Consider the following 57,671-nt stretch of genomic DNA (forward strand, 5'->3'; position numbering starts at 1 on the left):
TGTAAAACTTTTCTAGCGATATCTTTTTCTGATTCACGAGCGCGTTGATAAAAATATCCGTATTGCACTGCTTCAAATCCGCCAGGGCTTTGATATACTGCATCACGTACAGATCGAAGTTGTTTAAAATCTAAGCAATCACAAAATACACGATTTACTACTACGCAGCCAACAAGTTGTTCACCTTGTCGACCTTCTCCTTCAGCTTCAGCACGAATTAAACGAGCTAGCAAATCAACATCGCTTTCGTTATATGGAATAAGGGGCATAGTGCTACCACCTTTCTTTACCTGTTATAGTAAAGAGTGTATGTATGAAAATAAGCTAGGTGCTTTTCTATATGTAAATTTATTAATTTTTCAAAGGAGCTTTTGTGAAAAAAGCTAATTAGTAATTGTAGACTAATATAAATGGGGAGAGATAAAATGTATCGAATTCATAAAGACCATATTATTTACGCAATGTCACCAGAAAATAAACCGTGTATGGAAGTAGAAATTGGGAGTCGTCTTGTATTTGAAACATATGATTGCTTTGAGAATCAAATTGATTCTGAAGATGTTGCGTTTCAAGAATTAGATTGGAGCCGAATTAATCCGGCGACTGGACCTGTATATATTAAAGGTGCAGAACCTGGTGATATTTTAGTCGTAACGATTGAAAAAATTAAAATTGCAGAGCAAGGCGTGTTAACTACAGGTGCAAATCTTGGTGTAATGGGTGAAGAGCTAAATGAAAATACAGTGAAAATTGTCCCAATACATAATGAACATGTTTTATTTTCAAATGAACTGCAAATCCCGATTAATCCAATGATTGGTGTAATTGGTACTGCGCCGAAAGAAGAGAGCATTTCATGTGGCACACCGCATGATCACGGCGGGAATATGGATTGTAAAGAGATAAAAGAAGGGACAACATTATTATTACCTGTAAATGTTCCTGGTGCTCTATTAGCATTAGGCGATTTACACGCAGCGATGGGTGATGGTGAAATTGGTGTTAGTGGAGTAGAGGTTGCTGGTGAGGTGACGGTAACTGTTCAGATTATAAAAGGAAAGAAATGGTCACTACCAATGGCGATCCAAAAAGAAAAACTTATGACGATTGCTTCAGAGAAATTGTTAGATGATGCAGCGAATCGCGCTGTACGTAATATGGTGACATTTTTACATGAAGAATTAGAAATGTCTAAAGCTGATGCAACACTTTTATTATCAGCTGCAGGCGATTTAAGAGTTTGCCAAGTTGTAGATCCACTGAAAACAGCACGAATGGAACTAGGTATGGACTATGTGGAGAAGCTAGGTTTTAATTTGAGTAAATTTCATATTAAATAAGAATAATAGAAGAAGGATACTGTTGTATAAAAGTATCCTTTTTTGATTTACGGATGATATAAAAACAGGTAGTATTTATTTTATATAATTGAATATAAGATTGTGGATCGAAAAAGGAGTAAACACATGGTTAAAATTATGATTGTAGAAGACGATATGAAAATTGCAGAACTATTATCAACACATGTCGCGAAATACGGGTATGAAGGAATTATTGTATCGGATTTTCAAAATGTATTAAACATTTTTTTAGAAGAACAACCAGAGTTAGTTTTATTAGATATTAATTTACCAAGTTTTGATGGGTACTATTGGTGTCGTCAAATTCGCGGAGTTTCTACATGTCCGATATTATTTATTTCGGCTCGTGAAGGCACGATGGATCAAGTTATGGCGCTTGAAAACGGTGGCGATGATTTCATTTCAAAGCCATTCCATTACGAAGTTGTAATGGCTAAAATTCGTAGTCATTTAAGACGTGCTTACGGAGATTATGCACCGAAAGTAGAAGAACGGATGGTTGAGCAACAAGGTCTTTGTTTATATCCCGAAAGGCTTGTATTGAAATTGCGTAATCAAGAGATTGATATAACGAGAAACGAAGCCATTTTATTAGAAATGTTAATGAAAAATTATCCGCGTGTTGTGGGTAGAGAAGTGTTGTTGAATAAATTATGGGATAGCGAATCTTATGTTGATGATAATACATTAAGTGTAAATACAACACGTGTGCGAAAAAAGTTAAAAACGTTACAGATTGAAGATGCGATTGAAACGATTCGTAGTGTCGGTTATAGATTACATATTACTTGGGATACTGGTATGGAGAAATGATAAGATTATTTATTCGTGATCATATACCACTTATTTGTTTTACAGCAATCCAATTACTAGCCATATTTCTTGTATATTGGTTTGATGGGCATAACCATATTGCAACGGCATTATATGCAATGTTTTTAGGTGTCTTTTTTATGGTAGGCTATTTAGTATTTCGTTATTTTACTCATCGTACTTTCTATGAAAGATTAGTAAATCCGTTGAACTCTTTGGATGAATCTGTTCAAAAATCAGATTTTGCAGCTTTATCTGATGCTCTTCAAGAACTACTTGAGGTGCAATATCGACATTATCAAAATCAGCTGCAAATACAAGAGAGAAAAAATAATGATCATTTAACTTTTATGAATCAGTGGATTCATCAAATGAAAACACCTTTATCTGTAATAGAATTAATTACACAAGATGAAGTCGATTCACGTTTTGAAAGTATAAATGAGGAAACAGATAGGCTGAAAAAGGGGTTAGAGATGGCTCTGTATGTCGCACGTTTAGAAGCATTTACACAAGATTTTTATGTAGAAAAAGTACAACTACATAAAATAGTGAATGATTCTGTACATGAACATAAACGCTTCTTTATCCGGAATTTTGTATATCCAGAGCTTAATATTGATAAGGACATTAGTGTAGAAAGTGATGCGAAATGGTTACAATTTTTAATTGGACAAATACTATCGAATGCGATTAAATATTCATCAGGTAGTAGAGAAAAGATTAAAGTGAAAGCTTGTAAGGAAGGTAATACAGTTATACTTGAAATTGCCGATAATGGCGTAGGGATACCGAAGCAAGATTTACCAAGAGTGTTTAAACCTTTCTTTACAGGAGAAAATGGCAGAGATTTTAAAGAATCAACTGGAATGGGGCTATATCTAGTATATGAAATTACGAAACAATTAGGACATAGTGTAGAAATCCATTCAGAAGTTGGTAAAGGTACCGTTGTACGAATTATATTTTTTAATGTGTAAATAAGAGAACTAGGCTAAAGAACTTTGGAGATAAGTTTTTTAGCCTTACTTTATCCCGCTTTAATGGGCAGTAAGATCCCCACCTCAAAATTCAGCGAAAGCAAAGAAGTTAGGGATCAACTGCCCATAAAAGTCCAATTGGTTCAGCTAATAATCAGTGGGAGATGGAGAAAATCCCCGCTGATTAAAGTTTCACTTTATAGCGATTATATGAAATGGTAAAAGGTAATCTTAGTATGTATAATGACACGATAATAAATACGATTGTTAAATTAGAAATATTTAATAAAAAGCTGATAAATAGTTTTTGTAAGAAAAAAGCCACCCCCTTGAAAGAGATAGCTTCATGAATCCATCCTGTGAATAAGTGTATCAACATTAATAAGTATAATGTTCGAATTCGTGATATGTTTTGTGGATTATAATAGAATTAGTCTTTTGTTTTTTCATGATACAGTATTGTAATTAAGTAAACAAACTTAATAATGTATATCCAATTAATCCTAAAATAGTGATAGGAACCATCATTAAGAAAGAAGAAATTCGATTAGCATTAGAGCGTTCTAATACAAGAATCAAGATAATCCCGACTATCACTTCGGTATATCCAACAGGTAACATATGACTATAGTCTTCAAAATTTAAAAGAATGTGAAGTCCATCCGTTACAAAAACTCCACCAATAAGTGCACTTCCGAATTTATGAAATGGATTTGTAGTATCTTTCCATAGAAAACCTGCAATTCCAAAGATAGTTCCTCCTATAAATGCACATACAATCCATACAGATATAAAATAAATAGAGTGAGCTACATTTTTAATAACTATTGCATAACCATAGTAGCCTAATACCATACCGAGTAGTGCAAGGATACCAGAAAGTATAGCTGTACGCTTAGAATAACTAAAGCTAGCCATAAAAAAGGATGGAACTAACCAAACGCTTCCTAGATTAGCTAATGAATTCCAATGTCCTGGAAGTATACCTTGCCCCAATTTAGTTAGTATACCAACAATAATCCCTACTATAATCGGGATGAGCAAAATCTTTAAAAACATATTTAACTTTGTGATTTTTAACGCCCTGTCCATAAAATCAACCCTTACATTAATATTTTCTGTAAATATATAATAGCTTATTACAGTGGGGTAATCAATAAAAATTTATCGAAAAACAATAAGTGATTATTGGCTAACGAATAACATTTTGTTTTTATAATTAGGTGAATAAAATAGCAAGAACTCGTTACGCAACCAAATGGTAAATTAAATAATATATGCAAGTAATGAAATTGCCCAAAACAAGTAATTCAACTTAGTATAAATCTCTCGTATTTTTATGAAATGATTTATTATAAAAAAGAAATGAAAAGGGATTGATATATTTTCCTCCTGTTTTTATTTGCGATTTATTAGAAGGAGGGCTTTTTTCCTAGTTGTGAACGTTAGGGGGATTGTAATGGATATTCGTAAAATGAAATATTTCATAACAGTGGCAGAAGAATTAAACTTTAGCCGTGCGGCAGAACGTCTTATGATGGCACAACCGCCTTTAAGTCAAGAAATTCGAAAGTTGGAAGAAGAATTAGGTGTTCAACTTCTTCACAGGACAAAGAGAATGGTTGAGCTTACTGATGCTGGGAAAATCTTTTTAGAAGGTGCGCGACAAACGCTACTTCAAGTAGAAAGAACGATTAAAGAAACTCAGCTTGTAGAGGAAGGGAAAATCGGGCATTTAATCATCGGTTTTGTCGATTCTACAGAAACGGTTATAAACATATTAATAACATTTCGAGAACGGTTTCCTAACATTCAGCTTATATTACGCGAGATGACAACAGACCAGCAAATAAAAGCACTCTATGAAAAACAAATTCATATTGGATTTATTCGTTCTAAGCAGAATAATGAAATATTATCTTCCGAAGTTTGTTCTAAAGAACGTTTAAAATTGGTTTTACATGAAAATCACGCATTAGTTTCGTTACCTAATATTTCTATTAAAGAACTAGTAGATGAACCATTTGTTTTATTTCCTCGTCATTTCGGTACTAACTTTTATGATTTAATTATTAGTTACTTTTGGGAGCATGGAGTAAGTTTAAATATTGTTCAAGAAGCAATTCAAATGCAGACGATTGTTAATTTAGTTGCAGCAGGAATGGGAATTTCTGTCGTTCCATCATCGGTGGAAAGTTATAAAAAATCGGGAGTCATATATAAAGACATTGAGGAACATACACCGGAAATAAACTTATACGCTGGATGGAGGCAGGATGAAAAGTCTGTCGTGCTCGAGAACTTCTTAGCAGTTGTTAGAGAGATTTATACGACTTCACAATTCGAAAAGTAAAGGCCCATCTTGATTGGATGGGCAGTAGTGATTTGGGAAAGGTACTATATTTATTGTTAAGTCACTGACGATTTAACCTGTTTTACTTGGGTCATACTCAATGAAACCTTTTAGTACACTATCAATTTGACCCATAATTTCAGGTGACAATGTAACACTAGAAGCAATTACATTTTCTCTTATTTGCTCCGGATCTGAAGCGCCAATAATTGCAGAAGAAACAGCTGGATTTTGTAACACCCAAGCAATTGCGAGTTGAGATAGGGTAAGGTTAATTTCTTGTGCAATAGGGTTAAGTTTCTGGATAGCAGTAAGTACATCATCACTCATCCAACGTTGTACGAGTTTGTTGAAAAAGGGTTTTCCTGCATCTGAATTAGCACGTGATTGGGCGGGGAGTGGTTTACCTGGTTGATATTTTCCAGTGAGAATACCTTGTGCGAGGGGAGACCAAACAATTTGGCCAAGTCCTTCACGTAGACATGTTGGAATCACATCAGTTTCTATAACTCGCCACAACATCGAATATTGAGGTTGGCTAGCAATAAGAGGGATTTTCAATTCTCGTGCAAGTGCTGCACCGCGTGTGATTTGCTCCGATGTCCATTCACTTACGCCTAAATAAAGGACTTTCCCTTGTCTTACAAGATCTGAGAAAGCTAACATTGTTTCTTCCAGAGGTGTTGTTGTATCGAATCGATGTGCATAATAGACATCAATGTAGTCTGTATGTAGCCGTTGTAACGATGCATTACAATTTTCTATAATATGTTTTCGTGATAAACCTCGATCATTTTTTCCAGGTCCGGTCGGATGACATACTTTTGTACAAAGTTCTATACTTTCTCGGCGTATACCTTTCAAAGAGCGGCCAAGCACTTCCTCAGCAATAGTGTCTGAATAAACATCTGCAGTATCGAACGTTGTAATTCCAACATCTAATGCGGCTTTCACACATTCATTTGCAATATCTTCATTTACTTTTCCACCATGGTTTATCCAGTTACCATATGCAATCTTACTTACTGTTAATCCACTGTTTCCGAGTTTGCTAAATTCCATTGTAGAATCCCTCCTTAAAAATGATAACTTTATTATAAAAACTGAAATGTAGTATGTATAATATAAAATTAATCATACAGTTATATAAAAATTATATAAGAAGGAGTGCTTAGAAGTTTATTACTAGGGAAATCTAAAGCAAGTGGTACAGCAAATGTAATTTGTACTTTTTAAATATGAAGTTAAGAAATGATAAATAGACCTAGAAGAAAGCAATCTTTATAGCAGCACATATAATTCATTTACTCATACAGTACTATCATGGTACAATATGGTTACTAATGAAGGAAAGGAATGATGGGTGGACGATGATTAACTAATCTTATTTTTAAATGTTGAAATTCAATAAATTTCAATTTATAAAAAATAGGATTAGTCTGCCCAATTTCCATACAACGGTATTGCTATTTATGTTACGCAATAGCTTATTTGGGTATAAATATTTTAACGACTAATCCTGCCAAATTTATTTGGGAGGATTTTTTATTCTCCCTTAATGAAAGGGATCGGTATTATGAAAGAACTATTAAAATTAAATGATGTTTATGTTGAAATAAAGGAAAATACTTTGTTAGAGAAAATGAATGTGACAGTAAGACAAGGGGATATTATCGGATTAATTGGTAAAAACGGGGCTGGTAAATCAACGTTACTTCAATTAATAAATGGGAAGATTGAACCATCAAAAGGTACTGTTGAATGGATGCAAATGAATATGACAACAGCATATGTTGAACAAGAAAAAGAATCTTTCGTTAGTAAGGATATGATTGCAAAAGAAGCAGAACTACTTGCGAAATGGGGCGTGCCAACGAATGATTTTCTTACTTTAAGTGGTGGTGAAAAGCTGAAAGTTCGATTGGCAAAAGGATTTGCCGAAAATCCTAATGTCCTAATATTAGACGAACCGACAAATCATCTAGATGAGATGAGTACGGAATTTCTCATTAAACAAATAAAAAACATGAAAGGTACAGTCCTCGTCGTATCACATGATCGATATTTTTTAGATGTTATCGCAACAAGAATATGGTCAATTGAGGATAAGAAATTAATTGACCATAGCGGGAATTATACGAGTTATATGAAAGCTCGTGAGCATAAAAGAATGACGCAGCAGCGTGAATATGAAAAACAACAAAAAAAGATAGAACAAGTAGAAACGCATATAAAAGAATTAAGTTCATGGTCACAAAAGGCACATGCGCAGTCTACAAAACAAGAAGGAGTGAAAGAATTCTATCGCGTAAAGGCGAAGCGAATGGATGCACAAGTGAAGTCAAAACGAAAACGACTTGAAAAAGAGCTAGAGAAAACGAAAGTAGAACGTGTGAAAGAGGAGTATTCAGTTGAATTCTCTATTCAAGCGAGTAAAAAAGTAGGAAAACGTTTCTTAGAAGTAAAACAATTGCGGAAAGAATTTAACAATCGGACATTATTTGAAAACGTTAATTTTACAATCCAGCACGGTGAGAAGGTTGCGATTATTGGTCCGAATGGTAGCGGGAAAACAACTTTACTGAAGATGATAATGGGAAACGAAACTGCTGCAGGGGAAGTATGGATTTCACCATCTGCAAACATCGGTTATTTAACACAAGAAGTATTTGATTTACCACTTGATAAAACACCAGAAGATTTATTTTATAAAGAGACATTTGAAGGAAGAGGAAAAGTACAAAATTTAATGAAACATTTAGGGTTCCAAGCTTCTCAATGGAAAGAGCCGATTCAGCATATGAGTATGGGTGAACGAGTAAAATGTAAGCTAATGGCTTATATTTTAGATGAAAAAGATGTACTTATTCTAGATGAACCTACGAATCACCTTGATCTTCCTTCACGTGAACAACTTGAAAATACATTAGCTGAGTACAACGGAACACTCGTTATCGTTTCCCACGATCGATATTTTCTAGAGAAAACAACTAACACAAAACTCGTGTTTTTAAACAATACGATACAAAGGCAGCTAGAAGAACCTACGAAAACAAGAGATGAAATTGAAGAGCTACGTTTAACATTAGAAACAGAAAGACAAGAAGTATTAGGGAAATTAAGCTTTTTAACTTCTAAAGACAAAGAATATAAAGAACTAGATGAACGGTTTATGGAACTTACGAAGCAGATTAAGGCGCTTTAACGTAAGGAAGGGGGATTAAGATGGGAGAAGAGAGTTTGACTAAGTTATTTAGAATAGATTGTGGTGATCTATACCTACAAGAGTTTACGGTCAAAGATGCAGAGAGTATTTATAAAATAGCAAATCAACCAGAAATAGAAAAGTTTTTACCAGACTGGAAATCAACGAAAGAACAAAGAGTTAATTGGGTTACAAATGATGAAATACCAGAAAACAAAGCGTTTCTTCATGCTGTTAGAACTAGGACTAACATAGATGATCACATATTAAGACTAGGAATATTTAAGAAAACCACAAATGAATTTATTGGATGGTGCTGCACAGGCATGAAAGATGAACTCCCTGCACCGAACAGAGAAATTATGTATGCTGTTTCAAGTGAATATCATAATAATGGTTATGCAACGAAAGCGACAAAAGGCTTGATCGGTTATTTATTTGAAAATACAAATGTGGATGTCCTTAACGCGATTGCTTTAATTAAAAATGTGCCATCAAATAAAGTTATTGAAAAATGCGGGTTTACTTATTTGGGTCAACAGATGATAGAAAATCAAATTTATAATCATTATGTATTGAGTAAATCCGGAGGGATAAAAAATAGTGCTCTTTAAAGGGAGCGATTATGCAATGCAAAAAAGCTTAGAGCTAAAACTCTAAGCTTTTTTGCATTTATATAATAAAGATTTGATATAAGATTGTATTTTCTACCACTATACAATTATTATAAGATAGTTATGCGATAATTTTAGTTTGAAAACAGTTTTATTGTCAGTTTTTTTAGAAATCTTACAAGCGTGTAAGATAAATGAAAGATGAATCAATATGAGCTGTATGACAATTCATTTACACTTTATAGTGAGCAGTGCAAATGAAGGGAGAATATACATGGAAATTTTACATGCAAAAAGTATTAGTAAAGTATATAAAGGGAAAGTACCTTTTAAAGCATTAGTAGATATTGATTTATCAATTCAAGAAGGTGAATTTATAGGGATCATGGGGCCATCAGGTAGCGGGAAAACAACGTTATTAAATATGGTATCTACTATCGATTCTCCAACATCGGGAGAAATAGTAATAAACGGTACAAATCCTTTCCAATTATCATCAGAAGATTTAGCTTTATTCCGTAGGAAACAATTAGGATTTGTTTTTCAATCATTTAATTTACTTAGCACGCTTACAGTGAAGGAAAATATCGTATTGCCGATGACATTAGATGGCGTTTCTGTGCAAGAAATGAACAAACGCGTACAAGAAATTGCAGAGAAATTAAATATTACAGATATATTGAATAAAAGAACATTTGAAATATCTGGAGGGCAAGCTCAGCGAACAGCAATCGCTCGTGCGATTGTTCATAAGCCGCAATTATTACTTGCGGATGAGCCAACAGGGAACTTGGATTCTAAATCTTCAAATGATGTAATGGAGATGCTCGATACGCTTAATAAAGAAGAAAAAGCAACGATGATGTTAGTGACACATGATCCGTATGCAGCGAGCTTTTGCAGCAGAGTAATTTTTATTAAAGATGGTCAACTATATAATGAAATTTATTGTGGCGAAAGCAGGCAAGCGTTTTATCAAAAAATTATGGATGTCCTTTCTTTGTTAGGAGGGAAAAGGCATGACTTTTCGTCAGTTCGCATTTAATAATATTTTTCGTAATAAGCGTACATATGCAGCTCATTTTTTGAGTAGTGCATTTTCTATTATGATTTTCTTCACGTATGCTCTGTTATTATTTCACCCTGATTTACAAGGGGAATTAAAATCAACAAGTGCAACAATAAGTGCATACGGTACATTGGGATTTTCAGTTTCGCAAGGCTTGATTTTTGTATTTTCATTTTTCTTCATTCTATATTCAGTGAGTTCATTTTTAAAAACGCGTAAGAAAGAATTTGGCATATTAATGATGCAAGGTATGTCAATGAGACAACTTAAGAAGTTATTGTTAATTGAAAATATGTTAATTGGACTTGGTTCAATTTGTATAGGGATTTTCATTGGACTCATATTTTCTAAACTAGTCTTATTGATAAGCGCAAGTGTATTAATGATTAATAATGGTTTACCTTTTTATATACCAGTGCAGGCTGTATTTTTAACAGTTATCACATTCCTTTTCTTGTTTTTAATCGTTTCACTTTTTACATTTAAAATGGTAAAAGTAACAGAACTTGTGGAACTTATTCAAGCGGAGGAAAAGCCAAAACCTGAACCGAAATCTTCAATTTTATTATCACTATTTTCTTTAATTAGTATAGGATATGGCTATATTTTAGTATTCCGCTTTATCCCAAGTTATAGTTTTATTACGCTCGGAATGGGTGTGATCCTAGTAATTATAGGAACGTACTTTTTATATACACAGTGTAGCGTTTATATATTGCATCTTGTGAAAAGGAGTGAATCTTTCTTTTTAAAGAGAACCAATATATTAACATTTTCAGAATTAATATACCGTATGAAAGATAATGCAACGATGTTTTTTATAGTATCTATTGTTTCAGCAGTTGCATTTACAGCGATTGGTACAACAGCTGCAATTGGAAATAGGGATTTGGTAAGGATGACAAATCCGTATACCTTTTTGTATGGAAGTTTTGAAAACGACAAAGTATTAAATAAAAATCTTTCTATTATAAAAAAACACCTTTCTGATGCTAATATTCCGTATCGAATGGCTTCATCTTCATATATATACACAGAAAGTAACGTGAATATAATGAAGTTAAGTGAATATAACGATCTTGCAAAAGCACTTGGGTATCAACAAGAAACGATTGAAAAAGAAGATGAAATTATATTAATTCCTGGAGTTGTATCACAAAAACAAGAATTTAAAAATGGCGAGTATAAAAAGAATATAGAAGTCATTCAAGGTGACTGGACGAAGACATTTCATGTGAAAAAAGCTGTAGAAAATTTAGTTTTACCACATAATTCTAGAAGTATTTATATCGCTGTTCAAGATCAGGTATATGATGGAATACCTTTTACTAGTGACCCAGTTAATCAAGATAGTCCATTTCGTACTTACGGATTTGTTGTAGACGATTGGATGAAAACGAAGAAAATTTCAAACGAATTAATTAGTACATTCGAGGAAGATATGAGAGAAGGTAATTTCCAATTTCGAGCTTTAACTATAGACTTGTTAAGTGCAAAGCAAACGAATGGGCTATTACTTATGGCAAGTGTTTTAGTCGGAATCGTCTTCTTTACATTCGCCGCTAGTTTTATTTATTTCAGATTATATACAGATTTGGATCGCGATCAACAGCAATATAAAATGATTTCGAAAATGGGATTAAGTAAACGAGAATTAAAAAAAGTTGTAACGAGACAGTTAGTATTAATGTTCTTCTTACCAATTATTGTTGCAGTAATTCATACTGTAGTTGCTTATATGGCATTACAACAATTAGTAGACTTTTCTATTTTAAATAGTTCTATCATGATTTTAATTTCATTTATATGTATACAAGTTTTATATTTCTTTATAACCCGTTGGCGTTATCTGCAAAAGCTGTATAAGGTTATGGAGCAATAGAGTATAGTAGCTTGTAAGACTACACAAAAGTACGTAAAAAATGAACTGTATGATGAAAGGAAACGCGATGAGAAGAACTTTAACTATTTGTATGTTAACGATACTATTTTTAATAAGTTTTAGTGCATGCACTAAAAAGGAAAATCCATTTCCTGCAAACGGTTTATTAATCATTGGGGATGAGAATAAAACTTCGCCAATTATTAATCGTTATCAAGAAATTACAAAAGAAAATGAAGTGTTTTCTGTGAAAAAAGTTAAATTTGGAAATGGCCAAGTATTAATTTTAAATGAATCTACTGCACAAGCATTAATTAAAGCAAAAGTTTTTCGCAAACGAGATAATAGTTCCAATTATATAACTATAAATAAGTTACCGCAATTCCCGAAAGAGGGTTCGTTACTGTTTGCACAAGAAGACGAAAAGAATTTGAAAAGTATTGAATTAGAAGGAAAAGAGATTTCTGTTAAATATGATAGTGATGCTTGGATAGGTAATACTCGTATATATCCAACTCAATGGTATGTAATGGTAACAAGAAATAGTTTGTATAAGGAAATAAAAGCAAATGAAACGAATATGCAACTTCTACATCTGAAAAAGTATTTAGGTGATGAAAAACCTAAAATGTCGACAGATAATACATTAGTTAATGAAAATGTTAAAGCAAAAAAGCTAATTAAAGGTTTGGAAGGAGAAGTATCTTTTCAGTTTGTAACAATTGAAGAAAAATCTTAAAAAAGAGTTCGAGGTTGATAGAAACTTTATCAACCTCGAACTCTTTTTAGTTTATAGGCCCGTTTATTACATTACTTCATTTAAATGAGTCTCATTCGTTTCTTCAATCGTATTTGAATGTTGAATTGAATTATTTTGAGCTTCCTTTTCTTTACGTACTTTTTGTAGCATTTCAAGGATGATCCATAAAGGAACACCTTTATCTTTTAACATTTTCCATAAATCTAATTCGTTAAATTTATGCACAGGCTGTTTCATGTCTTTTTCAGATGAACGAATATCGAATTTGATAGGATCATTTGCTTTCTTACCTTCAAGTTTAGTAGAAGAGATAGTATTATGCTCAAGATTAAATGGAGTTATTTTAGTAGGTTGAGATAATGTATGAATGTTTGATCCGATTTGCATGCTTTTCCCTCCTTTTCAAGCATTGAAATTATTTTTCTTATGATTTTTAAATCATTATATCATGAGGAAACTATAACTAATTATAAATTCAAATAATCAGATTTACAAGTTGTATTGTAAAAAGTAATTGTTTACTTGAATTAATATTTATCAACATTTGTGTATGTTTTCTATATATACAATGTATATAAAATACTTTACATTATGTTTAAGTTATAAACGAATTGTGTTTTTCTTTTTTATAGAAAAATGTAAACGTTTTATTAGGGGGAGGAATCATGGGGAAATTATTATTAAAAATATGTTTATTTGCAATAGGGACTGTGTTTTTATTCACAGCAAAAGCAATTTACGCTGAAGAAAGGCAACAAAATAATTATCCTATCATATTAGTGAATGGATTTGCTGGGTGGGGTAGAGAGGAAATGTTAGGGGTTAAATATTGGGGTGGTGTTCATGATATACAGGAAGATTTGAAACGCAATGGTTATACGGTACATACCGCAGCTGTTGGACCTGTTTCTAGTAACTGGGATCGTGTATGTGAATTATATGCGCAAATTAACGGTGGTACAGTAGACTACGGTGCCGCACATGCTGAGAAACATGGACATAATCGTTTTGGCAGAACTTATAGTGGTTTTGCACCGAATTGGAGTGAAACAAATAAAGTTCATTTAGTTGGGCATAGCATGGGCGGACAAACGATTAGAACATTAGTACAGCTATTAAAAGAAGGAAGTTTTGAAGAAAAAAATCATGTAAAAAATCACCCGAACACAAAAATATCACCACTATTTGAGGGCGAGAAATCATACGTTCATAGTGTTACAACATTAGCAACTCCTCACAATGGCACAACACTGGCGGATGGTAGTCTTCTACTGCCGTTCGTTAAAGATTTACTCATTACAGCTGCAAGTTTAGGAGGAAACAATAATTTATCATTATACGATTTTAAATTGGATCAATGGGGGTTAAAAAAGAATACTGGAGAGTCCTCTTTCCATTATACTGATCGTATTTTAAATAGTTCAATTTGGAAAAATACAAAAGACATTAGTCAATGGGATTTAAGTACTGATGGTGCAAAGGAGCTTAATAATTGGGTAAAGACGCAATCAGATGTGTATTACTTATCATATAGTGGACATGCATCGCAAGCTGCACTTATAACTGGTTTGCATCTACCTCATATAACGATGAATAAAGTATTAATGGGAAATGCATTCTTCTTAGGTTCTTACGCAAGATATGAAGAGAATCGACCAGTAATAAATACTTCTTGGTGGCAAAATGATGGTGTAGTAAATACAAATTCTATGATTGCACCTTCTTCTAATACTGCTGTAAATAATAATGAGATTTTACAGATTGGAAAATGGAATCATATCGAAACGAAAGAAAATTGGGACCATCTCGACATGGTAGGATTAAGTGTTTCAGATACGTTAGGTTTTTCTAGCATTCAAGAGTTTTATAGAACAATTGCAGAAAAGTTATCAAGATTACCGAAATAGGTAATAATAAAGCGCTCTCGATGGAATTCGAGGGCGCTTTATATTATATTGAAAGAGGGATATGGTAGAAAAATATGGGGGTATATTATGAAAATTCAAGTTGTATTATCAGGATATGGAACAGTTGGCAGAGAGTTTGTAAAATTATTAAACGAAAAATATTCATATATATATGAAACATATAGGATTCAATTAGTTGTAAGTGGCGTATTAGGTAGAAATATTGCAATACATAATGAGGACGGATTATCTATTCAGCACTTATTAATGTATGGTGGCGGTAGCGCTGCAATTGAAGAATACATTGAACATCATCCAGAGGAACGAGCAACAACTAGCATAAGTGGAACTGTATTAGTAGAATCAACCGTTACAAATCTTAAAGATGGAAATCCAGGAAAACAATATATAAAACAAGCGATTGAAAAACAAATGGATATAGTAGCAATTTCAAAAGGTGCACTCGTTACAAACTGGAGAGAACTAAATGAAGCAGCAAAAATCGCAAATGTACGAATTCGATATAGTGGTGCAACTGCTGCGGCATTACCGACACTTGATATTGGTCAATTTAGTTTAGCTGGTTGCCATATTGAAAAAATAGAAGGAATATTAAACGGGACTACAAATTATATTCTTTCGAAAATGAATGAGGAAGATATTACGTTTGAAGAAGCACTGAAAGAAGCGCAAAGTAAAGGAATTGCTGAAACGAACCCAATATTAGATGTAAGTGGTTCTGATAGTGCGTGTAAATTGTTACTTTTGACAAACAGTTTAATGGGAACGGAAAATACGCTTACCGATATACATATAAAAGGAATCGAGCATGTTACAAAACAACAAATTCGAAATGCTAAAGAACAGAATAAATATATTAAATTAATAGCTTCAGCATATAAGGATAAGGATGGTAAAGTGGCTCTTCATGTGGAACCGTACGAAATAGATAAAGATCATCCGCTAGCAAAAGTAAATGGGACAGAAAAAGGAATTACGTTCTTTACAGATACGATGGGGCAAGTTACTACAATTGGTGGTGCTTCTAATCCACGCGGAGCCGCAGCAGCAGCTTTAAAAGATATTATTAACTTATATCGTAAAGATTTGTACCGTATTAATGAGGGGTAATATCCCCATGGATTACTAGCCTTCACTTTATAAAACCGTACCGCCCTTTATAAAAAATACATATGTAGTGGACCTTTTGAGAAAGAAATAAATATGCAAAAATGATTGCAGGGGGTAAGGAATTGTTTAAAGATTTTAAAGTTGTGAAAGATCGTCCCGTTTATATTCAATTGAAAGATTATTTGAAAAAGATGATTATGAAAGGTCATTTGCTCGGGGATCAAAAAATCCCTTCAACTAGGGAACTAAGTGAATTACTTAGTGTGAGTAGAAATACTGTACTCGCTGCTTATGCGGATTTAGAGCAAGAAGGACTCATTTATGCAGTTAAAGGTAAAGGGAATTTTGTAGCGAAGGTTGATATATCGAACACTTCGTCTGTTGAAATAGATTGGAAAAATAAACTTAATACAGTTACCTTATTAGCGGATGAATTAGATTTAATGAAACATGGTGTTCGCTGGGAAAAAGGAATGATTGTTTTTAATAGCATTGCTCCGGACGAAAAGCTATTTGATGTGGAAAATTTCAAAAGAGCTTTTCTTACTCGTATGTCCATTGAAGGGGATGTCGTATTAAACTACGGATACGCAAAAGGTTATAGACCTTTAATGAATTATCTACTTCATTATATGGAAATGAAAGGTGTAGATATTTCGAACAAAGATATTTTAATTACAAATGGATTTACAGAAGGATTAGACATCGTGCTATCCTCGTTATCGAAGAAATCAGGGCGGGTTATTTGTGAGAATCCAACTCACCATGCTGCATTGAAGCTTTTCCGTTTACATGGACTTGAAGTTCACGGAATTAATATGAATGAAGATGGCATCGATACGAACGAAGTAGAAAAAAGTTTGCTTGAAAAAGAGTTTGATTTCGCATATTTAATTCCTTCCTATCATAATCCAACCGGAATTGTTACGAGTTCGGAGAAAAGAACGGAACTGATGAGATTATTCTCCAAATATAAAGTTCCTATTATAGAAGATGGATTTAATGAAGAGCTACGTTATTCAGGTTCACACTTAGCGCCATTATTAACTTTTGCTGGCGCTGGTAATAATGTAATTTATATTAGTAGCTTTTCAAAGGTACTTTTCCCTGGTTTACGTGTAGGCTGGATCATCGCAGATAAAGAACTGATTCATCATTTAGAAAGTGTAAAAAGAGCAAGAACGATTCACACATCTACGTTAGATCAAGCTGTTCTATTTCAATATTTACATGAAGGATATTTTGAAAAATATTTAAAAAAGGCAAGATCTGTTTATAAGAAAAAATATGAGTTAGCTGTTGGGGCGTGTAACGAGTACATTCCGTTTCAAAGAATGACGGGTGATGGTGGACTTCATTTATTTATAGAGTTAGAAGAAAAAATTCATGCCCGCACACTTTTACAAAAGTGTTATGAGCAAGGGGTTACATTTTCTCCTGGAGATGTTTTTTATTCTGATGGAGGAGGAGCAACTACTTTTCGATTAGGATTTTCACGTCTGAAAGAAGAAGAAATAGTTCGTGGAATCAAAATAATCGGTGATACAATAAAAACTGAAATTTGGAGTTGAGGAAATGAGAATTGGCGTTATTATGGGTGGAGTATCCTCTGAAAAACAAGTATCAATTATGACTGGAAATGAAATGATTGCAAATTTAGATGAAAATAAATATGAGATCGTACCAATTACGTTAAATGAAAAAATGGATTTAATCGAAAAAGCGAAAGACATTGATTTTGCGCTGCTCGCATTACACGGAAAATACGGAGAAGATGGGACGGTTCAAGGCACGCTTGAAAGTTTAGGTATTCCTTATAGCGGGAGCAATATGTTATCTAGCGGTTTATGTATGGACAAAAATATTTCGAAAAAGATTTTACGCTATGAAGGTATAGAAACACCCGATTGGATTGAACTTACAAAAATGGCGGATCTAAATGTTGATGAATTAAATACGTTAGGGTTTCCATTAGTGGTAAAACCAAACTCTGGTGGCTCAAGTGTTGGGGTAAAGATTGTATATGATAAAGATGAATTAATTTTAATGCTGGAAACTGTGTTTGAATGGGATTCTGAAGTTGTAATAGAGAAGTATATAAAAGGTGACGAGATTACATGTTCAATTTTTGATGGAAAACAGTTACCTATCATTTCAATTCGACATGCGGCGGAGTTCTTTGATTACAATGCGAAATATGATGATGCTAGTACAATTGAAGAAGTTATCGAACTTCCAGATGAATTGAAGGAACGTGTAAACAAAGCGTCACTGGCTTGTTATAAAGCATTGAAATGCAGCGTTTATGCAAGGGTGGATATGATGGTAAAGGACGGAACTCCATATGTAATGGAGGTTAATACATTACCAGGGATGACACAAGCAAGTTTACTACCGAAAAGTGCAGATGCAGCTGGTATTCATTATAGTAAACTATTAGATATGATTATTGAAACTTCATTAAAAGTAAGAAAAGAAGAAGGGTTTTAAGTAGCAGTATCATGAATGTTTTTGACAGTAACATGAAGTATGTTATGATGAATACAATACGAAAATTAAATATTTATCCACTAGGGGGGCCTATTATAGGCTGAGATCAAATGAGAATTTGAGACTCTTAGTACCTGATCTGGTTAATACTAGCGTAGGGAAGTGGAAAGACATTACTATTTTATGAATAAATACTGTCAATTTCACTTTCTTTACGTTTGTAAAGAAAGTTTTTTTATTTTACAGATTAAATAACTGTGGGTAAATACTTAAATTTTATACTTTATTGGAGGGATTTAAATGAAATTTTCACAATCATTACGTCAAGAAGTAGATTCAATTTGGGAAGCTAGTTTTCATCACCCTTTTGTAAAACAACTTGGTGAAGGAACTTTAGATTTAGCTAGTTTTCGCTATTATGTGCTTCAAGATTCATATTATTTGAGTCACTTTGCTAGAGTACAAACTTTAGGAGCTGCAAAAGCACTGGAATTAGAAACGACAGCTCGTATGGCACACCATGCTCAAAATACATACGAGGCGGAATTATCTTTACATGAGAATTTTGCGAAGAAACTAGGGATAACACAAGAAGAAAAAGATAATTTTATCCCTGCTCCAACTGCATACGCTTATACTTCACATATGTATCGTGCTGCATATGAAGGACATTTAGGCGATATCATTGCAGCAATTTTACCTTGCTATTGGTTGTATTATGAAATTGGTGAGCGTTTAAAAGAGTGTCAGCCAGAAGAGCCAATTTATAACGAATGGATTTCTGCTTATGGATCTGATTGGTTCCGTACGCTAGTTGAAGAGCAAATTACAAGATTAGATACTATCGCTGAAAACGTAACAGAGTCTGATCGTAAGCGAATGAAACAGCATTTCATTATTAGCAGTCAATATGAATATTCATTTTGGGAAATGGCTTATACTTTAGAAAAGTGGCCAGTGAATACAGAAGTAGAAGATGTAATAGGATAATGAGTAGAGGTATTGCTATTCACAGGTATGGATAATACTTATGAATATAATTTCACAAAAGAAGTATCGAAAAAGACGCATTAATCTAAGTGCGTCTTTTTTCAATTTATAAAAATGAGCCCATGGAAAAAATAACCTAAAAATAGGTGTATGAACAAGGTGCATCATCTAGTGATAGGTCATATTTTGTAGGGGTACGTATTGAACTTAGTTTATAGCGCTATTTCTACTTAGATTTAACGAACAGAAATATAGGAAAGTATTGAAAAGGTTGAAGTTTATAAACGGAGGTCATGAAAATGAATAAGTTTCAACAAGAACTACAAGCGTTAAGCCTTAATGATTACCAGTCTGGAAATATTGTGTATTGGGACCAGCAAAACCAATATCCATATTATTATATTGAAGATGCTGTTCGTCGCTGTGGAGGTTGTGGAGGTTGTGGTGGTCGTTGTGGAGGTTGTGCAGGTCGCTGTGGTGGATTTCGCTGTGGTGGATTCCGTTGTATTGGTTGCTTCGGTTGTTTTGGTTGTGGCGGCTGCGGAGGTTGTGGTGGCTGTGGTAGTTGTTCAAATTGTTTTAGTGGTTTTAATGGTACTACCGATACAACTGGTACTATTGTAACATATGAATATTGATAAGAGAAAAAAGGAATCCATTAGTGAAGCATTATATAATTTTTATTAAAGAATTTAATCAAAACACATGTAGTATTCAAGTGAAAGAATGATATTTAGATTTTTAGTTGTAAATCAAGATAAAATCGAAAAAGCAATGACTAGATTTAGAACCTAATCATTGCTTTTTTATATTTTTACCATCAAATAAGTAATCTGTTGCTTCTAGTTAGTGGGTAGCGAAAGAAATTATTACAACTATGTAAGGTTAATGTAATGTTAATCGATAGTAAAAGAAGATACTTGAGTGTATTTTAAATAAGATTTAAAAGTACTGTTTATTTTTAAAATATTGTGGTAAGTAAAATTTTATTAGGAAGTGTATTAAAATGATTGAACTTAAATCTATTATCCATTCGTACAAACTAAAGAGAAAAATAGCAAGGGATTTATACGGAAACAGAGATGAATTGACACTGTTATTAAATGAATTTAATAAAATGAAACACACAGTAACCTGTGAAAAAAAGAAAAATAATATATTATCTCGTTTACAATTAATTTATCAAAATATGAAATTAGATAAACGGTATCCTCTTCCAATTACTTTTAATAGTAAATTATTGGATCGATTAGAAAAAGAATCTCTTCATTCTATTGAGGAAGGTATAGCATGTCTACAATTAATGTTAGATATGAATTATGAGAAAATAAAACAATATGGATCAAGTACAAGTAGGTCATTTGTTCCATTATCGCAGTCTTCCATTTGTCTTGCTGATTGTATTTGCATAACTGGATTTGTATTTGGATTACTAAGTGCAATTACATTAGGGGGATTAGTCTTATCTGTATGTTCAATTACATAAATGTTGTTATTTGCAAGAAGGGCACCGATTTAAGGTGTTCTTTTTTAGTTTTATTGTAAAATTATTGTAAAAAATAAATAATTACGTTAATAATATTGTATAATTTGAATGTATTAAAGTAATGATATTGGAGGTGTCGTATATGATAATTACTTTTAATTTTTAAATCAGTCTTTTTAATAATTTATTATTCGGAGGAATCTTTATACTTTTCTTTTAAATACTTGGTATAAATCGATTAGATTAAGTGATGATTTTCTAGCTTTTTGTGATCAAGAAAAACGAAGAAAGGAAGTAATCATTTTATGGAAAAATTAAAGTTGTTAACATTTAAAAATATAGTAGAACCTCTTTTAAACGAAAGCGTATCATTTCTATATTTTCCTATTGAATGGCTCGATATTGTAGAGATACATTATAAGACATTTTTATTAACGAGTAAGTTGAAACGATTGAATGAAAGATTATATGATATGTTTTCTGATATATTGTTTATTCAGCATAATCCATATGTATTAAATGAAAATACACCATGGATTGTATCCAAAGAACCTATTAGAAAAGAACAACTCGATTATATTTTCCAAAGTTGGTATGAGGTGATTCATGATTGGAAACCTAATAAATTAATAGAATTGCCAAAATATGAATGGCATTACGATTTAATTTCTAACTTAACAGTACTACATGATAATGAAATATATTCTAAGTGGGTGCCCGCTTTAATTTCAAATATTTTTTGTGAACAACCTGTACGATTAGAGAATATCAACGAAGAAGATAAATATTTTTCGCCTCTTAGATCACAAAATATTTGTGAGGCAATGTCAGAGCCTATTAAAGATGAAAAAACACAAGATTATTTCGCCTATGTATATCGGTTCGAATGTATAACGCGCGGTGGCGAGAATATTCCATTATTAAATGTTTCAATAGGAATTCGGAGGTTTTATCAAGAATATAATCATCCAGATATTCCTTTGCTATTAAGACGAAAACGGGGCATGATATTGGTTTCTACTCCAGAATTTTCATCGAATAATACAAAATTACGATTTGTAAAACTAAAAGTACAACAGGCTACAAATGGCATAAAATGGATTAAGATATTTAGAAATTTAAAAGATGATTTTCGTATAGGTGGAGAAGTTGAATTAGAGCATATTCTTCAATATCCGAAAGATTATATGCTAGGAACAAATATTAGGGTGTTACTTCCATACAATGAGAGAATATATAAAGTTCAAGGTACTAAAATAAAACCTGGTATAAAAGTAAAGGAAAGAGAGTATCTATTTAAAGGGTTTCAGCAAAAATTCTCTTATTTCACATTACTACCAGAATGTAAAAAGGTAGCAACAAATAATGAAAATGAATTATTCCCTTTAATTGCACCAAAAGGATTAGAGACTATTACGTTAGAAATATGGTCTGAAAAAATATCGTTGGAAGTTGAACAAGCGTTATTTGAAAGTGAAATTGTGTTAGCTCAAATCGGTGAGTTGTTATATGTATTAAATGCGGATTTTCCAGTATTGTTAAAAATAGTAAGATGTAATATTGAAAAAGTATTGCAAAATCCATATAAAATGCAATATTGCCAGAAATACAAAACAAATTTAGTAGAGGATGTTATGAAAGCAGTTTATGCTACTGCAGGTGAGCGTAATGATGCGACATTGGCGTTAATTGCAATGAAAAATTGTGATGGGCGTGAAAAAATTGATCCAAAGCAAATTGTTAGAGAAGGGTTTGCACGAACAAACCGTATTTCAGCATTTATTAATTTATTTATAGGCCAAAGTGTAACCCGTAAAACAATAATAAATTGTATTCTTAGTTTATTAGAACAAAAAGGATTTTTGAAACGTAGTTGGAATAAAATAAATTTACCTTGTACATATGTTAATTTATCAATTGAACGAATCTCGAAATTTGATTTCTTACCTATTATTTCACAAATAAAAGGAAAAGAAATTTCATATAAATTATATGGGAATACGGAGTGGCAAACGATTGATTGCTTATTATTAAATGTAAATAAACATAATACCTTTTTACCGCAGCCTTCAAAAAGAAATGATATGGGAATTCAATTTAAACAATTTGTTTTTGAAACATTAAAGGGAATTTTACAACGTGCAAAAGAACAAAATGAACAAGTGTATTTCATTATAGATGCGCATTTAAGAAAACATTGGATAAAAGAGTTACAAAATAAAAAAATTGATATAGATACTTTCCCTGAGATTGTTCCTGATATGCTAAAGGTTCCAAACTTAAATATTATAAGAATAAATACAGCTTTTGATACACCAAAATACGGTGTGATAGAACATGATGATGTTCCGGATGGCACAAGTTTATATACAGATCAAAAAGGGATGTATTATAGCACTGGTGAATATTCTTTGAATGATAGTGAAACATTGCAGCAATACATACTTGAAATTTTACCTTTAGGTGTAAAATCTGTAGAAAGGAATTATATCGCCAAAATGATACATTACATGTGCTGTAATTCAAGTATGATGTTAGAAAAGGATGTACACATGCCGTATTCCATGCATATGGCGAAAGTAGTAAAGGGCTATATGACTGATATAGACGCAAGAGAGTTTAAAGAATTTGATGATGAACTGGATGTAGATATAATGAAAATAGAAAAGAAAGATTCAATTATTCTACTCTAAATAATAGTAGACAAATCCTGCTCGTTATATCGATCAGGATTTGTCATTTTTTCATGTAAATAAGGATATCCTTTGTCATGTATCTTTTATTTTATGTATTTACTTTATTTACATACAGGATTAAGATGTTTTTTAGAAATACAAAATCTACATCATATGGAAAAGCAATATGAATTGATTTAAAAGAAATTTGAAAGGAATGAGGAATTGTGAAGAAATTAGATGTGTTATTAATGCTATTAAGCGGCCTCTTTCCAGTTGCAGGAATTATGAAGCAAATCCCACTTGAACAATCTTTATATATTGGGGGCCTTTTATTCTTTACTAGTTTCGGTAGTTATTTTGCGAAAAAAATATATTCACGTATTTGTAGCTGGATAGCGTATGCGCCATTTATCACACTACTGTTAGTCATTTGGCATCAAGATATTTCAATAAGTTCAATAATAGCGAACGCGAAAATTGCCGCATGTGTCGCTTTAATTCCGTGTCTATTCCGTTTTCGTACATATGGACTTACTTTTGGTTTAGTCTCATTATGGGCCGCTTTACTTTGGGATATAAAAGAAGTACAGTCGTTAGTTATACTTGAACGTATGACGAGTTTAATGAAAAGTCATTACTTATATCTTCTACTGTTAGTTGGAGGACTAATATTAGGTGGATTACTTGCGATGTTAATTCACCGCAGAGAGAAAAATGATAATAAAGAAAATATAAATCTATTTCAACAAAAAAAGAAGCGCAAAAAATTATCATTTAAGATTCCACTTCCTAGATTACCGAAATTAAAGCTCAAATTATTTAAGTTTGGTGGAAAAGTATCAAAACGAAATACGCCAGAAAAAATACGTGAGCATAATTACGAAGAACCAGCTCAAGCTGCAACATATGAAATGACAGAGCAAATAGATCCATATAAAGAAGGTACTGCTCAAGGACAAACGAGGATGGAACGTCGTAGAAATAGGTATAATGCATAAGATATTTGACTAACCCTTTAATGATTTATCATTGAAGGGTTTTTTATGTAATTATATATAGATTGCTAATTAGGAATTTATAGCATACCCTTAAAGTTAAGGACTTAAATAAAATAATGGGAGGACAAAATGCTTATTATTACATATATTTCTGTCTGTATATTATTTTTAGTTAGCTTTTTACATGTTTACTGGGCTTTCGGAGGTAAGTGGGCGACAAATAGTGTCATTCCAACAAAATCTGGAGAAAAGGCGTTTATACCAGGTGTAGGAATGACAATGTTCATTGCCTTATTATTAAGTATGGCGGCAATGATTTTATTACAACAAACAAATGTTGTTCATTTCGAAGTTCCTAATACTATTGTTCAATTGGGCTCCTGGATTTGTATGATTGTTTTTTTTATAAGAGTAATTGGTGAGTTTCATTATTTTGGCATCTTTAAGCGAAAAAAAGATACGCGTTTTGCTAAAATGGATACTATTTTATATATACCACTTTGTGCATTTTTATCTTTATCGTTCTTTCTAGCAATTATAATGTGAACATAAAATAGTAGCTGCTTTTTCTAAAATAAATAAACGTGAATTAGCACGGCTTAAAAGTGAGAAATCTAGTAGTAAATAAAAAGGATGTAAGCGTCTTCTTATCGAAATATAGATTATTATGAAAGGCGGTGACACTATGAAGTATGTAAAAGTCTGTATGAATGGCGGAAGTGAACACAAATTCTCGATGACTTTAGATCGGTTTGAAGAACTTATTACTACAGAGAATGGACTATTAGAAAATAAATTAGTTAGTATTGAAAATGTAATGATTAATCCTACTAATATATCTTCTGTAGTTGAAAAAATTGGTGTACCGGCTAAGTTTATGGAAGCTTAAAAATCGGTAAATAAAAAAACATCCATAGGGATGTTTTTTTATTTATAAATATGATAATTGTACATTGAATATATGGGCAGAATTTTTAGCAATACGTATACATTTGATGTGTAATAGATGCACAATAAAATAAGTATAAGCATATATTATATTGTAGGACAAGACCTTCGTTTCCTACTTAATACTCAGAAAAAACCTCTATCACATGAGAGCATCCAATTGCAGGGTGCTCTTTTTTTATCCTGTTCTTTAACTTTCAATTTTAAACATATCTTTGATGTTAATAAATATTAAAAATAGTATAATAGCAAAAATTAAGTTAGATAAATAGAAATCTTGATGAACTAGTAATTCAAAGATGACATCGAAAGTATATAAAAAGGCGATCGTAGGTAATATACAAATAAATATAAATCTCCAATTTTTTAGATAATGTTTATAATTAGTAAATACTTTCCCCATAAACATAGCTCCTATATTTTTTATTTTCTATATAATTATACATTTAAATAAAAAGATTTACAAAAGGTTATTAAGCAATCTGAATAATAAATGCTTTTACTTTAAAAAAACTTTAAAAGAATGATACTAAAATGATACACTATAATATACGTTATTTATGAAATGAATAGAGGGATTTGTATGATAGATAAAATCAAAAATGTTGTAGAGGATATGTATGAAGATGAAGCAAAACATTTACTTCAAAGTATTCTTATTCAGTTGAATTTATTAGAAGAAAACTATAGTGAAGATGCAATTAAAAATTTGGTGGATATTCCTAAGCAACTAACGAGTAATACATCATATATAAGAAATGTAAAAGAAAGCACACACGTACATATTGCGTTTGATGATTCAACAGCTGGATGTTTAAAATATATGCTTAGTCAAGAAGAACAATTGGAAGAGAGGGTTGTCGCTTTTTCTGAATTCTTTTCAATTGGGCCGATAAACAAGTTACATATGAATGAGGGACAACTTGCAAGACAGAAATGGTTAGTAAACAATTTAACTGCTTATGATAATTATTTTGAAGAAGAGTATTTACCAAGGTTTTTAGAAACTATGGAAAAACTACACAATATTCCTATTGAAACACCTATCACAATTTGGAAAGCTAATAACGCACATGAACATGTAGGCCTATTTTTTGTAATGGCGCAATTAAAAGATAAGAAAAACATTCGCGTTATTAATACGTCTGAAGCAAGTAAAGAAATATTAAAAAAAGAATATGATATTCGTGGAACTGGAGAGTTAGCACCTGAAAGTTTAGCTCTATTTCAAAAAAGTTTTGTAGAATTGCCATATTTAACTGTAGAGAAACGTATGCAGTTTGAACATGAGTGGGATAGTCTATCGAAAAGTACGGGATTTTTAAGAGTTTGGACAGACAATGAAGTGCGTTCTGTACAAGAAGATTATTTTGATCAATTTATTATTGAATGTGCGAAAAGTATAGGTGCTGATCGAGAATTCCTAAAAGCCCCTAGGGTAATTGGTGAAGCACTTGGTCATGTAGAGCAGTTAGTTGGCGATACGTTTTTAGAATATCGCTTAAAGGAATTAATTAAACAAGAAGTATTTGAATTTGAAGGTTCGTTAAATGAAATGCGTTTTTATAGTGTGAAATTAAGAAAATAATACATCTATTCCGATTATGAAGAAGCTCGTATTTTTAAAATACGAGCTTTATTTTTTTGTTGAACTTAGGCTATACATAAGCTTCCTATAGAGCGCTTATCACATATGAATGTTAAAGGTACTGAATGAAAAGTAGGTGATTTGTTAATATGTATAACCAGCAAAATTATCCATATGATCAAGGGATGTATTATAATCCACAAAATTACGGGTATGAATCTGTAAATGAAGTGAGGGACATGGAACAAGAAGATTATAGACCAGATGATGCGGAAGATGCTCCAACGTCACCACCACCGTCACAAGCGCCATCGTTACCATCTACATTTGCTTCTCCAGCACAAGCAGGGAATATGAAATCATGGATGTGTAACTGTCTAGGAAGGTGGGGCTATTTACGTTTACATCGTCCAGGACCTTTCGGAAGAGACCTATGGTTCTTTCCGACTGAAGTGAGAAGAAACGGAGTATCCGGTTACACTTGGCAAGGTGGTCGTCGTCGTAAAGTAAGTTATCGCTATCAACAAATTAGTAATTTCATGTGCTTTGCGTAAATAAGAGTGAGAGAGTACAAGGGTTTTACTCTCTCACTTTTTTATTTTTCAATATACGAAGTAAGATTTAGATTGAAAATTTACAATTTTCACGTTTTTATTAGAGTATAATGCATATGTTGGTTAGTTTTCAAAAACAAATGAGAGTGAGGGAATACAATGTCAATGAAAAACAAAGTTGGGCTAAGAATAGAGGATGGTATTAATTTAGCTTCAGCTCAGTTTAAAGAAGATGCGTATGAAATTTATAAAGAATCTAGAAAAATGCAACCTATCTTATTTGTGAATAAAACAGAATTAGGTGCAGAGTGGCTTATTACAAGATATGAAGATGCTTTGCCGCTATTAAAAGATAATCGCTTAAAAAAAGATCCGGCCAATGTATTTTCTCAAGATACATTGAATGTCTTTCTTACTGTTGACAATAGTGATTATTTAACGACGCACATGTTAAATTCAGATCCACCTAACCATAATCGTTTACGATCACTCGTACAAAAAGCCTTTACACCGAAGATGATCACGCAATTGGAAGGAAGAATAGAGGATATTGCAGATGATTTGTTAAATGAAGTCGAGCGAAAAAGTTCATTAAATCTTGTTGATGATTACTCGTTCCCTTTACCGATTATTGTAATAAGTGAAATGCTCGGCATTCCAAAAGAAGATCAAGCGAAATTTAGAATTTGGTCTCATGCTGTCATTGCTTACCCAGAAACGCCAGAAGAAATAAAAGAAACCGAAAAGCAACTATCTGAGTTTATTACATATCTCCAATATTTAGTTGATGTTAAGAGACAAGAACCAAAAGAGGACTTGGTGAGTGCTTTAATACTTGCAGAAAGTGAAGGATATAAACTTAGCGCTAGGGAACTATATTCAATGATAATGTTACTAATTGTGGCGGGACACGAAACAACGGTAAATTTAATTACAAATACGGTATTAGCGCTTCTTGAAAATCCGAATCAATTACAGTTATTAAAAGAAAATCCCAAATTAATTGATGCAGCTATTGAGGAAGGGTTACGATATTATTCTCCAGTTGAGGTTACAACTTCAAGATGGGCGGCTGAACCTTTTCAAATCCATGACCAAACAATTCAAAAAGGAGATATGGTTGTCATTGCATTAGCTTCCGCCAACCGTGATGAAGCAGTATTTGAAAACCCAGAAGTATTCGATATTACTCGGGAGAATAATCGTCATATTGCCTTTGGCCATGGTAGCCATTTCTGTTTAGGCGCTCCACTTGCTAAGTTAGAAGCAAAGATTGCTATTACTACTTTGTTTAAGCGAATGCCTGAACTACAAATAAAAGGGAATCGTGAAGAAATGAAATGGCAGGGTAATTATTTAATGCGTTCTTTAGAGGAATTGCCTTTAAATTTCTAGAATAGTTAAAAGGAGACATGCATACATCGAAATTAATTTACATAGAGTATGTATGTGTTATTTAAATTCGAAACGGAAGGGTGAAAACATCCCAATGATCAACTAATTCTATTTGTAAGAGATCTTCGTTAAAAAACGAAATATTCTTCTGAATAGGATTAGTCTGTGCATTTATAGAAAAGGGATGTATTTCGCTCTGCGAATATATAGTCTTTTTATATGATTTGTGCTGCCTCCTGTTCAGAACATGAAATAGGGGGCTTTTTTTATGTCGACAAATGTAGTAACGAAACAAAACAATGGGGTATCACAAGTATTAAAAAATCGGTTTGTGCAAGGAATTCTTGCATCAGCATTATTTTTACAAATTGGAATATGGGTTCGAAACTTTGCGGTATTACTGTATGTAATGGAAATGACGAAAGGTGATGCTTTTGCTATTTCGATGATTTCAGTTGCGGAGTTTGCTCCAATTTTCATCTTTTCTTTTATTGGTGGAACGTTTGCTGATAGGTGGAAGCCAAAGAAGACGATGATATGGTGTGAAACGTTAAGTTCCATATCAGTATTCGTTGTATTAATTACACTTATGTTTGGAACATGGAAAATCGTGTTTTTTGTCACACTTATTTCTGCAATCCTTTCGCAGTTTTCTCAACCATCAGGTATGAAATTGTTTAAACAGCATTTATCAACAGAACAAATCCAATTAGCGATGTCAATATATCAAACAATATTTGCGATTTTTATGGTATTAGGACCGATTCTTGGAACATTTATCTTTCATAGTTTTGGAATTTATATTTCAATCATCATAACAGGTATCGCTTTTTTACTTGCTGCAGCTGTGTTGTTATTTCTACCGAAAGATCTTGAGAATGATAATGAGAAGAAAGAAATCACGCTATTACAGGAGATGCTGGATGGGATTAAATATGTGAAAAAGAAAAAAGCATTAACTTTGCTTGGCCTTTGTTTTATGGCAGCAGGACTCGGTATTGGTTTAATTCAGCCACTTGGTATATTTATTGTAACTGAGCAGTTAGGGTTATCAAAAGAGAGTTTGCAATGGTTACTAACAGTAAATGGCGCGGGTATGATTGTTGGCGGAGCTTTAGCGATGGTATTTGCGAAAAACGTAGCTCCGCAAAAGATGTTAATTGTAGGGATGCTCGGTCAGGCGATCGGCATTGGTATTATAGGTTATTCGACGAATTTATGGGTAACACTCACAGCACAACTTTTTAGTGGGTTAGCTCTTCCGTGTATCCAAATAGGGATTAATACGCTCATTATTCAAAATAGTGATACTGATTTTATCGGTCGTGTAAATGGCATTTTAAGTCCATTATTTACCGGTTCAATGGTAGTAACAATGAGTATTGCTGGTTCGTTAAAAGAAATGTTTTCATTAAGTACGATGTATGAGGGCACAGCTTTACTATTTATAATTGGATTATTATTTATTTTACCGATATACAATTTGAAGCCAGTAATAGCAATAGAAAATGAAATAAGTGATAAAGGAAGTGTTGTACAAAATGAATCCTAATCCAAATGTTAAGTACCCTATTGAAGCAAATCAAAATGTCCAATTTATAAAAAATACAATAACAAAAGCTAATATACTCATTGGAGACTATTCATATTATGATGCGAAAGATGGAGAAACATTTGAAGATCGTGTATTACATCATTATGAATTTCTTGGAGATCGCCTTATACTTGGAAAGTTTTGTTGTATTGCAAATGGAGTTACCTTTATTATGAACGGAGCGAATCATCGGATGGATGGATTTTCGGCATATCCATTTAATATATTTGGAAATGGGTGGGAGAAGTATACACCTAATTTGTCTGATTTACCTTACAAAGGTGATACAGTTATAGGAAATGACGTTTGGATTGGTATGGATACAACGATTATGCCCGGAATAAAAATAGGAGATGGTGCAATCATTGCAGCTAAATCTGTTGTGACTAGAGACGTCGCACCATATACAATTGTTGGTGGAAACCCTGCAAATAAAATAAAGGAACGATTTACAAATACAATAGTAGAAGAATTATTGCAAATTCAATGGTGGCATTTTGACATTGAAAAAATAACAGAAAATATAGATGCTATTGTTCAAGGAGACATTGAACCATTAAGAAAGCTAAAAAGGTAATAAAAAATGCATAACAAAGAGTATCATACCTCCGAATTTTGTTAATGATATTAGAACAAGGAGGTGTGATACTATGGCACAAGACGTTTTATGTGAAGTAAACAACTGTAAATTTTGGGCTAACGGCAATAAATGTAGTGCAGATGCAATTTATGTAGTAAGTCATAAAGGGAAACATGCATCTACTACGGAAGAAACAGATTGCAAAACTTTTGATCCAGAAATATAAAATTTTTGAAGGGTAGCCAAATCGTGGTTGCCCTTTTATTAATTATAGTATTGATAATAAATCTCATTTTCATTCATTGTTTTTAACTTTTCTTTTTATTTTTTCATATTTTCTTCATAAGTGATGTAATCCAGAGCAATTCATGTTCAATACGCGATTTACTAAATTCAATGACTTCTGTAATAAAAGATGAGCTAACATGTAAAGATTGAATGGCAGTAAGCTGTTTATGTAGTACGTCTTGGCGTATTGTTAAAATTTCTTTTCTAGCTTCGTAATCAAGTTTTTCAAATAGCGCGATACGCACAAGGAATTCAGCGTTATTTGTCGCAATCTTTTCGGGAAACTCTCTTAACATTTCATAAAAAATTTCTTCTCCTGTTTCAGTTATGTCGTACATATTTCGGTTTGGCTTTCCGACTTGTTTATGTATTTTTTTCGTTATAGCACCCATATTTTCGAAGCGCCGAAGAGCGGGATACAGTGTATTATGATTTAATTCGAAATTCTCACCTAACCGATTTTGAACATTTTTCTTTATTTCATATCCATGTTTTGGTCCAGTCGTTAATTCTGCTAGTAATAAAATGTCAACATACATAAAAATCCCCCTTATATATTTCTCAAGTTCTCCAATGAAAAATCCCCTTTAGCATATGTTAAAATAACATATGCTAAATTATACAACTTTGAACTACCGACCTATCACTTTTATTGTAAAAGAAAAGGGAGGAAAGAACTATGGCTTCGCCTGAAAATGTGATTTTAGTTCATGAAATTTCAAAGCTGAAAACAAAAGAAGAATTGTGGAATCCGTATGAGTGGTATCAATTTATGAGGGACAATCATCCAGTTCATTATGATGAGGAGCAGGATGTATGGAATGTTTTTTTATACGATGATGTAAATCGAGTTTTATCGGATTATCGCTTATTTTCAAGTAGAAGGGAACGAAGACAATTCGCAATCCCACCTTTAGAAACGAGAATAAATATAAACTCTACTGATCCACCAGAACATCGCAATGTACGTTCTATCGTTTCTAAAGCATTTACTCCAAGAAGTATAGAACAATGGAAACCTCGAATACAGTCTATCGCAAATGAACTTGTACAACATATCGGAAAATATAGTGAGGTTAATATCGTTGAAGAGTTTGCTGTACCTTTACCTGTTACCGTCATATCCGATTTATTAGGAGTGCCAACAACGGATCGTAAAAAAATTAAAGAATGGTCTGATATTTTATTTATGCCGTATAGTAAAGAGAAATTTAACGATTTGGATGTAGAAAAAGGAATTGCGTTAAATGAATTTAAAACGTACCTGCTTCCAATTGTTCAAGAGAAAAGATATCATTTAACCGACGATATTATTTCAGATTTAATACGAGCTGAATATGAAGGCGAAAGATTAACCGATGAAGAAATAGTTACTTTTTCTTTAGGTTTATTAGCGGCAGGTAATGAAACAACTACAAATTTAATTATTAATAGCTTTTATTGCTTTTTAGTGGATTCACCTGGAATATATGAAGAGTTAAGAAAAGAACCTACATTAATTTCAAAAGCGATTGAGGAAGTATTACGCTATCGCTTTCCCGTTACATTAGCTAGGAGGATTACAGAGGACACAAATATATTTGGACCTTTTATGAAAAAGGATCAAATGATTGTTGCATGGGTAAGTGCAGCAAATGTAGATGAGAAAAAATTCTTACAAGCTTCTGAGTTTAATTTACACAGAATAGGAAATGAAAAGCATTTAACCTTTGGTAAAGGTCCTCACTTTTGCTTAGGGGCACCACTTGCACGTTTAGAAGCTGAAATTGCATTAACTACCTTTATAAATGTCTTTGAAAAAATAGAGTTATCTCCATCGTTCAATTTAGAAAAATGTATATTGGAAAATGAACAAACATTAAAATATTTACCTATTCTTTTGAAAACTAGGTAAAACGTTCAGCAAGGTACAAAATTACTGTACCTTGTTTTTAATTTCTCAATTGTAAATTTTTAGCGGGCTATTTAGTATGGAAGTGTGTGAAAAAGAGCAGAGGAGGATGGTTATGTTAACGTGTAATGGAAGTAAAACGTTTCAAACATTTATTAAAGCTGTAACGGATTTAATGGATAGTAATTTATTAGAAAATCAAATTGTTTGTGCGATTGAAAAATTATTAGAAGAACTTTTAGAAAAGAAAACATGGCTTCCGCTAGAAAAACAGAAGGCGAATTCGGCTCAATATGCACGACACTTGTTATATGAAGATCCTTTAGAGCGATTTGAAGTATTAGCTCTTGTATGGAAAGATGGACAATCTACACCTTTACATGATCATGATGGTACATGGGGAGTAGAAGGTGTTTTTACAGGAAGTATAATGGTGCAGAACTTTATACAAACTAAGCAGCTTGAAAATTCACTTGTTTATTTAACACATACAGGAAATCTTTATTTGGGAGAAGGAAAAACAGATAAAGTCATTCCACCAGCTGATTGTCATATTCTTGAAATAGGTGAAAATGAAAGCGTTGTCACTATTCATATTTACGGAAAACGTTTAGAAAAGTTTAAAATATACGTCCCAACTGAAGAAAAGAATGTGTACATGTGTGAGACGAAATATATTACTTATAGTTCATAGTTTAAAATCAAAAACTTTTCTTTAAAAAGAAAAGTTTTTGATTTTATTATTAATTATTTCTTGACCTGAAACGCTTTTCATAAATTATAAATAAGGAGTACTTCACGAGATTAGTATGAAAACGATACCTATTGTTTATAATGAACTCGTGTATTTATAGAAAGTGGTGAAGAAATAATGAAATTAATCGCAATTGATTTAGATGGAACTCTTCTTTCGGGGAATAAAATGATTAGTAAAGAGAATGCAGAAGCAATTCGAAAATGTCAGGAAGCGGGCCATGTTGTAGCAATTTGTACAGGACGTTCTATCGTCGACATTGAACGATTATTGTTAGAAGTTAATTTAGAGTGTCCAATTATCGCTGAGAATGGTGCACTTATATATAAAGATAAAAAAATGATGAAGAGATATCCAATTCAAAATATGCAAGCACTTGAGATTGTAGAATATCTTGAAGAGAATGGCTTATATTATCAGCTTTATACTGATAAAGGTGTATATGTACCAGATTATGGGGTAGAGAGTGTGCGTAATGAGATCGAATATGTGAAGAATTCAAAAGAAAATTTTGATTTGAAAGAGTTAGAAACGATTGCAGCATTATATCTCGAACATACAGCATTTCATAGTGCGGAAAGTTGTAAACCAATTGTAGAAACTGATATACATGTGCATAAGCTTTTACCATTTTCTTATGACATAGAAAAGTTAAAAAAGTTAAAAGCAGCGTTTCTGCATAATACTGATTTAGCAATTACATCTTCATATTGGCATAACTTAGAAATTAATCATCGAGATGCTCAAAAAGGAAATGGATTATATACTTTAGCAGAACATCTGAATATTCCGGTTGAAAATACTGTAGCCATAGGTGATGGGCTAAATGATGTATCCATGATGGAAAAAGCAAACATATCAATTGCAATGGGGAACGCAGTCGAAGAAATAAAAGCGATGTGTCAATACGAAACCTTATCAAATGAAGAACACGGTGTTGCACACGCTTTATATAAATATGTAATGTAATATAAAAAGAAAAAAGAATCCAAATAGATTCTTTTTTTCTTTTTATTAGGGGTAAGGTATTCTATGAGATTCATAGAAGCCTTATTACTTTTCATTATATAGAATATATTGGAATTAATGTTTATATTTTTCATATCAATTGTGAAAATTTTATGAACTTTATATATTTTGTATTTTTATACTACTAAAAGTGATGTATATGATTCTCATATCAAAAACTATGTGCGGGGTGAGTACAGTACAAATGTATTGAAGGGTCATTTTTCATGCAAATTCTTTTCTGTTTTTAATCGAAAAATAATATTTGTTCGAATAATTATTCTGTAGCTATATACCTAAAGGCACATTCTTCGTATAATGGAGAAGTATAAATTTTGAATTTGTATTAATTTTACATATTGAGGTGAAAAAGGAATGAATGCGCGGCTAATGGAACTTATTGATGTGAGTACAATAGAAACCATGGCAGAACAGTTTTATAAATTAACCAACATATCACATCAACTTCTTGATGCTGAAAAAGAATGTATATTTTCTTTTGGAATAAATGAGATGAAAATATGTAAACTTCCCAAAATTGAAATCCCCATTTTTTTATACAATCAACATTTAGGATCTTTTGTAGTATGGTCAAACAAAAGTGACATTTTCAATTGTCAAAAATACTTTGAAATGCTTTCAAATCTAATTATAGATGGAGCAAAAAAGGTATTTCAAAGTAAAAATACAACGTTGCTTTCTCGAAAAGAGGAGGAACTACATACGATTTTACAAAACATGCCTGTTATGGTTGATGCGCTTGATTATAATGGAGATTTTGTTTTGTGGAATCGGGAGTGTGAAATTGTAACAGGTTATACCGCTGAAGAAATAATAGGAAATCCAAATGCCCTTCAATTATTGTACCCAGATCAGAATTATCGTCACCAAATACAAACGAAATTTTTAACTTGTGGAAAAAATTTCAGGGATTGGGAAATGCACTTAACATGTAAAAATGGTGAAATCAAAACAATCATGTGGTCCAATATATCAGAACAGTTTCCTGTAACAGGATATAGCTATTGGGCTGTCGGAGTAGATATTACACATTTAAAAGCGATAGAAGAGCAGTTAAAACAACAAACGTCTGAATTGGAATTAATTTTTAAGGCTTTACCAGATTTATGTTTCTTAACAGAAGATGATGGCACAATTATAGATTATAAAGCAGGATCCCCTTCGAAATTTTACGTACCGGCACAAGCTTTTATGGGAAAAAAGTTTTTCGAAGTATTACCATCTCCAGTAGCACAGCAGTTTCAGGAAGCAATTCATCAAGTGAAGGAAAAAGGAACGAATGTAATTGTTGAATATCCACTTACAATTAATGGGAGTATGGATTTCTTTGAAGCTAGATGCTTACCATTATTACATGATAAAATTATGATCATTGTACGCGATATTACAGAACGGAAAAAGACAGAAGAATTGCTAAATAAATCAGATACACTTGCAGCAATTGGTCAATTAGCAGCTGGTGTGGCTCATGAAGTGAGGAACCCATTAACTGTCATTAAAGGGTTTATACAGCTATTTCAAATTAATAAAGAAGATCAAGAAAAATATTTTGATTTAATGCTTTCTGAAATTGAAAGAATAGAAGCGATTCTTCAAGAGTTTTTATCAATTGCTAAAACAGATGAGATAAATACAGAACAAAAAAATATTTATCAAATTTATAATAATGTCGTATCGTTAATGAATACAAAAGCAATTATGACGAATATTCAAGTGGAACTATATGCGGACACAAAAGACATAAGCATTGAATGCTCAGAAAATCAATTGAAACAAGTGTTTATTAATATTTTGCAAAATTCAATCGAAGCTATGCCAGATGGCGGGAAAATTACAATTCATATTAAAGAGATAAACGATGAAGGTGTCATTATTCATGTAATTGATGAAGGAATAGGGATACCTGAAGATAGAATTAAGAGATTAGGTGAGCCTTTTTATAGTACGAAAGAAAAAGGTACTGGTATCGGATTAATGTTAAGTTATAAAATCATTGAAAGTCATCAAGGGAATATAAGTATTATGAGTGAAGTTGGAGTCGGGACAACAGTAACGATTTACTTGCCGAAAGCGCAGAGTGAAAAATCTCTATCAAGTTATGATGATAGATTCGAATCAATACGTCCAATTATTAACTCTTAAATTACTAAATCCTCAATAACCAAAAGTTAAGCTTTCGGTTATTGGGGATTTTTATATTTAATTTAGTAAACTTTACCTTTTCTTAACCATTGTTTTAATTTCTATTAAGTTTTTATCAGTATATTAATATTTGTGCAAAGTACTGTATAGAAAATGTGCATTACTTTTAATATATAGATTCAATTATTATTAGGAATTCTGTAAGGAGGAGATTAAGACAAAGTGAAAAAGCAAGAGAAAAAAAGTGATAGAGCAATACCGACGCGGTTAAATATTTTATTTCTTTGTGTATTTTTATTATTTTCTGCAATGATTATACAGTTAGGTAAAGTGCAAATTTTCGATGGAGAGACTTATAAAAATGAAGTAGAAAAGAGAGAAAATGCAACTGTGAGCCTATCTGTCCCACGTGGAAAAATATTTGATCGAGAAGGGAATCCAGTTGTTGATAATACATCTTTGCGTACGATCACGTACACAAAGATGAAAGGTGTAAAATCAGAAGATATATTAAAAACCGCAAGACAACTAGCAGACATAATTGAAATGCCGCAAGAAGATATAGCTAAGTTAACTGAGACAGATAAGAAAGATTTTTGGATGCAATTAAATCCGAAACTGGCTGAAAATCTAGTATCGAAAAAAGAAATAGATACATTTAGAGAAAAGGATATTAGCGGCAAGAAGCTTGATAAAAAAATAGAAGAGTTAAAAAGAAAACGGGTTACAGATAAAAATCTTCAGGAATTAACGGAGAAAGATATAAAAGTGTTAGCTATTAAAAGTAAGATGACTTCTGGTTATCAAATGGCTCCTCAAATTATTAAAAAAGATGTTAGTGAAAAGGAATTTACTATAATTAGTGAAGGTTTAGCGAATCTCCCAGGTGTAGACGTATCGGTTGATTGGGAGAGAGTGTATGTAAATGATGGATTATTCCGATCTGTTCTTGGAAATGTTTCTAATTCCGATGAAGGATTACCAAGTGAACGATTAGATTACTACTTGGTACGTGATTATAGCCGAAATGATAGGGTTGGAAAAAGTTATATCGAGCAGCAATATGAAGATGTACTTCATGGTACAAAAAAAGAAGTAAGAAGCGTTGCAGATAAACAAGGTAATACAATTAGAACGGAAACCGTTTCTGAGGGAAAGAGCGGTAAGAATTTAACTTTAACAATAGATATGGAATTACAGAAGAAAGTAGAAGAAAGTATTGAAAAAATATTAAAGGCATATAAAGGGTCAGAATCCATGTTGGACCGTGCTTTCGTTGTGATGATGAATCCGAAAAACGGACAAGTATTATCCATGGCTGGGAAAAGACTTGTAGAAAAAGACGGAAAAACAGAAGTTGAAGACTATGCATTAGGCACATTGACTAGTTCTTATGAGCTTGGATCAACAGTTAAAGGTGCGACAGTTTTAACTGGATTTGAAACGAAAGCTATAACACCAGGTACTTATTTTTATGATGCACCTATGAAGTTTAAAGGAACTAAGGAAAAAAAGTCTTGGAAAGAGTTTGGAAATATTGATGATTTAAGAGCGTTACAAGTCTCTTCAAACGTTTATATGTTTCATACAGCATTAAAAATTGCAGGCGTAGATTATGTGAAAAATAGTTCATTAAATATTAAACAGGAGTACTTTGATAAAATGAGGTATTATTTCAGGCAATTTGGATTAGGTGTTCCAACGGGTATTGATTTACCGAATGAAACAGCTGGACAAATTGGTAAAAAAGATAATCAACCTGGTTTCTTACTAGACTACTCAATTGGCCAGTATGACACTTATACGCCACTTCAGCTTGTACAGTATATTTCAACAATCGCAAACGGTGGATATCGAATGAAGCCACAAATTGTTCAAGAGGTAAGAGAGCAAACGTCGCAAAAAGATGAGATTGGTAAAGTGGTGCATTCAGTAGAACCAATCGTTTTAAATAAGATAGATATGAAAGAGGAATATATAAATCAAGTAAAAGAAGGATTTAGAAGGGTATTCCAAGAAGGTGATGGAACAGGAGTAAGGGCGTTCCAAAAAGCATCTTATAAGCCAGCAGGTAAAACAGGGACAGCACAGACAGTATACGGTGGAGAAAGTGATATTGGAAGAAATGAAAAAGGTGAGCGAAGAGAATGTTATAATTTAACGTTAGCAGGATATGCGCCGTATGATAATCCTGAAGTAGCATTCTCTGTAGTTGTGCCGTGGGTTATTAATGATAAATCTGGTATTAACTCTGATATTGGAAAAGAAGTTTTAGATGCTTATTTTGAATTAAAAAATAAGCGATTGACTGGAGAAACTACAAAAATAGATGGCTCTCAAGAAGGTTAAAATATATGAAATGTTATAGAAACTAGAGTCGACTTATTTAGAAATAGGTTCAAAATGGGTGATAGAGAGGTAAAATCATTCTATCAATTATTCACATTTTATAAAATAAATCATATATTGATAGCATAGGACAAGCTGAAAAGCTTATTCTAACCTCACAGAACACTCCTTATCACGGTTTGGCATCTACATATGTAGATGCCTTTTTTAATTTAATCACTAACAATTATTTATCAACCTAAAGTAGCAAGCATATTAGGACTATTAGGTGAAGATTGACGGTAATAATTACAGTATGCTTAATAAGCGAATTGAAATGTAAGGAGTGAGAAATAAGTGCTAAATATTTTAGTGGTTAATTTTCCAGCAGAGGGACATGTAAATCCTACATTACGTTTAGTCAAAGCCTATACTGAACGAGGTGATCACGTACATTATATTACGACAGAACAATTTAAAGGCAGAATTGAAGATTTGGGAGCTACTGTATATACACATCCAGATTTATTAAAGGAGATTTCTATTGATTCTGAAACTCCAGATGGGCTGAATTCTTTCTTTCGTGTACATGTTCAAACTTCTTTATATATATTAGAAATTACGAAACAATTATGTGAAAACATACATTTTGATTTCGTAATTTATGATATATTTGGCGCTGGAGAGTTAGTAAAGGAGTATTTACAAATTCCAGGCGTACTTTCTTCTCCTATATTTTTAATTCCTCCAGAATTTTTGGAGACTTTACCTTTTCATCCAAATGCACAAATACAATTCCAGCCTGATGAAATTTCTGAAAAGTTACTACGTCAAATGGAACATGAATTTGGAGTAAAGCCCAAAAATAATCTTCAATTTATGCATAATAAGGGAGACATTTCACTCGTGTACACAAGTCGATATTTTCAACCTAATAGCGATTCGTTCGGAGAAAATAACATTTTTATTGGGCCGAGTATTTCAAATCGTAAAACAAATGTAGAGTTTCCACTTGAATTACTTAAAGGTAAGAAAGTTATTTATATTTCAATGGGGACACTACTTGAAGGACTCGAACCATTCTTTAATACTTGCATTGATACTTTCTCAGATTTTGATGGAATAGTTGTAATGGCAATTGGTGATAGAAATGATCGTTCAAAAATTAAGAAAGCGCCAGACAATTTTATAATTGCTTCATACGTACCCCAATCAGAAATATTAAGTGAAGCAGATGTCTTCATTACACATGGTGGTATGAATAGCGTACACGATGCCATTTATTTTAATGTCCCATTTGTTATAATTCCACACGATAAAGACCAGCCAATGATAGCACAAAGATTAACTGAACTTGAAGCAGCACATCGATTATTGAAAGAACATGTTAATGTGCAAACTTTAAATGAAGCGGTAACAGAGGTTCTTTCAAATGAAAAGTATAAACATGGTATACGAAAACTGAATGATAGTTTTATAGAATGTGGTGGTACTAAAGAAGCAATTGAAGTTATAAAATCTCTTCTAAATAAATAGTATGGACAATATAAAAGCATAGAGGATTAACCTATATGCTTTTATATTATTATCCTGCAAATTGCACAGCAGTATTTGCATGTAAAAAAGCGGTATCAAAAACAGGTACAGTAAGGTCGTTTTGAGAAATAAGCAAAGGTATTTCAGTGCAGCCTAGTAGTATACCTTCTGCGCCGTTTTGAATTAATGAATTTGTAATTTGTAATAGTTTTTCTTTTGATGTTTCTGAAATAATTCCTTTACTTAATTCATTTAAAATAACATGATGAATAAAATTTCTCTCCTCTTCATTTGGGATGATTGTCTCAATATTAAAATTCGCTAGACGTGATTTATAGAAGTCTTGTTCCATCGTTTGTTTCGTACCTAATAGTCCGATACGCTTTATATTCTGTTCTACCATTTTTTTAGCACTTACATCACCAATGTGAAGAAGTGGAATAGATATTGCATTTTCTACTTCCTCAGCAAATAAATGGACCGTATTGGAACACATTAATAAACAATCAGCTCCGGATTTTTCAACCTTTTTTGCAACTGTGACTAGTTCATTTTTCACTTCTTCGTATTGATGATTTTGTAATAAAGTAGTTACTTCACCAAAGTCCATGCTATATAAAACAAGCTTTGCATTTTGATCATATTGAGAGAGTGTAAGTGTATTAATATGTTTATAGTATAACGATGTAGATTCCCAACTTAGTCCACCAATTAAACCGATTACTTTCATCGTACATTCCTCCCGTAACTATTTTGAATTCATTATTTCATAATTCCGATAAGAATACAATGATTTAAATGTACCGTTGAACAAAAAATAAAAATAATTAGAAAAGTGTTGAAATTTACACTTATTAGTGCCATAATACGAATTACAAATTAATACTTATCCAGAGAGGTGGAGGGAACGGCCCTATGAAACCTCAGCAACCCCTATATAAATTTATAGGAAGGTGCTAATTCCGCAGAGGACACGATGTGTTTTTTGGAAGATAAGAGGATTCTTGAACGTGAAAGAAAATGACCTCTTATGTAAGAGGTCATTTTTTGTTGTATAGAAAGGGAGTGTCAATGCATAATTCATTTTCAAAATAAATATAGAGTAATAAAAGTTGACTAATACGAGAGGGGAATTGTAATGAACAAATTATCAACAAAGTTAGTAGTAGCAATCGGAATTGGAGCAGCATTATACGGGATATTAGGACTTTGGGGATTTTCTATTGCACCAAATACATTTATTAAACCTGCATTAGCTATTTTAACCGTATTTGGAGCGTTATTCGGTCCAGTGGCAGGACTTTTAATAGGACTTATCGGTCATACCGTAACAGATACAATCGCTGGTTGGGGTATTTGGTGGGGGTGGGTTATTAGTTCAGGCATTATCGGATTTGCAATGGGACTCATTCAAAAAAGAGTTAGCTTTAGTGTGAAAAACGGGACGTATAATAAGCGGGATATTTCTTATTTAGCCATTACTGGGTTAATTGGTATTGTCATTGCTATTATATTTGCTGGCGCATTCGATATTATTGTGATGGGAGAACCGTTTGACAAAATTATTATACAAGTATTAGGAGCAACAATTGCGGATGTTATTGTATTTCTAGTTCTTGGATTGCCAATTACAATAGGTCTAGCTAAATCTAATAAGAAACATACACATTTAAAAATTGAAAAGTAGGGATGTTAACATGCAACCAATTATTTCTTTTGAACAATTCAGCTTTCAATATGAGCATGCGGCGCAGACTACTGTAAAAGACATTACGTTTCATATATATCCTGGGGAAAAAGTGTTAATCGCTGGACGTAGTGGTTCAGGGAAGTCAACGTTAGCTCATTGTATCAATGGGCTAATTCCCTTTTCTTATGGGGGGATTAGTACTGGTAATATTTTAATTGCCGGAAAAGACCCGAGGAAAGGGAGTGTTTTTGAACAGAGTAAACAGGTAGGAACAATTTTGCAAGATCAAGATGCTCAATTTATTGGTCTTACAGTAGAAGAAGATGTAGCTTTTTATTTAGAAAATGAATGTGTAAATCAAAATGAAATGAAAAAAATTGTTTCAGACTCATTAAAAAAGGTAAAGATGCATTCTTTTCATAAACAAAGTCCACATGAATTATCAGGAGGTCAAAAACAAACTGTTTCTCTAGCAGGGTTGTTAACAACGAATGCCAATATATTATTATTTGATGAACCTTTAGCGAATTTAGATCCTGTAAGTAGCTTACATACAATAGAACTTATTAAAGATATACATAAACAATATAATAAAACAATTGTAATTATTGAACATCGAATAGAAGAAATGTTAAATCTGGATTTAGATAAAATCATTTTAATGGATGAAGGGGAAATTGTTGCGATAGGCACTCCGGAAGAGATTTTAACGTCAAATATATTGCCATCTATCGGCTTAAGAGAACCTATGTACATAGAAGGATTAAAGAGATTACCTTTTGATAGTAATAATGCCGGAATATATCCACTTGAAAATCTTCAAAGAGAAAGTGTTAGTAGCGCAATAAATGAGTGGGTGGAAAAGCAAGTCTTTTGTAAAAGGAATCCTACAAACAAAGAATTATTAAAAGTAGAAAATTTGTCGTTCTCCTATCCTAATAAACAAAAAGTATTAGAGAATATAAATTTCTCAATAAAAGAAGGGGAAATTGTAGCACTTTTGGGTCATAATGGAGCTGGAAAATCAACATTAGCTCATAGTCTTATAGGCATAAACAAAACAAAAAATGATAGGATTTTATTTAATGGAGTAAATATCAATTCTTGGTCTATTCGTAAACGTGGAGAGATTATATGTTATGTGATGCAAAATCCAAATCATATGATTACGCAACTTACTGTTATAGAAGAGGTTTCATTTTCATTAAAATTAAAAAAGGTTTCAAATGAAGAAATTAGGCTTAGAGCGGAAGAAACATTAAAAATTTGTGGTTTGTATCCATTTCGTAATTGGCCAATTCAGGCATTAAGTTATGGACAAAAAAAGAGAGTAACGATTGCATCTGTACTAACAACAAATCCGAAACTTATCATTTTAGATGAACCGACAGCGGGACAAGATTATTATCATTATAAACAGTTTATGTCGTTTATTAAAAAACTAGCTGCAAAGGGAATATCTTTTATTTTTATCACACACGATATGAATCTCGCATTAGAATATGCAGACAGAGCAATCGTTTTACATGAAGGGAAAATTATTGCGAATAATACCTCGTCTATCGTATTAGGACATTCAGAAACGTTACAAAGAGCGAAACTTAGGGAAAGTTCATTATTCAAGTTAGTTAAATTTAGTGGGATTGCATACCCTGAAAGGTTTATAGAACTTTATTTTGAGGTTACTAGGAGGGAGGAGCATGTATAGTACATACTTTCATCGTATGGATGGAGCAGTGAAAGTGTTGTTATTTATTTTTTGTATGACACTTACTTTTTTGTTTTTTGATTTTCGTATATTGCTTATTGTATTTATGATTGGCTGTATCGGACTTCTTGTTGCAAAAATTCCATTTCGTAAAATTTGCATTGTTTTTACTGTTATATTTACATTTAGTGTATTAAATTCTGTAATGATTTTATTTATTACACCAACTCATGGATCTGAATTAACCACATCATATACTTCGTTTTTACATATCGGATATGCAACCATTACATATGAAACATTATTTTATGCAGCTACACTTTCATTAAAATATTTTACGTTATTACCTTTTACACTTATTTTTATATATACGACTGATCCAAGCGAATTTGTGAGTAGCTTAAGTAAATTTCGAATTCATTATAAGATTACATATGCAATAAATATTGCATTACGTTATATACCTGATATTCAGTCCGAATATAAAGTTATTAAACATGCGCAAGAGGCGAGAGGAGTAGCTTTTGAAAAAGGAGAAGCAAGTTTATGGATTCGTATGAAAAACCGTGTCTTAATTTTCTGGCCTTTAATTATTCATTCACTAGATAGAATCGATACAGTTTCAAATGCAATGGATTTAAGGGGATTTGGAAAGAAAAATACACGAACTTGGTTTTATACAAATAAAGCGAAAAGCGGGGATTTCATTGCTTTATTTGTAGGTGTTTTTATTTTAATTGTTGCAGTGTATTTAAAGTTACATGTATTTGAAGACTTTTGGTATCCATTTTAAAGCACTCTCAAATGAGTGCTTTTACTTATTTTTATGTAGACATGCTCAAAAAAGGGATATTTACATAATGTATAATACGAACCAGTTAAAATGATCAACTACCTATTAGTTTTCAAACCAAAAGGAGGAGAAAATATGAGTTACGGTGGTTCTTGTGGTTTTGGTGGAGGTTTCGCTTTATTAGTTGTGTTATTTATTTTATTAATTATCGTTGGATGCAGCTGCTGGGGCGGAGGGTACTAATTTCTAATTAGTCTCCACAAATGTAAACTTAAAAAACATAGAAGATACTTATGTATCGAAACAAATAAAAAAGGAGCAATTATGCTCCTTTTTTATTTGTTTTCAGATGAGTTATAATTACATTTCGGGAATGTGATTGTCAAAGTTGTACCTTTATTAACAATGCTTCGGATCTTTAAACTACCTTGCATCGTTTCAATGATCTTAACAGCAACCATTGTACCTAAACCTGTACCCTTCGTTTTTGTACTAAAATATGGTTCGCCGAAGCGATTTATTTGCTCTTGTGACATACCAATTCCGCTATCCTCAATTCGTATGATAACTTTATTATTACTAATAGATGAGGAGATATGTAAAGTACCGCCATTAGGCATTGCTTCAATACCATTTTTTACTAAATTTAAAAAGCATTGTTGAAAGTGCTGTTTATTACCGACAATTGTTGCGGTAGAGAAATCTTTTGCAATATGTATTGTATTCATATTGCATAATGGTAAGATCATATTTATAACTCGATTTAACTCTTGTTCTACTGAAATATGATCTAATTTTTCTGAAGCAGGTTTGGCAAACGTTAAATAATCATCAATAATTCCTTGGGCACGATGTAACTCTTCAAGTATATGTTCAATATACTCATCTCTTGATTCTGGAGTTAAATTGGGTGTTTTTAAAAGTTGAGTAAATCCTTTTACGACAGTTAAGGGATTTCTTACTTCGTGAGATATACTAGCAGCGAGTTGACTAACAATCTCCATTTTTTCCATTTTAATTAACTTCGATCGCATACATACTGCATCTTTTAAAACTTCATTAAAATAAATGACAAATAACATCAAAATAGTTGGTAATATGATGAAATAAATAATGTATAAATTATTCACTTCAAAATCTGATAAAGTTAATACAATTACAGTTGTAAATATTGCTAGAAAAAATGTTAAAAACATTGCATAAGCTACTTTATTTTTTCTATTATACTTATTAAATTTTGCGGATGCGAATGCTGTAAAAATAAACATTGTGCCATAAACTAGTATGGTTAACATACTAAATCCATAAAATGAAAATCTTGTAATTAATAAAATAGCAAACAATATGATACCAACAGGGAAGCCACCATAAAGCGTACCTATTATAACTGGTATTTGTCTTAAATCATGAATACAATTTTCATCCATATAAATAGGATAGCGCATACATAAAATAAGAGGTATACTCGTACAAAGTATAATAAGTAGTTTTTTATATTTCTTTAAATAGTGCCCGCTATCATATATAAAATAGAAAATAAATATACTAATTAGAATGTAAAGAAGATTATTTAATACGTTTTGATTAATATAAACAAAGTTCATAGTATTTGCCTCGTAATTTTGAATTTCCATTTCAAATATATTATACATGATTATAGTAGAAACTTTTTGCATTTATTAATATAAGTTTATATCTTTTTAGCATTAGCCACGTTTAGCCACTCTTTATAAAATGTTTCAACCGATGCATATCGTTTAATTCGGTTGTCATTTACAGCGCGAAACGCTATTTCATGTAACTCTTTACTTGCTTCCCAGTTTGTAAAGGAGCAATCTTTTCCACCGCCCAAGAGAGCAAAAGCCATTGCCCCCATATTAAATACATTTGTTCTTGCATCAATCATAGCATTTAGCTGGAATTCTTCAGGAGACATAAAACGAGAGGAACCCCATAATCTTCCCATTTTATTCACGTATGGCTTTTTAGAATATAAATCAATATCACAAATCTTCGTCTCGTTTGTATGAAAATTATATAAAATACTACCGTCATAAAAATCTATTGCTACATAGTTTTTCTTTTCGACAAATGTATGGAAAGAAAAAATAGAATTTAAGGATTGAATTCGTTCCATAACTGATAAATGCTTAAATTTATAAAATGGAGAATTTAGATTTTTATATTTTTCAGGAGGCGGGAAACTCCAATGCGAATGAAGACATTCACCATCAAACCAATCGAAAATTAATACATATCCAGTGTGAACTGGAAAGTGTTCAATTAGTTTTATAAGTGAGTCATGCTTTAATTCCTCGTATAGGGAAACTGAATTTTTTAATTTTTCAATAGCGTCTCCCATTGTCCCTTTATATGCAAGTGTTTGTGCCCCTGCATATTTAATAAATTTCTTATGACCATTTTTTTCTACACCAAAAGATAGATTTCCTGAATCTTGCTGGTCAAAAACCGCAAATACGGTTCCTAATTTCGTAAGCCAATCAAAATTATGATGTTCTTTTAATTGGAATGTTATTTGATTCAACTGAATTTCAACTGGAATATCTTTCATAACATACCTCACATTTATTATAATTAAGTTGTATATTTCAGTATTCGACATATTTTGTGAAAATCCTATGTTAATCACATGAAATTTTATAAATATAATAATAAACACTTATAAGAGGGTGAACAATATGGAACAACAAATCGTTATTAAACCATATCAAAAAGATTGGTATGAAGAGTATTTAATAGAAAAAGAGAAATTTATTTCATTATTTGGAGGAGAATGTATTGCTATTGAACATATAGGAAGTACATCCGTAGAGGGATTAGGAGCGAAACCTCTAATAGATATGATGATCGGCGTAACAGATTTGCAAATTATCGAAAAGTGGATTGAAACACTATTAAAAATTGGATATGAATATGTTCCAAAAGAAACACCTAATCGGCGTTTTTTTAGAAAGGGAAAATGGAGGGCGGGTACCCATCATTTACATGTTTATATTTATAATAGTGACGAATGGAAAAACAATCTTTTATTTCGAGACTTTCTAATAAAACATGAATGGGCACGTAAAGAATATAGAGAATTAAAAGAGAAACTTGCAGCTACATATCCTTTTAATCGTGTTTCATATACAAAGAAAAAGGCACCGTTTATTCAAAGAATTTTAGAATTGGCCAAAACTCAAAAAAATTAAAATTACAGATTCTTATCTGAAAAATTTTGAAAACCCCCTCCTATGTTATTTATAGGGAGGGATTTTTCTTTTGTCATAACGATGTACATTATTTCTAATTATTGGAGACGGATTATTTTATTTATTTCGATATTTCTAGTACATTGAAAATATTAAGGGGGAATTAAACAATGAAAGCTATTGTACATCAATATAAAAAAGGGGTAGAAGGATTAGAATATAAATTTTCATCTGAAACAAATCCTAATGCCGGTGAAGTAAAAGTAAAGTTAAAAGCTGCAGGGTTAAATCATAGGGATTTATTTATTATAAACAATAGAAAAGAAATGGAGCTGCCGTTAGTAATAGGGTCAGATGGTTCAGGAATTGTTACAGAAATCGGAGAAGGTGTTTCAAATAATTTATTAAATAGCGAGGTTATTATAAATCCTAGTATTGGATGGGATAATATTGCTGAAATACCTGAGTTACCAGAGGTGTTAGGTGGACCGAAAGATGGAACGTTTGCTGAATATGTTATTGTGCCAGCTGAAAATGCAGTGGCAAAACCGTCATATCTTTCTTGGGAAGAGTCTGGGGTTCTATCTTTATCGGCACTAACTGCATATAGAGCACTTTTTACAAAGGGTAGATTAAAGTGTGGAGAACATGTTTTAATTCCGGGGATAGGCGGCGGTGTAGCGACATTTGCCATGTTATTTGCAAAAGCAATTGGCGCAAAAGTAAGTGTTACTTCAAGGGTAGAGAGCAAAAGAAGGTTTGCCGAAACATATGGCGCAGACTTTTCTTTTAATAGTTCTGGAAATTGGGAAGAAAGTTTAAGCGGAGAGAAAGTAGATTTAATAATTGATAGTATAGGTCCAGCAACATTTTTAAAATACTTTGATGTATTAAAACCAAATGGGAGAATTGTTAATTTCGGTGCAAGCTCAGGAGATAAAATTGAATTACCATTGCGTGCATTATTTTATAACCAAATCGATATTATGGGGACATCTATGGGTAGCCGTGAGGAATTTAATGAAATGATTAAGTTTATAGAGAAATATAAGATTAAACCGATTATTGATAAAGTATATTCGTTAGAAGAAGCCATTCAGGCGTTAAATCGTATGGAACAAGGAGAACAATTTGGTAATATTGCACTTCGTATGTAATAAAAATATGATTTTGCAACTAGTATATTTAAATAGCTATGTTATGTATTTTACACATAAAAAGCATATGATTCGTATTGTTTGAAAGGTTTTTCAGCTTTATACATAATTAGCCGTTATAATTAGTCTTAATATTGTCAAATGAGTAATAGTAAAATGAGAATTAGATGAGAAAAGTTTAAGCCCATTTTCATATTGATGTTGTATACTGTGTAAATCAAGAACGCTTTTATTTAAGGAGAGAGTATTATGAATTACACAGTATTTCAATGGTTTAATAATTTTGCTGGATCGTCCAAACTATTAGATACGCTAATGATTGCTATTACAAATAGTGCTGTATATGTAGCAATTTTGTTTATGTTTATCTTATGGTTTAATAATGGAAAGAAAGTCAATGCCATTAAAAAACAATACACAGTGTTATATACGACACTTTCAGTCATTATCGCATTACTAGTAAATGTTGTGATACATGCGGTATATTACCATCCACGTCCGTTTGTATCACATGATGTACATCAATTAGTGCCACATGCAGCAGACTCATCATTTGTTAGTGATCATTCTGTACTTGTATTTTCCATTGCATTTGTATTTTTACTTAGAGGAGAAAAACTTAAATATGTCGCTCTTATTTGGGCAGTATTAGTTGGTGTATCACGTATGTACGTAGGAGTTCATTATCCTCTCGATATACTTGGTGCTGCTTTCTTAACATTTATTACGAGTAGTTTAGTAGTGCAAAGTACACGTATGTTTGAACCGATAGCGAAATTAGTATTTAAAATGTACGCATTGGTAGCGAAACGAATTCCTTTTTTAGCGAAATATAATCATATAGCTTAATTTTTATAAATAACTATTTGTAAGTTTGTTTAAAAGTTCTCCTTTGGAAAACCAGAGGGGAATTTTTTTATTATGCACAAGATAAGGGTATGCGTATGAAAAGAGTGGCGAAAGAATAACGGAATTAGCATCATAAGTTCCTATTAAATTATAAGTAAACCATCTTATGACGGAATATTCATAAATTTCACGCACCTTAATGTAAATACAAAAATATAATAAAAGCAGAAACAATAGCTACTTTCAGAACGATTTAAAGGGATTAAAAGGAAAAGTTCGAAACATATAGTATTGAAAGCAAAAACTACATAATTTCTAGCATATTTTTGCAGTAATTAATTGTAAAAGAAAGGAGATAAATATGCATAAACTTCAAACGAATAAAGGCGCTCGGTATTTTATGGTTGCTTTTATTGTTTTGTTTCTTATTATGCTTTCGCGTTTTTTCTATATTCAGGCAGTAGGGGTCGTCCATAATGTAGATGTAAAGGACCTGGCAACTGAACAACATAATAAAAAGGGTGTTTTGGAAGCAAATCGTGGCACAATATATGATCAAACTGGAAAGGTGTTAGTACAAGATTCCACAACGTATCGTATTGTTGTAAATTTAAAAGGTGAAAATAAAGTGAAAAATAAAGATGAAACCGCAAGGCAATTAGCTGATGCGCTTGAAATTGATAAAGAGGATGTATTAAAAAATTTTCATGATGGACGTACGCAAGTTGAAATCGGAAAAGTTGGTCGGAATTTATCTAGAGAATTGAAAGAACAAATCGGGAAAATGAAAATTCCGGGTGTTTCTTTTATGCCAGAGAAAGCAAGAGTGTATCCAAATGAAGATTTTGCATCTTATATTCTTGGTTTTGCTAGACCTGACGATAAAGGAAATACAGAAGGAAAATTCGGACTTGAAAAGAGTCTGGATAAATATTTGCGCTCGAAAAATGGAAAAATAGAATATGTGGGAGCACGAAAAGGCATCCCCCTTACAAATGATATAGGAAAAATAGAACCCGCTAAAAATGGAAATAACGTGTACCTTACGCTTGATAAACAAATTAATAGTTTTTTAGAAGAAGCGATGAATAAGGCACAAGAGCACTATGATCCTTCTATGTTAGTAGGAATCATAGCGGATCCAAAGACAGGTAAAGTTTTAGCGATGTCTAGTAAACCTAGTTTTAATCCTAATAAAGGCGACATTGAATACTTTTTAAATGATCCAATCGCAAATGCATTTGAACCAGGTTCAACAATGAAAGTATTTACGTTAGCTGCTGCAATTAATGAAGGTGTATATAACGGGAAGGAATATTTCCAATCCGGAAAATATTCAGTTGGTTCATCTGATATAAAAGATCATAACGGTGGATTTGGATGGGGATCTATTACATTTGATGAAGGGTTTGAAAGATCATCCAACGTGGCTTTTTCTATTTTAGAAGATCAGTTATTGAAACCGGATAAATTTAAGCAATATATGAATAAATTTGGATTCAACCAAAAAACCGGAATAGATTTACCTGGCGAAAGTAAAAATACATTATTATTAAATACACAAATTCAACAAGTCACAACTTCTTTCGGACAAGGTTCTACAGTAACTCCCATTCAATTAATCCAAGCAGCTACTGCTATAGCAAATGACGGAAAAATGATGCAACCATATATTGTTGACAAAGTTGTAAATCCGACAAACAAACAAGTTATTATGGAAAATCAACCGAAAGAAACTGGAAATCCGATAAAAAAAGAGACAGCGGACAAGGTAAGGAACTTAATGGAGCGTGTTATTACGTCTTCAAAAGGTACTGGCACAATGTATAAAGTAGATGGTTATCCAATAGGAGGTAAGACCGGAACGGCGCAAATTCCGAATCCTGAAAATGGACGATATATGGAAGGGAAAGAAAATTATATTTTTTCATTTTTAGGTATGGCTCCGATTGATGACCCAGAGTTAATTGTATACTTAGCTATTAAACAGCCAAAGTTAAAGGGAGACGAGTATGGAGCTCAGCCGCTTGCTGAAATATTTAAACCAGTTGTGAAAAATAGCCTTGAATATTTAAAGGTGAAACCATATACAGAAAAACAAATGACAGATGCAACGAAACGATCCCAATTAAAAGTACAAAACTATGTCAATCAATCAATGGATACAGTAGAGAATAGTGTGAAAAAAGAGAAGCTCCAACCGATAATTTTAGGCGAAGGAAAAATAATAAAACAATATCCACAATCTGGTGAAGTAATGAGTGAAGGGGATCGTATATTTTTATTAGGAAGCAACGCAAAAATGCCAAATTTACAAGGGTGGTCAATGCGTGATGTTATGTATTTCTCTAAATTATTAAAATTAGATTTAAAAACTACAGGTACGGGCTATGTAACGAGTCAGAGTATTGAAAAGGGACAAGATATACAAGAAGGCGATGCATTAATCCTAGAATTGGAACCACCGTTACAACCGTTAGCAGAGGCGAATACAAACTAATTCGGACAAAATGAAGGGTCTATATACAATAGGCTCTTTTTTTATAGATTTAAGTAATTTCACGCACCGTAATTTTTAGAAAAAATAATAAATAAAAGAATTAACAGAAACACGCCGTTAAATATCTGATTATTTTTTATTTACAGTTAAATTAATTTGTGATAATATGGAAAAAATCAAATGCAGTGAAGAGAAGAGTAAATAAAATGAATTTTTCACAGAGAGCTCCATTTAGCTGAAAAGGAGAAAAAATTCTTTATTGAACCAAGCCTCTGAGCAGCACATCGGAACCTTTTATTAGGGGATAGTGTGACGGGAGCTCCCGTTATAGGGCTATGGTATAAGCATGAAATAAAATGCAGTACCTGATAAGGTTAATATGGCGACATATTAACAAACTAGGGTGGCACCGCGATGATAAATCTCGTCCCTAAGACTAAAAGTCTTGGGGGTGGGATTTTTTTATTGTTTCAAAACAATTTGGAAAGCGGGGGCCTAAAATGAAAAACTTACTTAAAGATTGGAAATATCCTTTATTACTACTGTCTGGAGTTGGTATTGCGAATTTAGGGGCATGGATTTACTTAATAGCACTGAATGTACTTGTCTATAATATGGGAGGGTCAGCCTTAGCTGTCGCTACTTTATATGTAATTAAACCATTAGCCGCTTTATTTACAAACGCATGGTCAGGAAGTATGATTGATCGTTTAAATAAACGGAAGTTAATGATTCACCTCGATATATATCGTGCAGTATTTATCGCTATTTTACCTTTACTTCCATCACTTTGGATAGTTTATGTATTCGTATTCTTTATTAGTATGGCCAATGCAATTTATGAGCCAACTGCAATGACGTATATGACGAAATTAATACCAGTTGAACAAAGACAACGTTTCAACTCATTACGTAGTTTAATAGGCTCTGGTGCTTCTGTAATTGGTCCATCGATAGCGGGAGCATTGTTAATAGCAAGTACATCAGAGTTTGCTATATATATAAATGCTATAGCATTTCTCTTATCAGGAGTAATTACATTGCTGTTACCTAATCTTGATAAAAAATCCGATATTCATACATCAAATGACACGTTATCTTTAGCTGTACTAAAAGAAGATTGGAACATCGTTTTGAATTTTAGTAAAAAATCTTTGTATATCGTTTTTGTGTACTTCTTATTTGAAGGAATGATGGTGTTCGTTGCCGCAAATGATTCACTTGAATTGTCATTTGCGAAAGAAGTTTTATTGTTAACAGATAGTGAATATGGCTTTTTAGTTAGTATCGCTGGAGCTGGGTTTATTTTAGGAGCAATAACAAATACAATTTTATCAAAAAAACTAACACCTTCATTTTTAATTGGAATAGGATCATTTTTCATCGCAATCGGTTATATAATTTATGCTTTTTCAAATGATTTTTTAATGGCTGCAATTGGATTCTTTATTTTATCTTTCTCTATGGCGTATGCAAATACAGGATTTAACACCTTTTATCAAAATAATGTCCCTGTCCATATCATGGGACGAATTGGGAGTATATATGGGCTTGTGATTGCGGGCAACACCATTTTAATTACGATTCTATTCGGAGTTGCCACTCAATTTATTTCTATACAACTTGTCGTTATTGTAGGGTCATTAGTAATGCTACTTGTAACTATCATATTGTGTGTATTTACTTTATTGCCATCACAGTCTAAAGTGCATTCCTCTGAGTCAATTAATTCAAAATAGTTCTCTTGGTTTTGATTTACTGTATTCAATAGAAGGGTTCACCCTCCTATATATGGAAATGTTAGAAGTGTGAACAATATTGATAAACGAGGGTGGTTTTTGTAATGAAAACAAAGGATCAAATAGACAGCATTGTAAAAGAAATACATCTGCATATAGATTTCTCTGGGGTAATTTTAGTGAAAGAAGAAAAAGGCTTAGTCTATGAAGAGGCGTTTGGTTACGCAAATCGAAATGAATGTATAAATAATATGCTACAAACAAGGTTTGGAATTGCCTCTGGTTGTAAAATATTCACTGCTATCGGTATCTGTCAACTTGTTGAAAAAGGTGTAATTACTTTTCAAACAAAGTTAAAAGAGTGTTTAAGTATTAAATTTCCAAACTTCAATGAAGAGATTACAATACATCACCTTTTGACGCATAGTTCGGGTATTCCGGATTATTTTGATGAAAGTATTATGGATAACTTTGAGGATCTTTGGAAAAAAACTTCTATGTATCTTTTAAAAAATTTAAAAGACTTTTTACCACTATTTCAAGACAGAGATATGAAGTTTGTACCAGGAAGTAAGTTTCACTACAACAATGCAGGGTTTATCATACTTGGATTAATTATAGAAGAACAGACAGGACTTACATTTACGGAGTATATAGAAAAAAGTATATTTAATCCCATTGGTATGAATGATTCTGGCTATTTTTCTTTAGATAAATTACCAAGACAGACAGCTATCGGATATATAAAAGATGAAATAAACCAAAATTGGAGAACAAACGCCTACTCTATACCAATAATAGGAGGTTCTGATGGTGGAGCTTTTATTACTGCGCCAGACATGCTGAAGTTCTGGGAAGCGTTATTTAACTATGAAATCATAAGCCAAGAATATACAAACATACTTTTAACTTCTCACATTCAAGTAAATAAAAATCAGTATTACGGATATGGAATGTGGATTGAAACAAGAGGAAATGAAATATTTAAATATCATGTAATGGGATATGATCCAGGCGTCAGTTTTCGCTCGGCCGTATATCCAGACCTAGGAATTACAGTAGTTATTCCGTCAAATAAAGGAGCGGGTCCTGAAAAGATAATGAAAGAATTAGAAAACTCTTTTTCATAAGGTTAAAAGAGTTTATGAACGCATTGTTTATGCAAAAACTGATGGGAAATCACATTCTATATTTTATAATTTTTATTAGCTAGTTTATTTAAAGTATGGAATGAAAAGAAGCGAATATAATTTTCAAAAGTAAACAAGTAAATAGGAGGAATCTAAATGGATATTCTATTTGTTATTCTACTTGTTGTTTTTATAATGATATTAATGCAAGGTAAAGAATATAAAGTGAATATTAATCGTATTTGGTTCATTCCGACTTTGCTGTGCTTTGCGACAATCCAGTCTATTATTCATATGGGACAATTAACTATATTGAAAGTATTACTATTCGTTGTAATGCTGGGGATTGGATTGGGCCTTGGAATGATTAGGGGAAAAGTTTTAACATTTCGATTAGATAGTGAAACAGGTCATGTATTTCGAAAAGGAAATTGGTTAAGTGCAATTATTCTACTTGCCATTCTAGGTACGAAGGTTTTGATTAAACAAAGTATGTTTTCTGGCAGTACTCACAACACATTAATGGTTGTAACGAATGCCTTTTTATGCATTACATTAGGTACAGTAATAAGTAGACGATATTATTTTTGGAAAAAATATAATGAGTTAATACAAAAAATGTAAATACATGTATCCCTTGTTTAACAATGCTGTGAACGGTAATACTGAATAACATTGAACTTTTACGACAAGGGATGATAATATGATATTCATTTACACAGATTTCGGCGGAACACATTCAACTGCACTCGCTGCAGCTTATCATTTAAATAAATTACCAACTGATCGTAAGTTAACGAAAGAAGAAATTTTGAATGTAGATTACTTTAATAAATTGAAAACAGAAGATATGGGGAAAATTATTTTTCATGGAATAGATGAAAATGGTAATCCGGTTTATACAATTGGATGCGGTGCATCAAAAATCGTTGTACCTGCGATGAAGCATTTAGGAGAGATTCTGCAAAAACATTATCAAAGTCATGAAAAGATTATTTTTTCTAATACATCACCAACAGTGCCTTTACCAATGACTTTTGGCGGTCTGTTTTCTAGAAGATTTCATATTGACTTTATTGGTGTACCACTACTTGTATGGGGAGCAAAACTTAGTTGTGATAATGTACAAAGACTTGTTAATTATACGAAAGAAGCCGGACGATTAACAAATGATTATGTTGTGATTTTAGATAATGAAACTTTTAAATAATGTATGATAAAAAGAAAATCGAGCAAATTTCTTGATTTTCTTTTTAATTTGTGAAAAAGACAAGAAATATTCACATTTATCATCTATCTACTATAGCCAAAACAATAAAGTCCTGTTACTATTACAGGGATATTCTCTTTTCGTAACGTAAATATATAGAAAAGTCAGAAAAGAGGAATTGAATTAAGGGAGGAACAACATGAAGCGTGTTGCTTGGATTACTGATAGTACAACTGCGAGTTTTACAACAGAAGGAGATAACTTTGTTATCCCAATTGAAGTTATTATTGATGGTGTGTCGTACAAAGATTGTGAAGAAGGTGTGCGTGAGCGCGTCTA

General features: G+C 32.3%; 54 protein-coding genes, 2 riboswitches and 1 other annotated feature (2 of these 57 running past the window's edge). Of the genes, 45 read left to right on the forward strand and 9 right to left on the reverse strand.

From position 1 onward, the window contains the following. Positions 1-269, reverse strand: the 5' portion of a protein-coding gene (locus J0835_RS12510; protein ID WP_048547071.1) for a cell wall hydrolase. The gene continues 160 nt to the left of window position 1, outside the view; the window shows 269 of its 429 coding nt (coding positions 1-269); its start codon is at positions 267-269; the stop codon falls past the left edge of the window. Positions 270-425: 156 nt separating this feature from the next. On the opposite strand from J0835_RS12510, the gene J0835_RS12515 reads away from it, so the two are divergent. The 3 genes from J0835_RS12515 to J0835_RS12525 all read left to right on the forward strand — a co-directional run bounded on the left by J0835_RS12515 (position 426) and on the right by J0835_RS12525 (position 3,154). Next, on the forward strand, positions 426-1,340 hold the full coding sequence (locus tag J0835_RS12515; protein ID WP_087980515.1) for an acetamidase/formamidase family protein: 915 nt from the start codon (positions 426-428) through the stop codon (positions 1,338-1,340). A gap of 126 nt (positions 1,341-1,466) precedes the next feature. Then, complete coding sequence (locus J0835_RS12520) at positions 1,467-2,174, forward strand: response regulator transcription factor (RefSeq protein WP_000238985.1); 708 nt, start codon at positions 1,467-1,469, stop codon at positions 2,172-2,174. Continuing rightward, a complete protein-coding gene (locus J0835_RS12525; RefSeq protein WP_087980516.1) occupies positions 2,171-3,154 on the forward strand; it encodes a sensor histidine kinase in 984 nt (327 codons plus the stop codon). The genes J0835_RS12520 and J0835_RS12525 overlap by 4 nt, the downstream gene beginning before the upstream one ends. A 465-nt stretch (positions 3,155-3,619) precedes the next feature. Here the strand turns inward: J0835_RS12525 and J0835_RS12530 are convergent, their stop codons facing one another. Next, positions 3,620-4,246: a DUF6518 family protein gene (locus J0835_RS12530; RefSeq protein ID WP_087980517.1), complete on the reverse strand. Its 627-nt coding sequence runs from the start codon at positions 4,244-4,246 to the stop codon at positions 3,620-3,622. 367 nt (positions 4,247-4,613) lie between these two features. On the opposite strand from J0835_RS12530, the gene J0835_RS12535 reads away from it, so the two are divergent. After that, complete coding sequence (locus J0835_RS12535; protein ID WP_087980518.1) at positions 4,614-5,507, forward strand: LysR family transcriptional regulator; 894 nt, start codon at positions 4,614-4,616, stop codon at positions 5,505-5,507. A 72-nt stretch (positions 5,508-5,579) separates the two neighbouring features. On the opposite strand, the gene J0835_RS12540 is transcribed toward J0835_RS12535, so the two are convergent. Further along, positions 5,580-6,569 (reverse strand): aldo/keto reductase family protein, encoded by a 990-nt coding sequence (locus tag J0835_RS12540; RefSeq protein WP_087980519.1) that lies wholly within the window; start codon positions 6,567-6,569, stop codon positions 5,580-5,582. Between the two features lie 514 nt (positions 6,570-7,083). On the opposite strand from J0835_RS12540, the gene abc-f reads away from it, so the two are divergent. From abc-f to J0835_RS12565, 5 genes are all read left to right on the forward strand, one after another. Beyond that, complete coding sequence (abc-f, locus tag J0835_RS12545) at positions 7,084-8,712, forward strand: ribosomal protection-like ABC-F family protein (protein ID WP_087980832.1); 1,629 nt, start codon at positions 7,084-7,086, stop codon at positions 8,710-8,712. Between the two features lie 20 nt (positions 8,713-8,732). Next, the gene (locus J0835_RS12550; protein ID WP_087980520.1) at positions 8,733-9,326 is read left to right on the forward strand and encodes a GNAT family N-acetyltransferase; all 594 of its coding nucleotides are present in this window, start codon (positions 8,733-8,735) and stop codon (positions 9,324-9,326) included. 274 nt (positions 9,327-9,600) lie between these two features. Next, complete coding sequence (locus tag J0835_RS12555) at positions 9,601-10,371, forward strand: ABC transporter ATP-binding protein (RefSeq protein ID WP_087980521.1); 771 nt, start codon at positions 9,601-9,603, stop codon at positions 10,369-10,371. Continuing rightward, on the forward strand, positions 10,346-12,277 hold the full coding sequence (locus J0835_RS12560; protein WP_087980522.1) for an ABC transporter permease: 1,932 nt from the start codon (positions 10,346-10,348) through the stop codon (positions 12,275-12,277). The genes J0835_RS12555 and J0835_RS12560 overlap by 26 nt, the downstream gene beginning before the upstream one ends. Positions 12,278-12,344: 67 nt before the next feature. After that, positions 12,345-13,016, forward strand: a complete 672-nt coding sequence (locus J0835_RS12565; RefSeq protein WP_087980833.1) for a lipoprotein BA_5634 family protein — start codon at positions 12,345-12,347, stop codon at positions 13,014-13,016. A 66-nt stretch (positions 13,017-13,082) separates the two neighbouring features. On the opposite strand, the gene J0835_RS12570 is transcribed toward J0835_RS12565, so the two are convergent. Further along, on the reverse strand, positions 13,083-13,424 hold the full coding sequence (locus J0835_RS12570) for a DUF3914 domain-containing protein (RefSeq protein ID WP_087980523.1): 342 nt from the start codon (positions 13,422-13,424) through the stop codon (positions 13,083-13,085). Between the two features lie 278 nt (positions 13,425-13,702). On the opposite strand from J0835_RS12570, the gene J0835_RS12575 reads away from it, so the two are divergent. From J0835_RS12575 to J0835_RS12625, 11 genes are all read left to right on the forward strand, one after another. Further along, positions 13,703-14,944 carry an esterase/lipase family protein gene (locus tag J0835_RS12575; protein WP_087980524.1) on the forward strand — a complete coding sequence of 414 codons (1,242 nt, stop codon included), beginning with the start codon at positions 13,703-13,705 and terminating at the stop codon, positions 14,942-14,944. A gap of 87 nt (positions 14,945-15,031) precedes the next feature. Next, entirely contained in the window at positions 15,032-16,075 is a 1,044-nt protein-coding gene (locus J0835_RS12580) for a homoserine dehydrogenase (RefSeq protein WP_087980525.1), read from the forward strand. Positions 16,076-16,197: 122 nt separating this feature from the next. Next, entirely contained in the window at positions 16,198-17,646 is a 1,449-nt protein-coding gene (gene pdxR / locus J0835_RS12585; RefSeq protein WP_087980526.1) for a MocR-like pyridoxine biosynthesis transcription factor PdxR, read from the forward strand. A gap of 4 nt (positions 17,647-17,650) precedes the next feature. After that, positions 17,651-18,565 carry a D-alanine--D-alanine ligase gene (gene ddlB / locus J0835_RS12590; protein WP_087980527.1) on the forward strand — a complete coding sequence of 305 codons (915 nt, stop codon included), beginning with the start codon at positions 17,651-17,653 and terminating at the stop codon, positions 18,563-18,565. A gap of 72 nt (positions 18,566-18,637) precedes the next feature. Next, a riboswitch (TPP riboswitch) is annotated at positions 18,638-18,743 on the forward strand. 122 nt (positions 18,744-18,865) lie between these two features. Beyond that, positions 18,866-19,555 (forward strand): thiaminase II, encoded by a 690-nt coding sequence (gene tenA, locus J0835_RS12595; protein WP_087980528.1) that lies wholly within the window; start codon positions 18,866-18,868, stop codon positions 19,553-19,555. A gap of 299 nt (positions 19,556-19,854) precedes the next feature. After that, entirely contained in the window at positions 19,855-20,193 is a 339-nt protein-coding gene (locus tag J0835_RS12600) for a heterocycloanthracin/sonorensin family bacteriocin (RefSeq protein ID WP_087980529.1), read from the forward strand. A 368-nt stretch (positions 20,194-20,561) separates the two neighbouring features. Then, on the forward strand, positions 20,562-21,041 hold the full coding sequence (locus J0835_RS12605) for a homoserine dehydrogenase (protein WP_176373339.1): 480 nt from the start codon (positions 20,562-20,564) through the stop codon (positions 21,039-21,041). 305 nt (positions 21,042-21,346) lie between these two features. Further along, positions 21,347-23,734: an RNaseH domain-containing protein gene (locus J0835_RS12610; RefSeq protein WP_087980531.1), complete on the forward strand. Its 2,388-nt coding sequence runs from the start codon at positions 21,347-21,349 to the stop codon at positions 23,732-23,734. A 209-nt stretch (positions 23,735-23,943) separates the two neighbouring features. Next, positions 23,944-24,717, forward strand: a complete 774-nt coding sequence (locus tag J0835_RS12615) for a DUF3959 family protein (RefSeq protein ID WP_140386767.1) — start codon at positions 23,944-23,946, stop codon at positions 24,715-24,717. 129 nt (positions 24,718-24,846) lie between these two features. Continuing rightward, positions 24,847-25,263 (forward strand): DUF3995 domain-containing protein, encoded by a 417-nt coding sequence (locus J0835_RS12620; protein WP_087980532.1) that lies wholly within the window; start codon positions 24,847-24,849, stop codon positions 25,261-25,263. A 139-nt stretch (positions 25,264-25,402) separates the two neighbouring features. Further along, positions 25,403-25,606 carry a hypothetical protein gene (locus tag J0835_RS12625; RefSeq protein WP_000878362.1) on the forward strand — a complete coding sequence of 68 codons (204 nt, stop codon included), beginning with the start codon at positions 25,403-25,405 and terminating at the stop codon, positions 25,604-25,606. A 249-nt stretch (positions 25,607-25,855) separates the two neighbouring features. Here the strand turns inward: J0835_RS12625 and J0835_RS12630 are convergent, their stop codons facing one another. Further along, positions 25,856-26,068 (reverse strand): hypothetical protein, encoded by a 213-nt coding sequence (locus J0835_RS12630; RefSeq protein WP_087980533.1) that lies wholly within the window; start codon positions 26,066-26,068, stop codon positions 25,856-25,858. A gap of 180 nt (positions 26,069-26,248) precedes the next feature. On the opposite strand from J0835_RS12630, the gene J0835_RS12635 reads away from it, so the two are divergent. The 6 genes from J0835_RS12635 to J0835_RS12660 all read left to right on the forward strand — a co-directional run bounded on the left by J0835_RS12635 (position 26,249) and on the right by J0835_RS12660 (position 31,602). Continuing rightward, positions 26,249-27,253 carry a DUF1835 domain-containing protein gene (locus J0835_RS12635; RefSeq protein ID WP_087980534.1) on the forward strand — a complete coding sequence of 335 codons (1,005 nt, stop codon included), beginning with the start codon at positions 26,249-26,251 and terminating at the stop codon, positions 27,251-27,253. Positions 27,254-27,402: 149 nt separating this feature from the next. Beyond that, entirely contained in the window at positions 27,403-27,807 is a 405-nt protein-coding gene (locus tag J0835_RS12640) for a hypothetical protein (RefSeq protein ID WP_000282702.1), read from the forward strand. A 159-nt stretch (positions 27,808-27,966) separates the two neighbouring features. Beyond that, positions 27,967-29,202 (forward strand): cytochrome P450, encoded by a 1,236-nt coding sequence (gene cypA, locus J0835_RS12645; RefSeq protein WP_087980535.1) that lies wholly within the window; start codon positions 27,967-27,969, stop codon positions 29,200-29,202. A gap of 268 nt (positions 29,203-29,470) precedes the next feature. Further along, positions 29,471-30,754, forward strand: a complete 1,284-nt coding sequence (locus tag J0835_RS12650; protein WP_061675034.1) for an MFS transporter — start codon at positions 29,471-29,473, stop codon at positions 30,752-30,754. Further along, positions 30,744-31,373, forward strand: a complete 630-nt coding sequence (locus J0835_RS12655) for a Vat family streptogramin A O-acetyltransferase (RefSeq protein ID WP_087980536.1) — start codon at positions 30,744-30,746, stop codon at positions 31,371-31,373. Before J0835_RS12650 ends, J0835_RS12655 begins: the two co-directional genes overlap by 11 nt. 73 nt (positions 31,374-31,446) lie before the next feature. Beyond that, a complete protein-coding gene (locus tag J0835_RS12660) occupies positions 31,447-31,602 on the forward strand; it encodes a DUF1540 domain-containing protein (RefSeq protein WP_071746091.1) in 156 nt (51 codons plus the stop codon). A 103-nt stretch (positions 31,603-31,705) separates the two neighbouring features. Here the strand turns inward: J0835_RS12660 and J0835_RS12665 are convergent, their stop codons facing one another. Then, on the reverse strand, positions 31,706-32,203 hold the full coding sequence (locus J0835_RS12665; protein WP_076537946.1) for a PadR family transcriptional regulator: 498 nt from the start codon (positions 32,201-32,203) through the stop codon (positions 31,706-31,708). A gap of 140 nt (positions 32,204-32,343) precedes the next feature. Here J0835_RS12665 and J0835_RS12670 point away from each other — a divergent pair, with 140 nt between their 5' ends. The 6 genes from J0835_RS12670 to J0835_RS12695 all read left to right on the forward strand — a co-directional run bounded on the left by J0835_RS12670 (position 32,344) and on the right by J0835_RS12695 (position 41,344). Continuing rightward, the gene (locus tag J0835_RS12670; protein WP_087980537.1) at positions 32,344-33,558 is read left to right on the forward strand and encodes a cytochrome P450; all 1,215 of its coding nucleotides are present in this window, start codon (positions 32,344-32,346) and stop codon (positions 33,556-33,558) included. A 112-nt stretch (positions 33,559-33,670) separates the two neighbouring features. Further along, the gene (locus J0835_RS12675) at positions 33,671-34,249 is read left to right on the forward strand and encodes a cysteine dioxygenase family protein (protein ID WP_087980538.1); all 579 of its coding nucleotides are present in this window, start codon (positions 33,671-33,673) and stop codon (positions 34,247-34,249) included. A gap of 177 nt (positions 34,250-34,426) precedes the next feature. Beyond that, positions 34,427-35,278 (forward strand): Cof-type HAD-IIB family hydrolase, encoded by an 852-nt coding sequence (locus J0835_RS12680; protein ID WP_087980539.1) that lies wholly within the window; start codon positions 34,427-34,429, stop codon positions 35,276-35,278. A gap of 414 nt (positions 35,279-35,692) precedes the next feature. Beyond that, entirely contained in the window at positions 35,693-37,480 is a 1,788-nt protein-coding gene (locus tag J0835_RS12685; protein WP_140386768.1) for a PAS domain-containing sensor histidine kinase, read from the forward strand. Positions 37,481-37,702: 222 nt separating this feature from the next. After that, on the forward strand, positions 37,703-39,829 hold the full coding sequence (locus J0835_RS12690; protein ID WP_087980540.1) for a peptidoglycan D,D-transpeptidase FtsI family protein: 2,127 nt from the start codon (positions 37,703-37,705) through the stop codon (positions 39,827-39,829). A 336-nt stretch (positions 39,830-40,165) separates the two neighbouring features. Then, positions 40,166-41,344: a macrolide family glycosyltransferase gene (locus tag J0835_RS12695; protein WP_087980541.1), complete on the forward strand. Its 1,179-nt coding sequence runs from the start codon at positions 40,166-40,168 to the stop codon at positions 41,342-41,344. A gap of 49 nt (positions 41,345-41,393) precedes the next feature. Here the strand turns inward: J0835_RS12695 and J0835_RS12700 are convergent, their stop codons facing one another. Continuing rightward, positions 41,394-42,074, reverse strand: coding sequence for an aspartate/glutamate racemase family protein (locus J0835_RS12700; protein ID WP_087980542.1), 681 nt, complete (start codon positions 42,072-42,074; stop codon positions 41,394-41,396). 153 nt (positions 42,075-42,227) lie between these two features. Beyond that, positions 42,228-42,343, forward strand: a riboswitch (SAM riboswitch). A gap of 139 nt (positions 42,344-42,482) precedes the next feature. Between J0835_RS12700 and J0835_RS12705 the strand changes: the two genes are divergently transcribed. The 4 genes from J0835_RS12705 to J0835_RS12720 all read left to right on the forward strand — a co-directional run bounded on the left by J0835_RS12705 (position 42,483) and on the right by J0835_RS12720 (position 45,778). Continuing rightward, entirely contained in the window at positions 42,483-43,031 is a 549-nt protein-coding gene (locus J0835_RS12705) for an ECF-type riboflavin transporter substrate-binding protein (protein ID WP_087980543.1), read from the forward strand. Between the two features lie 10 nt (positions 43,032-43,041). Beyond that, complete coding sequence (locus J0835_RS12710) at positions 43,042-44,742, forward strand: ABC transporter ATP-binding protein (RefSeq protein ID WP_087980544.1); 1,701 nt, start codon at positions 43,042-43,044, stop codon at positions 44,740-44,742. Further along, entirely contained in the window at positions 44,735-45,535 is an 801-nt protein-coding gene (locus J0835_RS12715) for an energy-coupling factor transporter transmembrane component T family protein (protein ID WP_087980545.1), read from the forward strand. Before J0835_RS12710 ends, J0835_RS12715 begins: the two co-directional genes overlap by 8 nt. 135 nt (positions 45,536-45,670) lie before the next feature. Further along, positions 45,671-45,778 carry a YjcZ family sporulation protein gene (locus J0835_RS12720; RefSeq protein WP_000120182.1) on the forward strand — a complete coding sequence of 36 codons (108 nt, stop codon included), beginning with the start codon at positions 45,671-45,673 and terminating at the stop codon, positions 45,776-45,778. A 92-nt stretch (positions 45,779-45,870) separates the two neighbouring features. Here J0835_RS12720 and J0835_RS12725 read toward each other — a convergent pair whose 3' ends face one another. Together J0835_RS12725 and J0835_RS12730 are read right to left on the reverse strand one after the other, a co-directional pair. Further along, complete coding sequence (locus tag J0835_RS12725) at positions 45,871-47,139, reverse strand: sensor histidine kinase (RefSeq protein WP_087980546.1); 1,269 nt, start codon at positions 47,137-47,139, stop codon at positions 45,871-45,873. 86 nt (positions 47,140-47,225) lie between these two features. Continuing rightward, on the reverse strand, positions 47,226-48,107 hold the full coding sequence (locus tag J0835_RS12730; RefSeq protein ID WP_087980547.1) for a protein kinase domain-containing protein: 882 nt from the start codon (positions 48,105-48,107) through the stop codon (positions 47,226-47,228). Positions 48,108-48,234: 127 nt separating this feature from the next. Here J0835_RS12730 and J0835_RS12735 point away from each other — a divergent pair, with 127 nt between their 5' ends. The 9 genes from J0835_RS12735 to J0835_RS12775 all read left to right on the forward strand — a co-directional run. Next, complete coding sequence (locus J0835_RS12735) at positions 48,235-48,747, forward strand: GrpB family protein (RefSeq protein ID WP_087980548.1); 513 nt, start codon at positions 48,235-48,237, stop codon at positions 48,745-48,747. A gap of 170 nt (positions 48,748-48,917) precedes the next feature. Next, the gene (locus J0835_RS12740) at positions 48,918-49,904 is read left to right on the forward strand and encodes a zinc-binding dehydrogenase (protein ID WP_087980549.1); all 987 of its coding nucleotides are present in this window, start codon (positions 48,918-48,920) and stop codon (positions 49,902-49,904) included. A gap of 249 nt (positions 49,905-50,153) precedes the next feature. Further along, entirely contained in the window at positions 50,154-50,753 is a 600-nt protein-coding gene (locus J0835_RS12745) for an undecaprenyl-diphosphatase (RefSeq protein WP_087980550.1), read from the forward strand. A 361-nt stretch (positions 50,754-51,114) separates the two neighbouring features. Further along, complete coding sequence (locus J0835_RS12750) at positions 51,115-53,253, forward strand: penicillin-binding protein (protein ID WP_087980551.1); 2,139 nt, start codon at positions 51,115-51,117, stop codon at positions 53,251-53,253. Positions 53,254-53,429: 176 nt separating this feature from the next. Then, positions 53,430-53,688 (forward strand) — a binding site (T-box leader). 65 nt (positions 53,689-53,753) lie between these two features. Next, on the forward strand, positions 53,754-54,992 hold the full coding sequence (locus tag J0835_RS12755; RefSeq protein WP_087980552.1) for an MFS transporter: 1,239 nt from the start codon (positions 53,754-53,756) through the stop codon (positions 54,990-54,992). Positions 54,993-55,096: 104 nt separating this feature from the next. Further along, positions 55,097-56,122: a serine hydrolase domain-containing protein gene (locus tag J0835_RS12760; RefSeq protein ID WP_087980553.1), complete on the forward strand. Its 1,026-nt coding sequence runs from the start codon at positions 55,097-55,099 to the stop codon at positions 56,120-56,122. A 156-nt stretch (positions 56,123-56,278) separates the two neighbouring features. Continuing rightward, the gene (locus J0835_RS12765) at positions 56,279-56,746 is read left to right on the forward strand and encodes a DUF1453 family protein (protein WP_087980554.1); all 468 of its coding nucleotides are present in this window, start codon (positions 56,279-56,281) and stop codon (positions 56,744-56,746) included. 79 nt (positions 56,747-56,825) lie between these two features. Beyond that, positions 56,826-57,332 carry a DUF3189 family protein gene (locus J0835_RS12770; protein WP_087980555.1) on the forward strand — a complete coding sequence of 169 codons (507 nt, stop codon included), beginning with the start codon at positions 56,826-56,828 and terminating at the stop codon, positions 57,330-57,332. Positions 57,333-57,531: 199 nt separating this feature from the next. Then, positions 57,532-57,671: the start of a DegV family protein gene (locus tag J0835_RS12775; RefSeq protein ID WP_076537974.1), read on the forward strand. Its footprint extends 667 nt past the window's final position; the window shows 140 of its 807 coding nt (coding positions 1-140); its start codon is at positions 57,532-57,534; the stop codon falls past the right edge of the window.

The sequence above is a fragment of the Bacillus cereus group sp. Sample62 genome (assembly GCF_036851315.1).
In the GTDB taxonomy this organism is placed as follows: Bacteria; Bacillota; Bacilli; order Bacillales; family Bacillaceae_G; genus Bacillus_A; species Bacillus_A wiedmannii.

Excerpts from the sequence above, each read along its gene's own strand:
- ddlB (WP_087980527.1), top strand. The coding sequence starts at position 17,651 with ATGAGAATTGGCGTTATTATGGGTGGAGTATCCTCTGAAAAACAAGTA.
- J0835_RS12635 (WP_087980534.1), top strand. The coding sequence starts at position 26,249 with ATGATAGATAAAATCAAAAATGTTGTAGAGGATATGTATGAAGATGAA.
- J0835_RS12520 (WP_000238985.1), top strand. The coding sequence starts at position 1,467 with ATGGTTAAAATTATGATTGTAGAAGACGATATGAAAATTGCAGAACTA.
- J0835_RS12725 (WP_087980546.1), bottom strand. The coding sequence starts at position 47,139 with ATGAACTTTGTTTATATTAATCAAAACGTATTAAATAATCTTCTTTAC.
- J0835_RS12760 (WP_087980553.1), top strand. The coding sequence starts at position 55,097 with ATGAAAACAAAGGATCAAATAGACAGCATTGTAAAAGAAATACATCTG.
- J0835_RS12730 (WP_087980547.1), bottom strand. The coding sequence starts at position 48,107 with ATGAAAGATATTCCAGTTGAAATTCAGTTGAATCAAATAACATTCCAA.
- J0835_RS12705 (WP_087980543.1), top strand. The coding sequence starts at position 42,483 with ATGAACAAATTATCAACAAAGTTAGTAGTAGCAATCGGAATTGGAGCA.
- J0835_RS12630 (WP_087980533.1), bottom strand. The coding sequence starts at position 26,068 with ATGGGGAAAGTATTTACTAATTATAAACATTATCTAAAAAATTGGAGA.
- J0835_RS12620 (WP_087980532.1), top strand. The coding sequence starts at position 24,847 with ATGCTTATTATTACATATATTTCTGTCTGTATATTATTTTTAGTTAGC.
- J0835_RS12525 (WP_087980516.1), top strand. The coding sequence starts at position 2,171 with ATGATAAGATTATTTATTCGTGATCATATACCACTTATTTGTTTTACA.
- J0835_RS12685 (WP_140386768.1), top strand. The coding sequence starts at position 35,693 with ATGAATGCGCGGCTAATGGAACTTATTGATGTGAGTACAATAGAAACC.
- J0835_RS12570 (WP_087980523.1), bottom strand. The coding sequence starts at position 13,424 with ATGCAAATCGGATCAAACATTCATACATTATCTCAACCTACTAAAATA.
- J0835_RS12580 (WP_087980525.1), top strand. The coding sequence starts at position 15,032 with ATGAAAATTCAAGTTGTATTATCAGGATATGGAACAGTTGGCAGAGAG.
- J0835_RS12565 (WP_087980833.1), top strand. The coding sequence starts at position 12,345 with ATGAGAAGAACTTTAACTATTTGTATGTTAACGATACTATTTTTAATA.
- J0835_RS12700 (WP_087980542.1), bottom strand. The coding sequence starts at position 42,074 with ATGAAAGTAATCGGTTTAATTGGTGGACTAAGTTGGGAATCTACATCG.
- J0835_RS12605 (WP_176373339.1), top strand. The coding sequence starts at position 20,562 with ATGATTGAACTTAAATCTATTATCCATTCGTACAAACTAAAGAGAAAA.
- J0835_RS12715 (WP_087980545.1), top strand. The coding sequence starts at position 44,735 with ATGTATAGTACATACTTTCATCGTATGGATGGAGCAGTGAAAGTGTTG.
- abc-f (WP_087980832.1), top strand. The coding sequence starts at position 7,084 with ATGAAAGAACTATTAAAATTAAATGATGTTTATGTTGAAATAAAGGAA.
- J0835_RS12530 (WP_087980517.1), bottom strand. The coding sequence starts at position 4,246 with ATGGACAGGGCGTTAAAAATCACAAAGTTAAATATGTTTTTAAAGATT.
- J0835_RS12755 (WP_087980552.1), top strand. The coding sequence starts at position 53,754 with ATGAAAAACTTACTTAAAGATTGGAAATATCCTTTATTACTACTGTCT.
- J0835_RS12720 (WP_000120182.1), top strand. The coding sequence starts at position 45,671 with ATGAGTTACGGTGGTTCTTGTGGTTTTGGTGGAGGTTTCGCTTTATTA.
- J0835_RS12540 (WP_087980519.1), bottom strand. The coding sequence starts at position 6,569 with ATGGAATTTAGCAAACTCGGAAACAGTGGATTAACAGTAAGTAAGATT.
- J0835_RS12660 (WP_071746091.1), top strand. The coding sequence starts at position 31,447 with ATGGCACAAGACGTTTTATGTGAAGTAAACAACTGTAAATTTTGGGCT.
- J0835_RS12515 (WP_087980515.1), top strand. The coding sequence starts at position 426 with ATGTATCGAATTCATAAAGACCATATTATTTACGCAATGTCACCAGAA.
- J0835_RS12665 (WP_076537946.1), bottom strand. The coding sequence starts at position 32,203 with ATGTATGTTGACATTTTATTACTAGCAGAATTAACGACTGGACCAAAA.
- J0835_RS12745 (WP_087980550.1), top strand. The coding sequence starts at position 50,154 with ATGAATTACACAGTATTTCAATGGTTTAATAATTTTGCTGGATCGTCC.
- J0835_RS12550 (WP_087980520.1), top strand. The coding sequence starts at position 8,733 with ATGGGAGAAGAGAGTTTGACTAAGTTATTTAGAATAGATTGTGGTGAT.
- J0835_RS12765 (WP_087980554.1), top strand. The coding sequence starts at position 56,279 with ATGGATATTCTATTTGTTATTCTACTTGTTGTTTTTATAATGATATTA.
- J0835_RS12640 (WP_000282702.1), top strand. The coding sequence starts at position 27,403 with ATGTATAACCAGCAAAATTATCCATATGATCAAGGGATGTATTATAAT.
- cypA (WP_087980535.1), top strand. The coding sequence starts at position 27,967 with ATGTCAATGAAAAACAAAGTTGGGCTAAGAATAGAGGATGGTATTAAT.
- J0835_RS12625 (WP_000878362.1), top strand. The coding sequence starts at position 25,403 with ATGAAGTATGTAAAAGTCTGTATGAATGGCGGAAGTGAACACAAATTC.
- J0835_RS12735 (WP_087980548.1), top strand. The coding sequence starts at position 48,235 with ATGGAACAACAAATCGTTATTAAACCATATCAAAAAGATTGGTATGAA.
- J0835_RS12655 (WP_087980536.1), top strand. The coding sequence starts at position 30,744 with ATGAATCCTAATCCAAATGTTAAGTACCCTATTGAAGCAAATCAAAAT.
- J0835_RS12555 (WP_087980521.1), top strand. The coding sequence starts at position 9,601 with ATGGAAATTTTACATGCAAAAAGTATTAGTAAAGTATATAAAGGGAAA.
- J0835_RS12610 (WP_087980531.1), top strand. The coding sequence starts at position 21,347 with ATGGAAAAATTAAAGTTGTTAACATTTAAAAATATAGTAGAACCTCTT.
- J0835_RS12750 (WP_087980551.1), top strand. The coding sequence starts at position 51,115 with ATGCATAAACTTCAAACGAATAAAGGCGCTCGGTATTTTATGGTTGCT.
- J0835_RS12675 (WP_087980538.1), top strand. The coding sequence starts at position 33,671 with ATGTTAACGTGTAATGGAAGTAAAACGTTTCAAACATTTATTAAAGCT.
- J0835_RS12650 (WP_061675034.1), top strand. The coding sequence starts at position 29,471 with ATGTCGACAAATGTAGTAACGAAACAAAACAATGGGGTATCACAAGTA.
- J0835_RS12670 (WP_087980537.1), top strand. The coding sequence starts at position 32,344 with ATGGCTTCGCCTGAAAATGTGATTTTAGTTCATGAAATTTCAAAGCTG.
- J0835_RS12535 (WP_087980518.1), top strand. The coding sequence starts at position 4,614 with ATGGATATTCGTAAAATGAAATATTTCATAACAGTGGCAGAAGAATTA.
- tenA (WP_087980528.1), top strand. The coding sequence starts at position 18,866 with ATGAAATTTTCACAATCATTACGTCAAGAAGTAGATTCAATTTGGGAA.
- J0835_RS12710 (WP_087980544.1), top strand. The coding sequence starts at position 43,042 with ATGCAACCAATTATTTCTTTTGAACAATTCAGCTTTCAATATGAGCAT.
- J0835_RS12600 (WP_087980529.1), top strand. The coding sequence starts at position 19,855 with ATGAATAAGTTTCAACAAGAACTACAAGCGTTAAGCCTTAATGATTAC.
- J0835_RS12560 (WP_087980522.1), top strand. The coding sequence starts at position 10,346 with ATGACTTTTCGTCAGTTCGCATTTAATAATATTTTTCGTAATAAGCGT.
- J0835_RS12770 (WP_087980555.1), top strand. The coding sequence starts at position 56,826 with ATGATATTCATTTACACAGATTTCGGCGGAACACATTCAACTGCACTC.
- J0835_RS12575 (WP_087980524.1), top strand. The coding sequence starts at position 13,703 with ATGGGGAAATTATTATTAAAAATATGTTTATTTGCAATAGGGACTGTG.
- J0835_RS12740 (WP_087980549.1), top strand. The coding sequence starts at position 48,918 with ATGAAAGCTATTGTACATCAATATAAAAAAGGGGTAGAAGGATTAGAA.
- J0835_RS12680 (WP_087980539.1), top strand. The coding sequence starts at position 34,427 with ATGAAATTAATCGCAATTGATTTAGATGGAACTCTTCTTTCGGGGAAT.